This is a genomic window from Homoserinibacter gongjuensis (assembly GCF_030161875.1).
Taxonomy (GTDB): Bacteria; Actinomycetota; Actinomycetes; order Actinomycetales; family Microbacteriaceae; genus Homoserinibacter; species Homoserinibacter gongjuensis.
Map to the genome: position 1 here is coordinate 1,121,150 of NZ_BSVA01000001.1, position 55,389 is coordinate 1,176,538.

General features: G+C 71.9%; 57 protein-coding genes and 7 pseudogenes (2 of these 64 only partly in view). 33 read left to right on the plus strand and 31 right to left on the minus strand.

Annotated features, from left to right (window positions below; genetic code table 11):
- From QQK29_RS06120 to QQK29_RS06165, 10 genes and pseudogenes are all read left to right on the plus strand, one after another.
- Positions 1-480, plus strand: partial view of a protoporphyrinogen/coproporphyrinogen oxidase gene (locus QQK29_RS06120; protein WP_284298672.1) — the end only. Its footprint begins 750 nt before the window's first position; only the last 480 of its 1,230 coding nucleotides appear in the window; its start codon lies off the left edge, out of view; it ends in the stop codon at positions 478-480.
- A 98-nt stretch (positions 481-578) separates the two neighbouring features.
- The gene (locus QQK29_RS06125) at positions 579-929 is read left to right on the plus strand and encodes a YtxH domain-containing protein (RefSeq protein WP_284298674.1); all 351 of its coding nucleotides are present in this window, start codon (positions 579-581) and stop codon (positions 927-929) included.
- A gap of 10 nt (positions 930-939) precedes the next feature.
- Positions 940-1,365 (plus strand): phage holin family protein, encoded by a 426-nt coding sequence (locus QQK29_RS06130; protein WP_284298676.1) that lies wholly within the window; start codon positions 940-942, stop codon positions 1,363-1,365.
- Positions 1,358-1,594 (plus strand): DUF3618 domain-containing protein, encoded by a 237-nt coding sequence (locus tag QQK29_RS06135; RefSeq protein WP_284298678.1) that lies wholly within the window; start codon positions 1,358-1,360, stop codon positions 1,592-1,594. Before QQK29_RS06130 ends, QQK29_RS06135 begins: the two co-directional genes overlap by 8 nt.
- 43 nt (positions 1,595-1,637) lie before the next feature.
- The gene (gene hemQ, locus QQK29_RS06140; RefSeq protein WP_284298680.1) at positions 1,638-2,324 is read left to right on the plus strand and encodes a hydrogen peroxide-dependent heme synthase; all 687 of its coding nucleotides are present in this window, start codon (positions 1,638-1,640) and stop codon (positions 2,322-2,324) included.
- Complete coding sequence (locus tag QQK29_RS06145; RefSeq protein WP_284298682.1) at positions 2,321-3,496, plus strand: ferrochelatase; 1,176 nt, start codon at positions 2,321-2,323, stop codon at positions 3,494-3,496. Before hemQ ends, QQK29_RS06145 begins: the two co-directional genes overlap by 4 nt.
- Positions 3,439-4,410: a hydroxymethylbilane synthase gene (gene hemC / locus QQK29_RS06150; protein ID WP_284298684.1), complete on the plus strand. Its 972-nt coding sequence runs from the start codon at positions 3,439-3,441 to the stop codon at positions 4,408-4,410. Before QQK29_RS06145 ends, hemC begins: the two co-directional genes overlap by 58 nt.
- A complete protein-coding gene (locus tag QQK29_RS06155) occupies positions 4,407-5,180 on the plus strand; it encodes a uroporphyrinogen-III synthase (protein WP_284298686.1) in 774 nt (257 codons plus the stop codon). The genes hemC and QQK29_RS06155 overlap by 4 nt, the downstream gene beginning before the upstream one ends.
- Positions 5,177-6,159: pseudogene (gene hemB / locus QQK29_RS06160) on the plus strand (porphobilinogen synthase). Before QQK29_RS06155 ends, hemB begins: the two are co-directional and overlap by 4 nt.
- Positions 6,156-7,477 (plus strand): annotated as a pseudogene (locus QQK29_RS06165) (glutamate-1-semialdehyde 2,1-aminomutase). The pseudogenes hemB and QQK29_RS06165 overlap by 4 nt, the downstream one beginning before the upstream one ends.
- A 96-nt stretch (positions 7,478-7,573) precedes the next feature.
- Here QQK29_RS06165 and QQK29_RS06170 read toward each other — a convergent pair.
- The 10 genes from QQK29_RS06170 to QQK29_RS06210 form a co-directional block, all read right to left on the minus strand.
- Positions 7,574-7,855, minus strand: a complete 282-nt coding sequence (locus QQK29_RS06170) for a DUF1304 family protein (RefSeq protein WP_348533824.1) — start codon at positions 7,853-7,855, stop codon at positions 7,574-7,576.
- Positions 7,852-7,980, minus strand: coding sequence for a DUF1304 family protein (locus QQK29_RS17850; protein WP_348533825.1), 129 nt, complete (start codon positions 7,978-7,980; stop codon positions 7,852-7,854). The genes QQK29_RS06170 and QQK29_RS17850 overlap by 4 nt, the downstream gene beginning before the upstream one ends.
- 4 nt (positions 7,981-7,984) lie before the next feature.
- On the minus strand, positions 7,985-8,962 hold the full coding sequence (locus QQK29_RS06175; protein ID WP_284298688.1) for an MDR family oxidoreductase: 978 nt from the start codon (positions 8,960-8,962) through the stop codon (positions 7,985-7,987).
- A gap of 184 nt (positions 8,963-9,146) precedes the next feature.
- Positions 9,147-10,517: a serine hydrolase domain-containing protein gene (locus tag QQK29_RS06180; RefSeq protein WP_284298690.1), complete on the minus strand. Its 1,371-nt coding sequence runs from the start codon at positions 10,515-10,517 to the stop codon at positions 9,147-9,149.
- A gap of 47 nt (positions 10,518-10,564) precedes the next feature.
- Entirely contained in the window at positions 10,565-10,975 is a 411-nt protein-coding gene (locus tag QQK29_RS06185; protein ID WP_284298692.1) for a hypothetical protein, read from the minus strand.
- Positions 10,936-12,486: a hypothetical protein gene (locus tag QQK29_RS06190; protein ID WP_284298694.1), complete on the minus strand. Its 1,551-nt coding sequence runs from the start codon at positions 12,484-12,486 to the stop codon at positions 10,936-10,938. Before QQK29_RS06190 ends, QQK29_RS06185 begins: the two co-directional genes overlap by 40 nt.
- Positions 12,483-13,037 carry a hypothetical protein gene (locus QQK29_RS06195; protein ID WP_284298696.1) on the minus strand — a complete coding sequence of 185 codons (555 nt, stop codon included), beginning with the start codon at positions 13,035-13,037 and terminating at the stop codon, positions 12,483-12,485. The genes QQK29_RS06190 and QQK29_RS06195 overlap by 4 nt, the downstream gene beginning before the upstream one ends.
- Positions 13,038-13,042: 5 nt before the next feature.
- Positions 13,043-13,561, minus strand: coding sequence for a hypothetical protein (locus QQK29_RS06200; protein ID WP_284298698.1), 519 nt, complete (start codon positions 13,559-13,561; stop codon positions 13,043-13,045).
- A gap of 68 nt (positions 13,562-13,629) precedes the next feature.
- Entirely contained in the window at positions 13,630-14,457 is an 828-nt protein-coding gene (locus tag QQK29_RS06205; RefSeq protein ID WP_284298700.1) for an RNA polymerase sigma factor, read from the minus strand.
- 75 nt (positions 14,458-14,532) lie between these two features.
- Positions 14,533-15,558 carry a 6-phosphofructokinase gene (locus tag QQK29_RS06210; RefSeq protein WP_284298701.1) on the minus strand — a complete coding sequence of 342 codons (1,026 nt, stop codon included), beginning with the start codon at positions 15,556-15,558 and terminating at the stop codon, positions 14,533-14,535.
- Positions 15,559-15,672: 114 nt separating this feature from the next.
- Between QQK29_RS06210 and QQK29_RS06215 the strand changes: the two genes are divergently transcribed.
- The 3 genes from QQK29_RS06215 (at position 15,673) to QQK29_RS06225 (ending at position 17,724) form a co-directional block, all read left to right on the plus strand.
- Positions 15,673-16,023 (plus strand): DUF4190 domain-containing protein, encoded by a 351-nt coding sequence (locus QQK29_RS06215; RefSeq protein ID WP_284298703.1) that lies wholly within the window; start codon positions 15,673-15,675, stop codon positions 16,021-16,023.
- Between the two features lie 119 nt (positions 16,024-16,142).
- Positions 16,143-17,051 (plus strand): DNA-3-methyladenine glycosylase family protein, encoded by a 909-nt coding sequence (locus tag QQK29_RS06220; protein WP_284298705.1) that lies wholly within the window; start codon positions 16,143-16,145, stop codon positions 17,049-17,051.
- A 250-nt stretch (positions 17,052-17,301) separates the two neighbouring features.
- Positions 17,302-17,724 carry a thioesterase family protein gene (locus tag QQK29_RS06225; protein ID WP_284301914.1) on the plus strand — a complete coding sequence of 141 codons (423 nt, stop codon included), beginning with the start codon at positions 17,302-17,304 and terminating at the stop codon, positions 17,722-17,724.
- Positions 17,725-18,544: 820 nt separating this feature from the next.
- Here QQK29_RS06225 and QQK29_RS17855 read toward each other — a convergent pair.
- Both QQK29_RS17855 and QQK29_RS18545 read right to left on the minus strand, forming a co-directional pair.
- Positions 18,545-19,351 (minus strand): annotated as a pseudogene (locus tag QQK29_RS17855) (phytoene desaturase family protein); the annotation flags it as partial.
- Positions 19,348-19,971, minus strand: coding sequence for an SDR family oxidoreductase (locus QQK29_RS18545; RefSeq protein WP_431308779.1), 624 nt, complete (start codon positions 19,969-19,971; stop codon positions 19,348-19,350). The pseudogene QQK29_RS17855 and the gene QQK29_RS18545, both read right to left, overlap by 4 nt.
- On the opposite strand from QQK29_RS18545, the gene QQK29_RS06240 reads away from it, so the two are divergent.
- Positions 19,865-20,083: a hypothetical protein gene (locus QQK29_RS06240; RefSeq protein WP_284302049.1), complete on the plus strand. Its 219-nt coding sequence runs from the start codon at positions 19,865-19,867 to the stop codon at positions 20,081-20,083. The two genes, QQK29_RS18545 and QQK29_RS06240, sit on opposite strands and share 107 nt — an antisense overlap.
- Here QQK29_RS06240 and QQK29_RS06245 read toward each other — a convergent pair.
- From QQK29_RS06245 to QQK29_RS06255, 3 genes and pseudogenes are all read right to left on the minus strand, one after another.
- Positions 20,020-21,425: pseudogene (locus tag QQK29_RS06245) on the minus strand (DUF6421 family protein). The gene QQK29_RS06240 and the pseudogene QQK29_RS06245 overlap by 64 nt on opposite strands.
- A gap of 97 nt (positions 21,426-21,522) precedes the next feature.
- Entirely contained in the window at positions 21,523-22,362 is an 840-nt protein-coding gene (locus tag QQK29_RS06250; RefSeq protein ID WP_284298709.1) for an alpha/beta fold hydrolase, read from the minus strand.
- Positions 22,363-22,424: 62 nt separating this feature from the next.
- Entirely contained in the window at positions 22,425-23,261 is an 837-nt protein-coding gene (locus tag QQK29_RS06255; protein ID WP_284298711.1) for a helix-turn-helix transcriptional regulator, read from the minus strand.
- A 100-nt stretch (positions 23,262-23,361) separates the two neighbouring features.
- Between QQK29_RS06255 and QQK29_RS06260 the strand changes: the two are divergent.
- A pseudogene (locus QQK29_RS06260) lies at positions 23,362-24,125 on the plus strand (SDR family NAD(P)-dependent oxidoreductase).
- A gap of 10 nt (positions 24,126-24,135) precedes the next feature.
- Here the strand turns inward: QQK29_RS06260 and QQK29_RS06265 are convergent.
- A complete protein-coding gene (locus tag QQK29_RS06265) occupies positions 24,136-25,173 on the minus strand; it encodes a Ca2+-dependent phosphoinositide-specific phospholipase C (protein ID WP_284298713.1) in 1,038 nt (345 codons plus the stop codon).
- 337 nt (positions 25,174-25,510) lie between these two features.
- Between QQK29_RS06265 and QQK29_RS06270 the strand changes: the two genes are divergently transcribed.
- Complete coding sequence (locus QQK29_RS06270; protein WP_284298715.1) at positions 25,511-25,972, plus strand: hypothetical protein; 462 nt, start codon at positions 25,511-25,513, stop codon at positions 25,970-25,972.
- Here the strand turns inward: QQK29_RS06270 and QQK29_RS06275 are convergent.
- Positions 25,969-26,808, minus strand: a complete 840-nt coding sequence (locus tag QQK29_RS06275) for an exodeoxyribonuclease III (protein WP_284298718.1) — start codon at positions 26,806-26,808, stop codon at positions 25,969-25,971. The two genes, QQK29_RS06270 and QQK29_RS06275, sit on opposite strands and share 4 nt — an antisense overlap.
- 130 nt (positions 26,809-26,938) lie before the next feature.
- Between QQK29_RS06275 and pyrE the strand changes: the two genes are divergently transcribed.
- Positions 26,939-27,493, plus strand: a complete 555-nt coding sequence (gene pyrE / locus QQK29_RS06280; RefSeq protein WP_284298719.1) for an orotate phosphoribosyltransferase — start codon at positions 26,939-26,941, stop codon at positions 27,491-27,493.
- Positions 27,494-28,090: 597 nt separating this feature from the next.
- Here the strand turns inward: pyrE and QQK29_RS06285 are convergent.
- Complete coding sequence (locus QQK29_RS06285; protein ID WP_284298721.1) at positions 28,091-28,255, minus strand: hypothetical protein; 165 nt, start codon at positions 28,253-28,255, stop codon at positions 28,091-28,093.
- A gap of 55 nt (positions 28,256-28,310) precedes the next feature.
- Between QQK29_RS06285 and QQK29_RS06290 the strand changes: the two genes are divergently transcribed.
- Positions 28,311-29,354, plus strand: a complete 1,044-nt coding sequence (locus tag QQK29_RS06290) for a septum formation family protein (RefSeq protein WP_284298723.1) — start codon at positions 28,311-28,313, stop codon at positions 29,352-29,354.
- 87 nt (positions 29,355-29,441) lie between these two features.
- On the opposite strand, the gene QQK29_RS06295 is transcribed toward QQK29_RS06290, so the two are convergent.
- The 5 genes from QQK29_RS06295 to QQK29_RS06315 form a co-directional block, all read right to left on the minus strand.
- Complete coding sequence (locus tag QQK29_RS06295) at positions 29,442-30,227, minus strand: HAD-IIA family hydrolase (RefSeq protein WP_284298725.1); 786 nt, start codon at positions 30,225-30,227, stop codon at positions 29,442-29,444.
- 31 nt (positions 30,228-30,258) lie between these two features.
- On the minus strand, positions 30,259-31,473 hold the full coding sequence (locus QQK29_RS06300) for a cobalamin-independent methionine synthase II family protein (protein ID WP_284298727.1): 1,215 nt from the start codon (positions 31,471-31,473) through the stop codon (positions 30,259-30,261).
- A gap of 133 nt (positions 31,474-31,606) precedes the next feature.
- Complete coding sequence (locus QQK29_RS06305) at positions 31,607-32,479, minus strand: DNA-methyltransferase (RefSeq protein WP_284298729.1); 873 nt, start codon at positions 32,477-32,479, stop codon at positions 31,607-31,609.
- 108 nt (positions 32,480-32,587) lie between these two features.
- Complete coding sequence (locus QQK29_RS06310) at positions 32,588-33,061, minus strand: SRPBCC family protein (protein ID WP_284298732.1); 474 nt, start codon at positions 33,059-33,061, stop codon at positions 32,588-32,590.
- Complete coding sequence (locus tag QQK29_RS06315) at positions 33,058-33,414, minus strand: ArsR/SmtB family transcription factor (protein ID WP_284301915.1); 357 nt, start codon at positions 33,412-33,414, stop codon at positions 33,058-33,060. The genes QQK29_RS06310 and QQK29_RS06315 overlap by 4 nt, the downstream gene beginning before the upstream one ends.
- A 151-nt stretch (positions 33,415-33,565) precedes the next feature.
- On the opposite strand from QQK29_RS06315, the gene QQK29_RS06320 reads away from it, so the two are divergent.
- Positions 33,566-34,192: a TrmH family RNA methyltransferase gene (locus QQK29_RS06320; RefSeq protein WP_284298734.1), complete on the plus strand. Its 627-nt coding sequence runs from the start codon at positions 33,566-33,568 to the stop codon at positions 34,190-34,192.
- Between the two features lie 126 nt (positions 34,193-34,318).
- Positions 34,319-35,602: an adenylosuccinate synthase gene (locus QQK29_RS06325; RefSeq protein WP_284298736.1), complete on the plus strand. Its 1,284-nt coding sequence runs from the start codon at positions 34,319-34,321 to the stop codon at positions 35,600-35,602.
- A gap of 379 nt (positions 35,603-35,981) precedes the next feature.
- Here the strand turns inward: QQK29_RS06325 and QQK29_RS06330 are convergent.
- The 4 genes and pseudogenes from QQK29_RS06330 to QQK29_RS06345 all read right to left on the minus strand — a co-directional run bounded on the left by QQK29_RS06330 (position 35,982) and on the right by QQK29_RS06345 (position 39,762).
- A pseudogene (locus QQK29_RS06330) lies at positions 35,982-37,438 on the minus strand (sodium/solute symporter).
- Positions 37,435-37,830, minus strand: a complete 396-nt coding sequence (locus QQK29_RS06335; RefSeq protein ID WP_284298738.1) for a DUF485 domain-containing protein — start codon at positions 37,828-37,830, stop codon at positions 37,435-37,437. Before QQK29_RS06335 ends, QQK29_RS06330 begins: the two are co-directional and overlap by 4 nt.
- The gene (locus tag QQK29_RS06340; RefSeq protein ID WP_284298740.1) at positions 37,827-38,573 is read right to left on the minus strand and encodes a LytR/AlgR family response regulator transcription factor; all 747 of its coding nucleotides are present in this window, start codon (positions 38,571-38,573) and stop codon (positions 37,827-37,829) included. The genes QQK29_RS06335 and QQK29_RS06340 overlap by 4 nt, the downstream gene beginning before the upstream one ends.
- Positions 38,570-39,762: pseudogene (locus tag QQK29_RS06345) on the minus strand (sensor histidine kinase). Before QQK29_RS06345 ends, QQK29_RS06340 begins: the two are co-directional and overlap by 4 nt.
- Before the next feature lie 175 nt (positions 39,763-39,937).
- Here QQK29_RS06345 and QQK29_RS06350 point away from each other — a divergent pair.
- From QQK29_RS06350 to QQK29_RS06365, 4 genes are all read left to right on the plus strand, one after another.
- On the plus strand, positions 39,938-40,294 hold the full coding sequence (locus QQK29_RS06350) for a DUF485 domain-containing protein (protein WP_284301916.1): 357 nt from the start codon (positions 39,938-39,940) through the stop codon (positions 40,292-40,294).
- Complete coding sequence (locus QQK29_RS06355) at positions 40,294-41,886, plus strand: solute symporter family protein (RefSeq protein WP_284298742.1); 1,593 nt, start codon at positions 40,294-40,296, stop codon at positions 41,884-41,886. Before QQK29_RS06350 ends, QQK29_RS06355 begins: the two co-directional genes overlap by 1 nt.
- 75 nt (positions 41,887-41,961) lie before the next feature.
- The gene (locus QQK29_RS06360; protein WP_284298744.1) at positions 41,962-42,609 is read left to right on the plus strand and encodes a GNAT family N-acetyltransferase; all 648 of its coding nucleotides are present in this window, start codon (positions 41,962-41,964) and stop codon (positions 42,607-42,609) included.
- A 79-nt stretch (positions 42,610-42,688) separates the two neighbouring features.
- The gene (locus tag QQK29_RS06365; protein ID WP_284298746.1) at positions 42,689-43,708 is read left to right on the plus strand and encodes an alpha/beta hydrolase; all 1,020 of its coding nucleotides are present in this window, start codon (positions 42,689-42,691) and stop codon (positions 43,706-43,708) included.
- On the opposite strand, the gene QQK29_RS06370 is transcribed toward QQK29_RS06365, so the two are convergent.
- Positions 43,632-45,242, minus strand: coding sequence for a DHA2 family efflux MFS transporter permease subunit (locus tag QQK29_RS06370; RefSeq protein WP_284298748.1), 1,611 nt, complete (start codon positions 45,240-45,242; stop codon positions 43,632-43,634). The two genes, QQK29_RS06365 and QQK29_RS06370, sit on opposite strands and share 77 nt — an antisense overlap.
- A 55-nt stretch (positions 45,243-45,297) precedes the next feature.
- On the opposite strand from QQK29_RS06370, the gene QQK29_RS06375 reads away from it, so the two are divergent.
- The 3 genes from QQK29_RS06375 to QQK29_RS06385 are packed head-to-tail and all read left to right on the plus strand — an operon-like array spanning position 45,298 to position 47,156.
- Positions 45,298-45,738 carry a MarR family winged helix-turn-helix transcriptional regulator gene (locus tag QQK29_RS06375; protein WP_284298750.1) on the plus strand — a complete coding sequence of 147 codons (441 nt, stop codon included), beginning with the start codon at positions 45,298-45,300 and terminating at the stop codon, positions 45,736-45,738.
- A 9-nt stretch (positions 45,739-45,747) separates the two neighbouring features.
- Complete coding sequence (locus QQK29_RS06380) at positions 45,748-46,074, plus strand: chorismate mutase (RefSeq protein ID WP_284298753.1); 327 nt, start codon at positions 45,748-45,750, stop codon at positions 46,072-46,074.
- Positions 46,071-47,156, plus strand: a complete 1,086-nt coding sequence (locus QQK29_RS06385) for an SDR family NAD(P)-dependent oxidoreductase (protein WP_284298756.1) — start codon at positions 46,071-46,073, stop codon at positions 47,154-47,156. The genes QQK29_RS06380 and QQK29_RS06385 overlap by 4 nt, the downstream gene beginning before the upstream one ends.
- Before the next feature lie 31 nt (positions 47,157-47,187).
- On the opposite strand, the gene purL is transcribed toward QQK29_RS06385, so the two are convergent.
- Complete coding sequence (gene purL / locus QQK29_RS06390; protein ID WP_284298757.1) at positions 47,188-49,479, minus strand: phosphoribosylformylglycinamidine synthase subunit PurL; 2,292 nt, start codon at positions 49,477-49,479, stop codon at positions 47,188-47,190.
- A gap of 219 nt (positions 49,480-49,698) precedes the next feature.
- On the opposite strand from purL, the gene QQK29_RS06395 reads away from it, so the two are divergent.
- Positions 49,699-49,983 (plus strand): hypothetical protein, encoded by a 285-nt coding sequence (locus QQK29_RS06395; protein ID WP_284298759.1) that lies wholly within the window; start codon positions 49,699-49,701, stop codon positions 49,981-49,983.
- Positions 49,980-50,756, plus strand: a complete 777-nt coding sequence (locus tag QQK29_RS06400) for a mechanosensitive ion channel family protein (protein WP_284298761.1) — start codon at positions 49,980-49,982, stop codon at positions 50,754-50,756. Before QQK29_RS06395 ends, QQK29_RS06400 begins: the two co-directional genes overlap by 4 nt.
- Before the next feature lie 15 nt (positions 50,757-50,771).
- Here the strand turns inward: QQK29_RS06400 and QQK29_RS06405 are convergent, their stop codons facing one another.
- On the minus strand, positions 50,772-51,683 hold the full coding sequence (locus QQK29_RS06405) for an endonuclease domain-containing protein (protein ID WP_284298764.1): 912 nt from the start codon (positions 51,681-51,683) through the stop codon (positions 50,772-50,774).
- A 137-nt stretch (positions 51,684-51,820) separates the two neighbouring features.
- Positions 51,821-52,372, minus strand: coding sequence for a PadR family transcriptional regulator (locus QQK29_RS06410; RefSeq protein WP_284298766.1), 552 nt, complete (start codon positions 52,370-52,372; stop codon positions 51,821-51,823).
- A 48-nt stretch (positions 52,373-52,420) separates the two neighbouring features.
- Here QQK29_RS06410 and QQK29_RS06415 point away from each other — a divergent pair, with 48 nt between their 5' ends.
- The 4 genes from QQK29_RS06415 to QQK29_RS06430 all read left to right on the plus strand — a co-directional run.
- On the plus strand, positions 52,421-52,837 hold the full coding sequence (locus QQK29_RS06415) for a hypothetical protein (protein WP_284298768.1): 417 nt from the start codon (positions 52,421-52,423) through the stop codon (positions 52,835-52,837).
- A 109-nt stretch (positions 52,838-52,946) separates the two neighbouring features.
- Positions 52,947-53,882, plus strand: coding sequence for a GlxA family transcriptional regulator (locus QQK29_RS06420; protein ID WP_284298770.1), 936 nt, complete (start codon positions 52,947-52,949; stop codon positions 53,880-53,882).
- 129 nt (positions 53,883-54,011) lie between these two features.
- Entirely contained in the window at positions 54,012-55,013 is a 1,002-nt protein-coding gene (gene gap / locus QQK29_RS06425) for a type I glyceraldehyde-3-phosphate dehydrogenase (RefSeq protein ID WP_284298772.1), read from the plus strand.
- A gap of 251 nt (positions 55,014-55,264) precedes the next feature.
- Positions 55,265-55,389 carry the 5' portion of a hypothetical protein gene (locus tag QQK29_RS06430; RefSeq protein ID WP_284298774.1) on the plus strand. It continues 82 nt past the right edge of the window, so 125 of the gene's 207 nt are visible here — the first part of the coding sequence; it begins with the start codon at positions 55,265-55,267; the stop codon falls past the right edge of the window.

Sequence of the window (55,389 nt, forward strand, 5' to 3'; positions counted from 1 at the left end):
GACGGCGTGACCACGAGCACGGGCGAGCGGCTTCGGGGCGAGGTCGTCATGGCGGCACCGCTCGGGGTCGATGCGCCGCGCACCCGGGTGACGGTCGTGACTCTCGCTCTCGATGCGCCCGAACTCGCGGATGCGCCGCGCGGCTCGGGCGTGCTCGTCGCGCAGGGCGTTCCCGGGGTGGCGGCGCGCGCCCTCACCCATCTCTCCGCGAAGTGGCGATGGCTCGCCGAGGCGACCCCGCTGCAGCTCGTGCGGCTCTCGTACGACGACGGTGTCGAGGTCACGCCCGAACTCGCGCGCCGCGATGCGGAGGCGCTGCTCGCGACCCCGCTGCCGCATCCGGTCGACACCGCGACCGTGCGCTGGGAGCGCACCGGACGCCGCAGCGACCCCGCACATGCCATTGACGGAATGCGTCGGGTGGGGAGGCTGAATCCGGCACCGGTCTCGCCGCCGTCGTCCCATACGCCCGTTCGGTGATCGACGCAATCCCCTCCTCGGTCGAGGGGGCGAGGGTTAGTCTGGATCGGAGCCCAGGTCACCCCACCGCGCCAGCGGGTCGCGGAGAACGGAGCACCATGAAAGGCAAGATCCTCTTCCTCGCCGGACTCGGCGTGGGATACGTGCTCGGCACACGCGCGGGACGCGAGCGCTACGAGCAGATCAAGGCGACGGCATCCCAGTTCTGGAACGCGCCTGTCGTGCAGCGCCAGGTCGACACCGTGCAGGACTTCGTGAAGGACAAGGCGCCCGAGGTCGTGGAGTTCGTCGCCGACGGCGCCAAGAAGGTGGCCGCGCAGGTGTCGGGCCGCGACAGCACCAAGACGAGCACGCGCCGCAGTTCGTCGAGTTCGAGTTCCTCGGGCTCGCGGTCGACCGCCAAGAAGCCCGCGAGCGGCTCGAAGAAGTCGTCGGGTTCCAGCTCCTGAGCGGCGCGCGATGACCGACCCCGCAGCAGAACCGAAGCCGCGCAAGCGCTCGCTGTTCGAGTTGCTCGCGAGCCTGCCCGAGCAGGTTCAGACGCTCGTGCACCGCGAGATCGAACTCGTCAAGACCGAACTCGTCGAGAAGCTCAAGGCGATCGGCACCGGAGCAGGGCTCCTGCTCGGCGCCGTGATCGTCTTCCTCTTCTTCATCGGCGTGCTGTTGACGCTCGCGATCATCGGGCTCAGCGCCGTGTTGCCGGCGTGGGCTGCCGCGCTCATCGTGGCGGGCGTGCTGCTGCTCGTCGCGGTGATCCTCGGACTCGTCGGCTATCGCATCCTCATGCGAGGCATCCCGCCCGTGCCCACTGAATCCATCGCATCCATCCAGAAGGACATCTTCGCCATCAAGGGCGAGGGGAGACGAGGTACCGATGAGTGACGCCACCTCGGCCGCCAAGGCCGCTGCGACCCAGGCCCGCCACCAGCTGGCCGACACCCTCGACGAGCTCGAGGACAAGTTCAACGTGCCCAAGCGCACGGGCGAGCTCGTCGAGAAGGCGAAGGTCGCCTACAAGAAGAACCCCGTGCCGTGGATCGTGGGCGGTGCGGCCGTCGCGATCGTCGCGGTCGGCCTCGTGGCGTGGGCGATCTTCGGCGGCGACGACTGACCCTCGATTAGCTCCCTGCGGGTGATGGGGGTAGGATAGACGGGTGACGTCCTCGCCCTCCGTCTCACCCGATAACGAGCCCACCGGCTTCACCCTGTGGGCGGTGTGGCGTCGGGACCCCGCGTCGCGCGGACCGGTCGACACAGTCGGATTGGCGGATGCCGTCGCCGCGGTCGAGGCGAGCGGCGTGACCGTGCGCGGCCTCTACGACGCCTCGGGACTGCGCGCGGATGCCGACCTCGTGGTGTGGCTGACGGGCGACACGGCCGAGGCGCTGCAGGCGGCCCTGCGCGTGCTGCGCCGCGTTCCGGCGATCGCGGCCCTGCTGCCGACCTGGAACGTGCTCGGCACGCACCGGCCTGCGGAGTTCTCCCGCGGTCACGTGCCCGCGTTCCTGCGCGGCCTCCCGCCCAAGGGCTGGCTCACGATCTACCCCTTCGTGCGCAGCTACGACTGGTATCTGCTGCCCGACGAGCAGCGCAGCGCGATGCTCTCCGACCACGGACGCAAGGGTGCGCAGCATCCGAGCGTGCAGGCGAACACGGTCGCGAACTTCGCGCTCGGCGACTACGAGTGGGTGCTCGCGCTCGAGGCGGATGATGTGGTCGACACGGTCGATCTCATGCGGCACCTGCGCAAGACCGAGGCCCGCCTGCACATCCGTGAAGAGGTACCGTTCTTCACCGGTCGCCGCATCGGCGTCGACGAGGTGGCCGAGGTGCTCGGATGACGATCACCAACGGAGTCGGCGCGCCGGCGGTGCTCGCCGCCACCCCTGCGGCGCAGCAGGGGCCGGAGCATGTCGAGCAGCCCGTGGCCTACGACGCCATCGTGCTCGCGGGCTTCGGCGGCCCCGAGGGGCAAGACGACGTCATCCCGTTCCTGCGCAACGTGACGCGCGGTCGCGGCATCCCCGACGAGCGGCTCGAGGAGGTGGCGCACCACTACCGTCACTTCGGCGGCGTGAGCCCCATCAACCAGCAGAACCGCGACCTCAAGGCCGCCCTCGAGGCCGAGCTCGCCTCGCGCGGCATCGACCTGCCCGTCATCTGGGGCAACCGCAACTGGCAGCCCTACCTCGCCGAGGCACTCGAGGAGGCCCACGCGCGCGGCTTCCGCACCCTGCTCGGCCTCGCCACGAGCGCCTACTCGAGCTTCTCGAGCTGCCGGCAGTACCGCGAGGACTTCGCCATGGCGCTCGAGCAGACCGGGCTCACGGGCGAGCTGCGCATCGACAAGGTGCGGCAGTTCTTCGACCACCCCGGCTTCGTGACGCCGTTCGTCGAGGGGCTGCGCGAGGCGCTCGCGGGGCTGGCCGAGCGCGGCATCGCGGAGGGCGGCATCCGCGTGCTCTTCGCGACGCATTCCATTCCCACGGATGACGCGCTGCGTTCCGGCGACCGTCGGGTCGACTACGGCCCGGGCGGCGCCTACGCGGCGCAGCACCTCGCGGTCGGCGAGGCCGTCATGCGCGAGCTCGGCTCCGCCGTGCCGTGGCAGCTCGTGTACCAGAGCCGTTCAGGCCCGCCCACCCAGCCCTGGCTCGAGCCCGACGTCAACGACGTCATCGCGGGTCTCGCGGATGAGGGGGTCACCGCGGTCGTGATCGTTCCGCTCGGCTTCGTGTCGGATCACATGGAGGTGCTCTGGGACCTCGACACCGAGGCCGTGGAGACCGCCGAGCAGCATGGGCTCATCGCGGTGCGCACCCCGACGCCCGGCACGCATCCGGCCTATGTCGCGGGACTCGTCGACCTCGTGCTCGAGCGCGTGCACGGCACCGCGACGGCCGAGCGTCCGGCGCTCACCGAGTACGGGCCGTGGTTCGACGTCTGTCGCCCGGGATGCTGCGAGAACGTGCGTGCGGGCTTCAAGCCGGCGATCGCGGGGGTGGCACCGTGAGCGCACTGCGGCTGGGAACGCGGGGCAGCGCTCTCGCGATGGCACAGGCAGGTGCTGTGGCCAAGCGGCTCGGCGCCGAGCTCGTGGCGATCGAGAGCGAGGGCGACCGCTCGAGTGCGCCGCTCGCCGACCTGGGAGGCGCCGGCGTGTTCGCCGCGGCGCTGCGGGAGGCGCTGCTCGCGGGTGAGGTCGACGCCGTCGTGCACTCCTACAAGGACCTCCCGACGACGCCGCTGCCGGGGCTCACCGTGGCCGCCGTGCCGAAGCGGGCCGACGCGCGCGATGCCCTCTGCACCTCGGCCGGTCGCGACCTCGACAGCCTTCCCGAGGGCGCACGGGTCGGCACGGGGTCTCCGCGCCGCCGCGCCCAGCTGCTGAGCCGCCGCCCCGACCTCGAGGTGGTCGACATCCGCGGCAACATCGACACGCGGCTCGGTCGCCTCGACAGCGACGACCCGGAGCGCCGACTCGACGCGATCGTGCTCGCCGCCGCGGGCCTCGAGCGCCTCGGTCGCCTCGACGCCGCCACCGAGGTGCTGAGTCTCACCTCGTGGCCGACCGCGCCCGCCCAGGGCGCGCTCGCGGTCGAGACCCGCACGGGCGACGAGAAGCTCGTGGCGAAGCTCGAGCACAGGCCCAGCAGGCTCGCCGCGGAGGCCGAGCGCGGCGTGCTCGCGCGGCTCGAGGCCGGATGCGCGGCCCCGCTCGGCGCGACGGCGCTGTTCGACGACGGACTGCTGTTCCTCTCGGCGCGGGTCTACGCGCTCGACGGCTCGGCGCAGTTGACCGCATCCCACGCCCTGTACCCCGAGGACGCACGCGACCCCGCCGGCGAGCTCGCCGCACGGGTGGCCGACGAGCTGCTCGCGGCCGGCGCCGCCGACCTCGCCCCGCTCGGAGGAGGCCGCCCGTGAACGCGCCCGGCACGAAACCGACCAAGCCGCTCTCGGGCTGGCGCGTGCTCGTGCCGCGCGGCGGCAAGTGGGGCGACTCGGTCGCGGCGGCCCTGCGCGGCCACGGCGGCATCCCCGTGATCGCACCGCTCATCAACTTCGCCTCGAGCGACGACCCGACGACCCTCGCGAACGCCCTGCACGAGCTGCAGGACGGCCAGTTCTCGTGGCTCGTCGTGACGAGCGCCACGACCGTCGACGTGCTCAACGGACAGCGCGTGAAGGTGCCGGAGAACACCCGGATCGCGGCCGTGGGCGAGACGACGGCATCCGCGTTGCAGCTCGCGGGGTACCGCGTCGACTTCGTGCCGACCTCCGACAACTCGGCGCGCGGGCTCGTCAAGGAGTGGCCCGACCCGGCCGCCGCCGGTCGCGTGCTCGTGCCGCAGTCCGACCTCTCCGACCCGACGCTCGTGGCCGGGCTCACCAAGCTCGGCTTCGACGTGGAGTTCGTGACGGCCTACCGCACGGTCGGCGTGCCGGTGTCGCCGGATGTGGCGCGCGACGTGGCGTCCGGGCGCATCCGCGCCGTGCTGGTCACCTCCGGCTCGGTCGCCCGGCAGGTGGCCGAGCAGCTCGCGCCGCTGCCGAAGGAGACCGTCGTCGCGTGCATCGGCCCGCGCACCGCCTTCGACACGCGTGCCGCCGGCCTGCCGGTGCACGTCATCGCCGAGGAGCGCAGCACCGAGTCGCTCATCGAAGCCCTCATCGAGTATGCGGAGGCCGGATGAACGGCGCGCCCGTGATCCGCCCCCGTCGCCTCCGGCAGAGCGCAGCCTGGCGTCGCCTCACGCAGCAGACCCGCGTGGAGGCCGCGCAGCTCGTGCTGCCGATGTTCGTGGCCGAGGGGTCGACGAGCCTCGACCCATCGCTTCCATGCCGGGTGTCGTGCAGCACTCGCTCGACTCGTTCCGCGCCGAGCTGCAGCGGGCGGCGGAGGCGGGCATCGGCGGCGTCATGCTCTTCGGGGTTCCGGAGCGCAAGGATGCCGTGGGCTCCGGGGCGACCGAGCGCGACGGCATCCTCAACGTCGCGACCCGGGTCGCCGCACGCGAGGTGGGTGATGCCCTCGTCGTGCAGACCGACCTGTGCCTCGACGAGTTCACCGACCACGGCCATTGCGGCGTGCTCGACGACGCCGGCCGGGTCGACAACGATGCGACGCTCGTGCGCTATCGCGAGATGGCGATCGCGCAGGCCGAGGCCGGCTCGCAGCTCGTCGGGCTCTCGGGGATGATGGACGGTCAGGTCGCGGCGGTGCGTGCGGCGCTGGATGCCGCGGGGGCGCACGGGGTGCCGACCCTCGCCTATGCGGCCAAGTACGCATCCGCCTTCTACGGGCCGTTCCGCGAGGCCGTGCAGTCGTCGCTGCGGGGTGACCGCCGCACGTACCAGCTCGACCCCGCCAATCGTCGCGAGGGCGCCCGCGAGGTGGCGCTGGATGTGGCGGAGGGCGCCGACATCGTGATGGTGAAGCCCGCCATGAGCTACCTCGACGTGCTCGCGGATGCCGCAGCCGCCTCGCCGGTGCCGGTGTGGGCGTATCAGGTGTCGGGGGAGTACGCGATGATCGAGGCCGCCGCCGCGAACGGTTGGATCGACCGCGATCGCGCCGTCGACGAGTCGCTCACCTCGATCGTGCGGGCGGGGGCCGAGGTCGTGCTGAGCTACTTCGCGATCGAGGCCGCCAAGCGCTGGGAGCGCGCGTGAACTCGCCCGTCTCGAACGAGGCCGCCTTCGCGCGGGCGCAGGCCGCGCTGCCCGGCGGCGTGAACTCGCCCGTGCGCGCCTACGGTTCCGTCGGGGGCACGCCGCGCTTCCTCGTGTCGGCACGCGGGGCCACCGTCACGGATGTCGCGGGGCGCGAGTACGTCGACCTCGTGGCGTCGTGGGGTCCGGCGCTGCTGGGGCACGCGCATCCGGAGGTCGTGGCCGCCGTGCAGCACGCCGCCGCGCGTGGACTCTCGTTCGGCGCCTCGACGCCCGCCGAGACGGAGCTCGCCGAGCTCGTGCGCGATCGGCTCGGGCCCGCGAGCGGCGTCGAGAAGGTGCGGCTCGTGTCGACGGGCACCGAGGCGACGATGACCGCGATCCGTCTCGCGCGGGGCGCGACCGGGCGCGATCTCGTGATCAAGTTCGCCGGCCACTATCACGGCCACTCCGATGGGCTGCTCGCCGAGGCGGGATCCGGCGTCGCCACGCAGGGGCTGCCCGGCTCGGCCGGGGTTCCCGCACCCATCGCGGCTCAGACCCTCGTGCTGCCCTACAACGACCTCGAGGCGGTGCGCACGGCGTTCGCAGCGCATCCGGGTCGCATCGCGGCCGTCATCACCGAGGCGGCCGGCGCGAACGCGGGCGTGCTCGCGCCCGAGCCGGGCTTCAACCGTGCGCTGCTCGAGCTCGCGCACGCCGAGGGGGCGCTGCTCATCCTCGACGAGGTGCTCACGGGTTTCCGCGTCGGACCGGCCGGCTGGTGGGGGCTCGAGGGGGCCGGTGAGGGCTGGGCGCCCGACCTCTTCACCTTCGGCAAGGTCATCGGAGGCGGCATGCCGCTCGCCGCGCTCGGCGGTCGTGCCGCCCTGCTCGATCAGCTGGCGCCGCTTGGCGCGGTGTACCAGGCGGGCACCCTCTCGGGGAACCCGCTCGCCGTGGTCGCGGGCCTCACGACGCTGCGCCTCGCCGATGCCGCCGTCTATGCCCACGTGGACCGTGCCGCGGATGCCGTGGCCGGCTGGGTCTCCGAGGCGCTCGCTGCCGAGGGGTCGCCCACGTGATCCCGCGCGCCGGCAGCCTGTTCTCGATCGCGTTCCGTGAGGGGCCGGTGCGCGACTACGCCGACGCGAAGACGCAGGAGGCGTGGCGGTATCCGCCGTTCTTCCACGCGCTGCTCGAGGCGGGCGTCGCGGCGCCCCCGAGCGTGTTCGAGGCGTGGTTCCTCACCGCCGCGCACGACGACGCGGCGCTCGAGCGCGTGCGTGCGGCGCTGCCGGCCGCCGCGCGGGCTGCAGCACGGGCCGTGCAGGGGTGACGCCGGGTCGCGTACCCACCGCTGATTGAGGAGCGGCGCAGCCGCGCACCCACCGCTGATTGAGGAGCGGCGCAGCCGCGTCTCGAAATCAGCCCCTCACAACGTCGCCAGCGCCGCCGCGAGGAACACCACCGCGACGAGCGGCGCCGCACCCTGTACGAGTGCGGCGCGCAGCATCCGGCGGTTCGAGGTGAGCAGCACGAGCGCCGCGAGCACCATGCTGACGCACACGAAGAGGGCGAGCACGAGGCCCGCGAGCTGCAACCCCGACCAGAGCAGCACGAGTGCCACGACCACACCGAGGGCGAGGAACAGGTTGTAGAAGCCCTGGTTGTAGGCCATCGGGCGCAGCGTCTCGGCGTCGGCGGCGCTCTTCACCCCGAAGGTGCGGGGCGCGTCGACTCGGAGGTCCAGAGCACGCTCTCGAGCAGCCAGATGTAGACGTGGATGAGCGCGGCGATACCCGCGAAGAGCGACCCGATGACGAGAACGGCGGTGTTCATCGCCTCAGTCTTGCACTCGCACGACGGTGCGCCCCCGCGTGTCGCCGCTGAGGATGCGACTTGCGTAGGCGGGCACCTCGTCGAGCGCGATCTCGGTCGTGAGGCTGTCGAGCAGCCCGGTGTCGAGGTCGCGGGCCAGACGCTCCCACACCCGCGCGCGGGTGGCGAGCGGGGCCTCGACCGAGTTGATGCCGAGCAGCGAGACGCCGCGCAGGATGAACGGCATGACGGTCGTGACGAGTTCGGCGCTCTCGACCAGTCCGCAGCTCGCGACCGCGCCGCCGTAGCGCGTCTGGGCGAGCAGGGTCGCGAGGGTCGTGCCGCCGACCACGTCGACGGCTCCCGCCCAGCGGCTCGCCTGCAGGGGCTTGCCCGCCTGCTGCAGCTCGCCGCGGTCGAGGAGTTCGGATGCGCCGAGCCGTTCGAGGTAGCCGCGGTCGTCGGGGTGCCCGGTGGCGGCCGTGACCTGGCATCCGGACGCCGCGAGCAGCATGACCGCGATCGACCCGACGCCCCCGGTGGCGCCCGTGACGACGATGTCGCCGTCGGGCAGCCCGGCGCGCTCGAGGGCGAGCACCGCCTGCGCGGCAGTGAACCCAGCGGTGCCGATCGCGGCGGCGCGGCGCATGCCGAGCGTCGCGGGCACGCGCACGAGCGACGCGGAGGGCACCCGGGCGCGCGTCGAGTAACCACCATTGCGGGTTTCGCCGAGCCCGGCGCCGGTCAGCACGACCTCGTCGCCGCGTTGCCAGCGCTCGTCGCTCGACTCGACCACCGTGCCCACCACGTCGATGCCGGGAATGAGCGGCGAGATGCGGGCGACGCCGCGGTCACCACGTAGGGCGAGGCCGTCCTTGTAGTTGAGGCTCGAGTAGGCGACGTCGAGCAGCACCTCGCCCTCGCCCAGCTCGGTCTCGGCCACCTCCACGAAGCCGACCGTCACGCCGTCGTCGCCGCGGGTCATCTGCAGTGCGCGCACCATGCCCCGAGCCTATGCACACCGCGCGCCGCGCTGAACCGGCCCCTCGTGGGTCGTCGACAGACCGCTGGTTGAGGAGCGGCGGAGCCTCGTCTCGAAACCGGCACCTCGTGAATCGTCGGCTTCGAGACGCGGATCGCTGCGCGATGCGCTCCTCAGCCACCTCGGCAGACCGCGGGGGCGCAGCTCAGTCGGCGACCGCGACGTCGAGCTTCTGGATGCGGGGGCGCGCCGTCGGGGTCATCAGGATGCCGCAGCGCAGCGTTCCGTGCGCACCATGCAGTTCCCAGCGGGCGCGGGCCGGCGTCTCGTGCTCGAGGTCGCCGACGGTCACGACTCCACCGATGCCGGCGACGAGCGCGGCGAGCGCCGCGGCCCGCCGCTCGAGGGGCGCATCGAGCGCGACGCAGTCGTCGAGCAGCTCCGCATCCGGAAGCACTCCGCTCGCGAAGGCCGCACGCGCCGCCTCCGCGGCCGCGACCGTCTCGGGCCACGGAGCGAACGCAGGCGGCGTCGGTTCGGCGGGCATCGCCTCGGGGGCGCCGAACGCCGCCGAGAACACGGCCTGCGTGAGCCCGGTGAGGCCCGTGTACGTCGCGTTCTCGAACACGACCGCGCCGAGCTGCGAACCGTGCTCCCACTCCATGCGCGTCGTGAAACCCGGATAGCCGCCGCTGTGACCGACGAAGAGCCGACCGCCCCCGTCGGCGCGCACCATGAGGCCGAGGCCGTAGGCAGACCACGCCCCATCGCCCGCGGTGTCCCCCGCGATCGCGGTCGCCGGACGCCGCATCCGCTCCACGAGGTGCGCCGGCAGCACCGCGCCCGCGTCGATCGCGCCCGAGAGCACGCCGCACCAGCGCGTGAGGTCGGCCACGGTGCTGAACAACCCGCCGATCGGCGAGAACGCACCGGGACCGCTGAAGGGCAGCGGCTCCCATCCGGCGGGCCCGGGCCGGTACCCGGTCATGGTGTTGCCGACGGAGGCGTCGAAGCCGGTTCCCGTCAGGCCGAGCGGCTCGAGCAGCCGCGTCTCGACGAAGCGGCGATACGGCATCCCCGCACGCACGCCGAGGATGCGGCCCACGATCGCGTAGCCGAGGTTCGAGTACTCGAAACGCGCCCGGGCAGGCCACGCGGTGCGCACGCCGCGGGCAAGCAGCTCGGCGAACGCGGCATCCGACAGCGGCTCCTGCCGGTCGCCCCACGGATCGTCGGTCGGGAACCCGGCGCGCATCGTGAGCGCGTCGCGCAGGGTCGCCGCGGGGCCGTCGGGGCCCAGGATGCGCACGGGCACGTCGAGCGCGTCGGCGAGCGGCTCGTCGAGGTCGACCACGCCGTCCTCGGCGAGCAGCAGCGCGGCGGCCGCCGTGAAGCTCTTGGTGCACGACGCGATGCGGAACGCGGTGCGCGCGGCATCCGCCTCGGCCATCCCGCCGCCCCGCACGTGCACCAGCCGTCCGTCGTCGAAGACGCCCCAGGCGTGTGCGGGCGAGACCGCACCGAGGCGCGGCGCGAGGTGGACGGCGAGCAGCTCCGTGAGGATGTCGGGAGTCACCCCACCATCCTGGCCCGCCGAGCGGTCGCGACGAGACGCGACGCCGCTCAGCCGGCAGCGGGCCGTGCCGAGAGCCGCAGGGTGGCCCGGAACGGCTCCGGCGCGGTCACCTCCACACCGCCCGCGAGCAGCTCGTCGAGCGACACCCGCACGAGCACCGTCGAGGCCGGCTCGCCGTCGAGGTTGCCCGAGCACGACTCCGGCGACCAGTTGCCGGAGTTCTGCAGCCGCAGCGTCAGCACGACGTCGTTCTCGGCCGCGATCGTGCCCTCGAAGGTTCCGGATGCCTGGATCACGCCGTCGGCGTCGCACGGGTCGAGGGTGCGCGTGAGGTCGACGCCCGCGTGCCCGACGACGATGCGCGCCTCCGAGAGATACGAGTGGGTGTAGCCCTGCGCGTGCAGCGAGTAGCTGAGCGTCACGTCGACCCCGGGAACCTGCACGAGCCCCCGGCCCACCAGGCGTCACGGTCGGCGAAGCCCCAGACGACATGGGCGCCGTCGGCGGCGGTGAGCTCGAGCTCGGCGCGATACACCTCGCCCGCGCACAGCCCCGAGATGCTCACCGGCAGGGCGGCGCTCGCCGCGGTGCCGGCACGCGCCGAACCGCTCACCTCGAGCACGGCATCATCCGAGCCGCACCGCGGAGCGGCGACTCCGGCCGCCCCGGTCGTGAGCCGCATCGTGTAGTCGACGTCGCGGTCGACCTTGAGTGGGAACGTCGCCGAGGTCGAGCTGCGGCCGCCCGGGTCGGCCACCGTCCACAGGGCATCGAGGTCGACCTGCGGCAGCTCGGGGCGCACGTACTCGGGCGCGACATCGACCGTGGGCGTCACGTTCCAGCTCGCCCGGCCGTTGCTCGCGCCCTGCTCCCAACCCACCGAGAGCTCCGCCGTGCCGGCGCCGCCGTCGAGCGGCACGACGTACCGATCACGTGTGGGGACCTCGCACGTGCCGCGGCATCCACCGTCGCGCGCGGGCAGCAGCACCCGCGTCGGGGGCCCGTCGGCACCTGCCACGCGCGGCGTGAAGGTCGCCACGAGATCGCCCGAGAAGCCCACATCCCACAGCCGCTCGCCGGTGGACTGCACGCCGCCGCTGCGCAGCGAGCCCGGGCCGCACAACTCGGCGGGCAGTCTCAGCTCGCCGCCGGGGCGCCACGAGACGGGGATGCCGCACTGCGTGCCCTCCACGCTCGCGAACCCGATCCGGATCGACTCGAGCTCGTCGGGATGGCCGCGGATGGCGTCCACGCTCGCACTCGGAAGTACGCGGTCGGGGTTCTGCAGCATCGCGGAGGACTCGAAGATGGGCTGCTCGCGCTGCCAGCTCGGAGCCGAGCCTGCGGGGTACCAGCGCACGCAGACGAGGGCGGTCGAGCCCTCCGGAAGCACGAAGGTCTGCACGCGCTTGCGGGTGTAGTCGGCGCGGATGTTGCGCTCGACGAGCGTGTCGGCGTCGGTCTCGGCCTCGACATCGGTAAGCGGCCAGAGCGACCGCGATCCGCTGTCCGGGATCGCACAGCTGGGCTCGGCGGCGTCATCGACGAGGATCACGCGTGCCTCTGCCGATTGGTCGCGCGTGTGCGGCGCCGCGACGAACACGAGGTTCTCGCCCATCGTCGTGATCTGCGCACCCGGGCGCACGGGCGCGCCCGCCGAGTTGAAGCGCAGCGTGTGCGGCTCCGAGACGCGGTCCATCACGTCGACGCCCGAGACGACGGCGGTGTAGACCGTGTCGGGTTCGATGCCCGGCAGCGTGAGGCAGTGCCGCGGCATGCCGATCACCGAGAAGGGGTCGACGCCGTCGGCGATCGCCTGCTGGAACCCGGCGATGTCGGAGGCCGAGCTCTCGATGCCGTCGACCACGAGCTCCTCGTCGGGGCGCGCGCTCGGCCAGTAGCGCACCGTGAAGGTGCCGGGCACGGTCGAGACGATGCCGAACTGCACCTCGTCGGATGTGGGCGTCAACCCGTCGCAGTAGATGCTGCCGCCCGTCGGGTTGCCGTGCTCGAGGAACTGCTCGCGGGTGGGAGGAAGGCCTGGCCGCCGGCCCGGAAGTCGACGACGCTCGTCGTGGCGAGCACGGTCGACATGAGTCCGTCGGGGCAGTCCTCGCCCGGTTCGCCCTCCCGCGGGGCGCACGGATCGCCCCCGGCGGTGTCGCCATCCGCGTCGGCATCGCGCTCCATGAGCGTGAAGACCGGATCGGCCGCGTCGGCGAGCGTGTCGATGAGCGCGGTGAGCGCGGGGTCGATCGCTTCGGGGTCGGAGGCCGGCAGCGTGATCTCGCGCTCCGCGACGGTCTCGCTGACGGGCGCCTCTGCGGTTTCGCCTGCGGGCTCGTCGGACGGATGCGGTGGCTCCGGCACCGGGGCGAGCACCGGCACGACGACGGTTCCGCTGGGAACCGCCACGGCATCCGGTGTCGCGAGGGCGCGGCCGAGCAGGGTCGCGGCGACCCCGACGGCGAGTGCCGCCACGATCGCGAGCGCGGGAACGAGCCACTTGGGAACGGTCATGGTGATCACCCGAGGCAGTTGACTTGGAGGACGAGTTGGCGGGGCGGGCTCGCGAGCGAGCCATCGGACGCGATGGCGGTGAAGGTGACGTTCGCGGAGAGGCCTCCGTCGGTTGGGGGATCGAACGAGTAGGTCCACACGGAGCCGCTCCTGGCCATCGCAGCCGAGTTCGACACCAAGCCTGTCCACGAAAGGCTGACGCCCGTCACCGAGTGATCGTCGCTCGCCGCAACCGTGATGGTCGTCAGGTCGGTGCACCAGACCGGGTTTGAGGAAGCGGCCATGGTGACAATCGTCGGCGCCTGATTCACCGGTTGCGGTTGCGGTTGCGGTTGCGGTCGTGGCTGTGGCTGCGGACCCGGCTCGGGCTCGGGGTCCGGCTGCGGCTCGGGCTCCGGCTCGAGGGCGACGACCGTCGGGCAGGCGTCGCCGACCGGGAGCGACGCGACATCCAGGCCGCCATCGACCACGACATCCGCTCGGTCGAGCCACAGCACGCGGGAGAAGTCGTGCGGGTCGCGCACCCCGAGGAACGCACTGTCGTCGCTGCGCTCGAGAGCGAGCACGCGGGTGCCGGCCGGAAGCGAGCCGATCACGGCGCCCCCGGGCACACCGCGGCGGGCGCGTGCGCGTCGAGCACCGAGGTCGCACCGACCACGGCCACCTGCTCGGGCTCGGGGCCGAAGACACCGGCAGCGCCCAGGCCGCCACCCACGAGCCCGGCGACCACGACCACCCCCGCCCACGGGATCCACGCCGCACCGCCCAGCCCCGCCCACCCGGGAGCCACCGAGGCCGAGGCGGGAGCGCCGAGGTCGCCGGCCGCCACGCGCGCGCGCACGGCGTCGGCGACACCCGACGGGTCACCGGGTGCCGCTGCGCGCTCGAAAGCATCGCGCAGCAGAGCGTCGAGTTCGTCGTCAGCCACGGTGGTCCTCCTCCTCAGTCGGGCAGCGAGCGCCTTGCGCGCACGGTGCAGTTGCGTCTTGACGGTTCCGCTCGAGACCCCGAGGCCCTCGGCCACCTGCTCCACCGACTGGTCGAGCAGGTAGTGCAGCACGCACACCTGCCGCTGCTGTTCGGGCAGGGCCACGAGCGCGTCGCGCACGTCGACATCGAGGCCGTCGAGGTGCGGCGTCTCGGCCGCGACCTCGTCGAGTCCCGTCCGAGCGAGCGCGCGGGATTCGGCGGCACGCGAGCGGCGGATGTCACGGGCCCGGTTGCTCGCCACCACCGTGATCCAGGCGGCCAGGTTGGTGATCTCGCGCTCGGGCGGCCGTGCGAGGAAGCCGACGAGCGCGTCTTGCACGGCATCCGCGGCATCCTGGCGGTCTCCCGTGATGAGCCCCACGGCGGCGACGACGCGGCCGTACTCGTGCGTGACGAAGGCGTCGAGGTCCACCCCGGTCGTCTCCGCCATGCGCGTGCTCACATCCTTACGACGCCCGAGGGGGCGAGGAAGGTTGACACGGCGCCGCCGAGAGCGGCGTGCGGCTCAGCCGAAGAGGATCGCGGCCTCGTCGTAGCGGGACTGCGGCACCGTCTTGAGCCGCCCGAGGGCGTCCTCGAACGGCACGGTCACGATCTGCGTGCCCCGCAAGGCGACCATCTTGCCCCACTGCTCCTCCAGCACGATGTCGACGACGGCCATACCGTAGCGCGTCGCGAGCACGCGGTCGTAGGCACTCGGGGTGCCGCCGCGCTGGATGTGACCGAGTGTCGTGGCGCGCGTCTCGATGCCCGTGCGCTCCTCGATCTCGGGGGCGAGCTGGTCGCCGATGCCGCCGAGGCGCGGGCGCCCGAAGGCGTCGAGGCCGCGCTCGGAGTGCGCGTCGTTCATCGTGTCGAGTTGGAAGCCCTCGGCGACCACGATGAGCGGCGAGCGGCCACGGGCGCGAGCGGAGTCGACCCAGCCGCAGATCTCATCCATGCTCGTCTTGCGCTCGGGGATGAGGATCGCGTGCGCCCCGGCCGCCATTCCCGAGTGCAGGGCGATCCAGCCGACGTGACGGCCCATGACCTCGGCCACCATGCAGCGGCCGTGCGAGTCGCCCGTCGTGCGCAGGCGGTCCATCGCCTCGGTCGCGATCTGCACGGCGGTGTCGAAGCCGAAGGTGTAGTCGGTCGCGGAGAGGTCGTTGTCGACCGTCTTGGGCACGCCCACGATCTGGAGGCCCTCGTCGGTGAGCCGCTTGGCCGCAGCGAGGGTGCCTTCGCCGCCGATCGCGACGATGGCATCCATCTCGGTCTCGGCCATGACCTCACGCACGCGCTCGACCCCGCCGTACTCGAAGGGGTTGGTGCGCGAGGTGCCGAGGATCGTGCCGCCCTGCTTCGAGATGCCCATGACCTGCGGGCGTCCGAGGGGATACACGTCGGCCTCGACGAGGCCCTTCCAGCCGTTCTTGATGCCGACGAACTCGACGTCGTCGTGCTGGGTCAAGCCCTTGAGCACGGCCCCGCGGATGACCGCGTTGAGCCCGGGACAGTCGCCACCGCTGGTGAGGATTCCGATCTTCACCCGCTAATCATGCCCTGTTTTCCCGGCCCCGCCTGTCGCGGGAGCGCCCCCGCGCTCGGTAGAGTTCCCCGAGATCGGGTCTTCCCGGTCGCCACCACCATCACAAGGAGCGTCATGACCGACCCCAACGTCCCTGCTGCCCCCACGCCCCCGCCTGCTGCCGCCCCGGCCGCTGCACCCGGTGACTACCCGGGCAAGACCCTGGGAATCGTGGGCCTCATCCTCAGCATTCTCGCCGCGATCGTCGGCCTCATCGTGAGCGCCGTCGCCCTCTCCAAGTCGAAGAAGGCCGGCTACAAGAACGTGCCGGCCGTCGTCGGCATCATCATCGGCATTCTCGGCACCATCGGCTGGATCATCTTCTGGGCCGTCATCATCATCGGTGCCGTGACCCTCGCCAACGCGTGTGGCGAGCTCGGCCCGGGCGTGTACGACTACAACGGCACGACCCTCACCTGCGGCTGAACCAGCTGAATTCACCGAACGACGGGCCGGCGCGGAGAGATCCGCCCGGCCCGTCGTCGTTCGTGCGGATGCCGCGCCGTCGTCGGGCGCGGTCGGCGCCCGGGGTTAGCCTGAGCCGGATGGATCCGGTCACCACGCGCTACGCGCCCGCGCACCGCGTCGAGTTGCGGCTCGTGCTGGGGCCGCTCGCCCAGGGCCGCACCGACCCGACGATCCGGCGCGACGCCGACGGCTGGTGGCTCACCATGCGGCTCGCCTCCGGCACGGCGACCCTGCTGCTGCGGGAGGGCGCGGATGCCGTCGAGGCGCGCGCGTGGGGCGCGGGGGCCGAGGAGGCCGTCGCGGGGGTTCCGGCGCTGCTCGGCGCGGATGACGACTCATCCGGGTTCGAGCCCGCACGGCATCCGGTGGTCGCCCGGCTGCACCACGAGACCCCCGGGCTGCGGCTGGCTCGCACGGGCCGCATCCTGCCGGCACTGGTGCCGAGCGTGCTCGGGCAGAAGGTGACGGGCATCGAGGCCAAGAGCGCGTGGCGCGAGCTCGTGACGCGGCACGGCGATGCGGCACCGGGGCCCGCGCCGCTTGGCATGCGCGTCGTGCCGACCGCGGGCGTCTGGCGGCGGATCCCGTCGTGGCAATGGCATCGGGCAGGCGTCGGGCCGCAGCGTTCCGACACGCTCATGCGAGTGTTCTCGGTGGCCGACGCCCTCGAGCGGGCGGCGAGCGCCCCGGCCGCCGAGGCGGGGCGGCGGATGCGCACGATCGTCGGCATCGGCCCCTGGACGGTCGTCGAGACGCTGCAGCGTTCGCACGGCGACCCCGATTCGGTGAGCGTCGGCGACCTTCACCTATGCAAGCGCGTCGGCACGGCGCTCGCGGGCCGTCGCGTCGATGACGACGGCATGCTCGAGCTGCTCGAGCCCTGGCGCGGTCACCGCCAGCGCGTGGTGCGGCTTATCGAGGCGGCGGGTATCGGTTACGAGCGCCACGGTCCGCGCCTGGCGATCCCCGCACACCGCACGCGCTGACCCGCACCCTCCCGGTCGTCGCCGTCACCCATCGACGCGACGCATATCACCGCTCGGGTTGTGGGCACCCGACAGCCGTTTCACGCATCCGCGCACGGATCGTCTAGCGTGCCCGCGTGGGCATCCTCCGTCGACTTCCTCGTCTCCTCTGGCTCGCGTCCCGGGCTCCGAAGCTGCCTCCCTGGAGATCTACGACGTCTGCCGCTCGCCGCGTCGCGTGACGATCGGCGATCTCGACGAGCTGCGTCACATGAACAACGGCGCCTACCTCACCGCGCTCGACCATGCCCGGCAGGAGCTCGTGGTGCGCACGGGGCTCTGGAAGCGGATGCGGGATGCCGGCATGTACCCGGTGGTCGGCGCCCAGACGATCGCCTACCGCAAGTCGCTCACGCTGGGGCAGCGCTACGTGATCGAGTCGCGCTTCCTCGGTCTCGACGACCGCGCCGCCTATCTCGAACAGCGCTTCGTGGTCGACGGCGAGGTGTTCGCCCGGGCCTACGTGCAGGGCCGGTTCCTCTACGACGCCGGCGGCACCGTGCCGATGGACGAGCTCTCGCGCGTGAGCGGCATGGACCCCGTGGCGCATCCGCTTCCCGAGTGGTTGCACGAGTGGGCGACCCGCGTGCGCCTGCCGGGCACCCGCAGCCCCGCCCCCTCGACGTGGGAGTGAGCCAAACGCTGTAGCGGTGGGTGTGGAGCCGCAGAGATGACTGCCGCGGGCCGCCAACCGCTACAGCGTTTGGCAGGGGCTCAGAGCTCGAGCACGGCCATCGCGGCGTGGTAGCCGCCGAGGCCGGACACGGCACCCCGCGGCGCGAGCCCGAGCCGCACAGCAGGATCCGCTCGTGCTGCGTCGCGACGCCCCAGCGCTCGGCGGAGGTGGCGAGCGATTCGCCGTCCTCGGCCCACGGCCACTCGAGCGGACCGTGGAAGATGTTGCCGCCGGGCATCCGGAGGCTGTGCTCGAGATCGCGCGTGGTCGCGGTCTCGATGCACGGGCGGCCGTCGGCATCCGTCATCAGCAGACTCTCGAGGGGCTCGGCGAGCACCGAGTCGAGTGAGTGCAGCACGGCGGCCTGCAGCTCGGCGCGGGCGGCATCCGGATCGCGGCCCTCGAGCAGCCGGTCGGGCGTCTGCAGGCCGAACACCGTGAGGGTCTGCGCCCCCGACTCCCGCAGCTCCGGCGAGAGGATGCTCGGGTCGGTGAGCGAGTGGCAGTAGCTCTCGAGCGGCAGCGGCGAGGGGATGCGGCCCTGGCTCGCGGCGGCGTACGCGGTGTCGATCGCGGCGAAGCCCTCGTGCACGTGGAACGTTCCGGCGAACGCGGCCGCCGGGTCGGCGGAGGAATCGCGCAGCTTCGGCAGGCGCGTCAGCAGCAGGTTGACCTTCACCTGGGCGCCCTCGGGACGCTCCGCGGTCTCGCCGAGCAGCCGCGCGAGTTCGTAGGGGGCGACCCCCGAGAGCACGACGCGGCCCGCGATCCGACGCTCGGTGTCGCCGCTGCGGTAGGCGACCTCGCCGTCGGGCGTGACGGAGGTGACCTCGGCATCCGTCACGAGCTCGGCGCCCGCCTCGCGTGCCGCCCGGGCGAGAGCCCCCGAGACGGCGCCCATGCCGCCCACGGGCACGTCCCAGTGCCCGGTGCCCCCGCCGATCACGTGGTACAGGAAGCAACGGTTGGCGGCGAGGGTGGGGTCCACCGCGGGCGCGAAGGTGCCGATGAGCCCGTCGGTGAGCACGACGCCGCGCACGAGGTCGTCGGCGAAGCGCCGCTCGATGGTCGCGCCCATGGGCGCCTCGACGAGCTGCTGCCAGACGCCGTCGTCGCCGACCGCCCGTCGCGCCTCGTCGCGCGTGAGCAAGGGGCCGGTGAGGGTGGGCCAGATCGCGCTCGCGAGGCGCGCCGTGTCGTCGCCGAAGGCGTTCCAGGCGAGGTGGTCGGATGCCGCCCCGATCGAGGCGAAGCTCGCCGCGGTCGCCTCGTCGTCGCCCGTGTCGACCAGCAGCCCGCGGTCGCTACCGGGCAGCGGTGTGTACGACGAGTACCGGCGCCGCGCGAGCTCGACGTCGAGCCGCAGATCGCGGCGGATGCGCTCGGGCAGCAGACTCACGAGGTAGGAGTAGCGCGAGAGTCGCGCGTCGACACCGGGGAACACCTCCGCCGAGACCGCCGCGCCGCCGAGGTGCGCCTGCCGCTCGAGCAGGGTCACGCTGCGTCCCGCGCCCGCGAGGTAGGCGGCCGCCACGAGGGCGTTGTGGCCACCGCCGACGATCACGACGTCACGCAGCTCGCTCATGCGGCAACCCTAGGTGATGGCGGAGCGGCGCAGCCGCGTCTCGAGATCACCCGCATCGCGCCCGACCTCACAGCGCGATGCGCGCGCCGTTCACCTCGGCCGCCGGCGCATCGAGCCAGGCGGCGAGACGCTCGGCGAGGACGGCTGCAGGGGTCCCGTCCTCGCCGAGCGAGCCGATGGAGAAGATGGTCGCGGCGCCATCCGCCGCGCCGAGACGCACCGCGAGTTCCGCGACCAGCTGCTCGGCATCCGCCTTCGCCCGTGCGTACGAGCTCGTCGCACCCGGGCGCACCGCCGTCGAGCTGATGATGGCGAGCCGTCCCTCGGATGCCGCGAGCTCGCCTTCGAACGCCGCGATGACGTGCGCAAGGGTGTCGACCAGCCGCGGCCGCAACCACGCGTCGGCCTCGGGGAGTCGCCCCGCGCCAACCCCCGACGAGATGCATGACGGCGTCGACGTGGCGGTGCGCCGAGACGATGTCCGTCGCGAGAGCGCGGGCCGCATCCCGGTCGGTGAGATCGACCACCCGGCGATCGGATGCGGTCACCGACTCGAGGCGGCCGGCATCCGTTCCGACGGCGATCACCGTGTCGCCACGGTCCCGCAGCCGCGCGCACACCGCGTGCCCTGCGGTGCCGCTGGCGCCCGTGACGACGACGTTCATGCGCTACCCGGTGATGCCGCGGGTCGACTCGATGACGTCGGTCATCTTCTTGGCGAGGGCCTCGTAGAACATCGAGAGGGGAACTCGTCGTCGAGCACGGCGTCGGTGTAGCCCTTCGGGGCGCCCGCGAGCACCTCGTCGGGCAGGCCGCGCGCCCACACGGATGCGGGGTTCGGTTCGAGCGTGCCGCGCACGAGCTCGTAGGCGGCGAGCCAGTGCGCCGTCTTCGGCCGGTCGATCGATTGCCAGTAGAGCTCGTCGATCGCGTCGGAGAGGGCGATCACGACCTCCGGAACCGCATCCCAGTCGAAGGCGAGCTGGGTGTCGGTCCAGTGCAGCACGTGGTGCTGGTGCAGCCACGCGAACAGCAGCTGGCCGCCCAGCCCGTCGTAGTTGCGCACCCGCGACCCGGTGAGCGGGAAGCGGAAGATGCGATCGAACAGGATCGCGTGCTGCACGTGCACGGCACGGTCACGCGTCTGCTCGTCGGCGTTCTCGTCGCGCGCGAGGGCGACGCACTCGCGGAACGCGGTGAGATCGCAGCGCAGCTCCTCGAGCGAGTAGAGGAAGAACGGCATCCGCTGCTTGATCATGAACGGGTCGAACGGCAGGTCGCCGCGCATGTGCGAGCGGTCGTGGATGAGGTCCCACATCACGAAGACCTCCTCGGCGAGGTGCTGGTCTTCCATGAGGCGCTGTTGCGAGGGCAGCAGTTCGAGTTTGGTGACGTCGGCGGCCGCGTCGACCACGCGGCGGAACCGTGCGGCTTCGCGGTCTTGGAAGATCGCGCCCCAGGTGAAGGGCGGGATCTCGCGCATCGCGACGGTCTCGGGGAACAGCACCGCGGAGTTCGTGTCGTAGCCCGGCGTGAAGTCGATGAAACGCAGCGAGACGAACAGCTTGTTCGTGTAGCGCTCCTCGAGCTTCGCGATGAACGCGGGCCAGATCACCTCGACGATGAGGGCCTCGACGTGCCGGTCGGGCGAGCCGTTCTGGGTGTACATCGGGAACACCACGAGGTGGCGCAGCCCGTCGACACGGTGGCTCGCGGGGTCGAACGCCACGAGCGAGTCGAGGAAGTCGGGCACGCCGAAGCCCTCGGCCTCCCATTTTGCGAAGTCGGCGGGCAGCGCCTCGAGGTAGGCCGCGTCGTGCGGGAACGCGGGGGCGAGAGCACGGATGCCGCCCACGATCGCGGCGACGTGGCGGCTCGCCTCGGCGTGGTGCGCGGCATCGGGGATCGAGCCGTCCTTCTCCTGCAGCGCCTGGATGGCCGTGGCGGCCTGCTTGAGCTGGGCCCAGGCGGCGCTGTGCTCGGCGGTCGAGGCGTCCCCTTCGACAAGCTCAGGACGGCGTTCGACGACCTCGGGTTCTCCGATGATGGACGGGGTGTGGGCGATCGTGGTCATGGCGCCTCCTCTCAACCCTCGAGCCTAGGAAGGATTCCGGTGCAGAGGGTTGCCAACCGCGCACGAATGTTGCGTCGACGCAACGATCCGCGCACCTTCACAGCGCCAGCGCGCGCTCAGAGATCGTGGCGGGCGAGCCAGTCGCGCAGCAGGGAGGTGAAGCGCTCCGGATGCTCGACGCTCGGCAGGTGCGCTGCATCCGGGAAGCGCTCCTGCTGAGCCCCGGGATGCCGGCGGTCAGCAGCTCGGCGGCGACCTTCGCATCGCTGACGTCGTGATCGCCGATCACGACGAGGGTCGGCACCGCGATCTCGCCGAGTCGGTCGATCGCCGGATGCTCGGGTGGCGTCGCCTCGCCCGCGAAGTCCCAGTGCGCCGCGCCGACGTTGAGCTCGATCGCGCGCTCGAGGAAGTCGGGGTCGACCTCGTCGGAATCGCGCTCGGGCCCGAGATCCCACAGCTGCACCTCGATGCGCACGAGGGCGTCGACGTCCTCGGCGGCCTCCGCAGCATCCATCGCCCGCTCGAGTTCGCGCTCGTTCTCGGTGTAGTCGATGTCGTCGTCGGTCATGCCGCTCGGGTCGGCCCCGATGAGCACGAGTCCGCACACCCGGTCGGGGTGCGCGAGCGCCGCGTCGAGCGCGAACCGGCCGCCGCGAGAGGCACCCACGAACACCGCTCGCTCGACCTCGGCGGCGTCGAGCACGCGCAGCAGGTCGTCGACCTCGGAGTAGGCGACCGCCTCGCCGGGCGACTCACCGTATCCGCGGGTGTCGTAGCGCACCACGCGCCGATCGGCCGCGAGCGCGTCGAACTGCGGATCCCACATGGCCCGGGTCGCGACTCCGGCGTGCACGAACAGCACGGCAGGCGCATCCGGCGGCCCCGCGACGTCGTAGGCGAGCGTCGCGCCCGGCACGGCCATGGTGGGGGGCACGTCGCCAGACTAGGCGACACATGCGGCGCGCGATAGCCCCGTGTGCCGGGGCGGGCGAGGGTTCAGGATGCCGCGAAGCTCTGCGTGCCGATCACCGCGAGCATCGCGAGCTTGTCGGCGTCGGCGCTGCCGGGTGCCGCGGTGAACACGAGCAGGCGCTGGCCGGTATCGGTGTCGAGCAGCGTCTGGCAGTCGAGCGTCATGACGCCCACCTCCGGATGCTGCAGCCGCTTGGTGCGCGGATGCTTCGCCGCCACGTCGTGCTCGTTCCACAGCGCGGCGAACTCGGGGCTCAGCTGCAGCAGCTCACGCACGACCTCGCCCGCGCGGGAACCGGGCCGGACGCTCGCCTCGCGCAGCTCGGCCACGAAGACGCGTGCGTGCTGCGGATGGTCCTCGGCGACGTACACATCTCGCGACGCGGGGTCGGTGAACCAGCGGTACACCGTGATCCGCTCGAGACCCTGGCGCGCATCGTTGTCTCCGAGCAGCACCTTGGCGGAGGCCGTCTGGGCGAGGGTCTCACCGAGCTCGCTCATCACCTGTGCGGGAGTGTCGGGCAGGCGATCGAGGATGCGCAGCAGCGCGGGCGAGACGTGCGTGCTGCCTGCTCCGCGCTCGGGCGCCGGGTGCCCGGCGAGCCGGAACAGGTGGTCGCGTTCGTCGGCGCCGAGCCGCAGCGCGCGGGCCAGTGCACCGAGCACCTGCGGCGAGGGCTGCGGCCCGCGGGCCTGCTCGAGCCGGTTGAGGTAGTCGGTGGAGATGCCCGCGAGCTGGGCCACCTCCTCGCGGCGCAACCCCGGGGTGCGGCGGCGCGGGCCGCGCGAGAGCCCGACGTCCTCGGGGTGCAGAGCCTCGCGGCGGTGCCGCAGGAACTCGGCGAGCTGCGCGCGATCCATGCCCCCATCCTGCCGCTGCCCGCGCAGGCGAGCCAGGGATCGCCGATCCCTCGATCGACGCGTCCTGGATGCCCCCGCCGCACCCGCGCAGGCTGGCCGCATGAACGCATCCCGTATCACCCTCATCACCGGCGGCTCGCGCGGTCTCGGCCGCGCCGCCGCCCTCGCCCTCGCCGAGGCCGGCTCCGACATCGTGCTCACTTATCGCACCGAAGCGGATGCCGCTGCCGCGGTCGTCGCCGACGTCGCGTCGCGCGGGCGCCGCGCGGTGGCGCTGCAGCTCGACACCGCCGAGCCCGACGGCTTCGCCGACTTCGCGGCTCGCCTGCGCGACACGCTGCAGGCCACCTGGCAGCGCGACAGCTTCGACGCGCTCGTGAACAACGCCGGATTCTCGGGTGACACCCCTTCGGAGGCATCGAGCGCTCGGCGATCGACGCGCTCGTGGCCGTGCACTTCACGGGCGTCGTGCTGCTCACCCAGCAGCTCGCGCCGCTGCTCGCCGACGGCGGCAGCATCCTCAACGTCTCGACCGGCCTCACGCGTTTCGCCACCAACCCTGCGTACTCGGTGTACTCGTCGATGAAGGGCGCCATCGAGGTCTGGACCCACTACCTCGCCCGCGAACTCGGGCCCCGCCGGATCCGCGTCAACGCGATCGCACCGGGAGCGACGGCGACCGACTTCGCCGCCGGTGCCGTGCGCGACAACCCCCAGTACCGCGCCATGATCGAGCCGACCGTCGCGCTCGGGCGCATCGGCGAGCCCGACGACATCGGTGCGGCGGTCGCCGCGATCCTCGACCCGCGGATGGCGTGGGTCACCGGCCAGCGCATCGAGGCATCCGGGGGTCAGCGGCTCTGAGCCGCCGCCGTCAGGGCACGGCGCGCACGAGCGAACCGCCCGGGAACTCGACGAGGTAGCCCGTGCCCTGCTGCGGCTCCGACGGTGGGTAGTCGGTCGACACGATCTGGGCGCCGGATGCGAAGGCCGTTTCGCGACGCTCCGCACCTGTGGCGAGGTCGGCATCCGCGCGCGTGCGCACGATGACACCGTCGGCGAGGGCGGTCGCGACTCGCGGATCGTCGGGCTCGTCGATGATCGCGAACCGCGCATCGGGGGCGCCCGTCTTCGACGAGGTGAAGAGGCTGCGGCCCGCGAGATCGGGGTGGCCGTCGAGGTAGAGCTCGCGCACCTGCTCGTTGTCGCCGAAGTAGAGCAGCACGCGGTCGCGCAGCTCGCCGACGGTCGGCCACGCGGCCTCGAGGCCTTCGTCGAGATCGCTCGGCGCGAAGAGGCGCTCGCCGAGGGTGTCGGACACGAGCGCGTCGAGCGCGTCGGCCGCGGCGGCGTCGAAGTCCTGCAGGCGCGGGTCGAGGTAGGTGTAGTCGTGCTTGACCTCGACCATGATGCTGATCGGCAGGTGGTCGGTGTGGCGCTCCGACCACAGCGCGATCTCTTCGAGACCGAGGGCGAGATCCGGAGCCGTGGCGCGGTTGCCGACGAGCGGCACGTGCACCGACCAGAACCGCTCGCCGTCCCAGCGGGCGTCGAGCTCGAAACTGCGGATGCCGGCGTCGAGCTGCTCGGTGAGCGTCGCGTGGTCGTACTGCAGCGCGTCGGCCTCGCCCGGCTCGACCAGCCGGATCACCTCGGTCTGCAGCCAGGTGGGCGCGAGATTGTAGCTGTTGTGCGTGGCGACCACCTGCAGCTCGTCGTAGGGCAGCGCGTCGAACTCGTGGGTGTCGCCTGCTGGCACGCGCTCCGCGTCGAGCTCGCGGAGCTGCTGCATGCGTGAGGCTTGCTCCCGCACCGAGTCGCCGCCGATGATCGCGAAGTGCGACACGAGCGCCGCGAACGCGAGCACAAGCACTCCCACCACGACGCCCACGATGCGCAGAGCCTTCTTCACGCCGCCCCCTTTGTTGCGCCCTTGCTGCCCCCATGCCGGTCGCCCCACGCTAGCGGGTGCGCGAGCTCGCTCTGCGCCCTGCACGCGGCCGCCACCTTCTCCGCGCACATCGAGAGGGCGCAAACCGTGCTTCCCGCCGCATCCGAACCACCGTTCGCGCCCTCTCGGCGACGCACGAGCGCAGGCGGGAGGTCATCGAGACGGCAGTTCCGACCCATCCGTGGAACGTCTTCGGGTCGAAACTGCCGTCTCGGCGCGGTCGGCAGCGGACGCGATGCGGATCCGGATGCGGCAGAGGCACCGCGAATCGCTAGAGTTCTCGCGGCGAGGAGGCCTCATGGAATCGACGATCGTGTACCGCGTGGAGCCGAGACTGCGAATGCTTCAGTCCGCGGTCTATCTCGTCCCAGCGCTCGCGGTCATCCCCATGCTCTTCTTCGCGCGGGGCGACCGGCTCCTTCCACTTCTCCTATGGGGAGCCCTCGTTGTCATCGCCGTTGTGATGATCGTCGGCGTCCACCGCACGAGGTTGGTGCTTGAAGACACCCACCTCACGGCCGTAGGCGTCTTCCGCACGCGGGTGCTGATCAGGGAACGCGTGCTCGGCCTCAGCGTGGCGTCGGGCATCCCCATCCTCGGTTGGCAGAACGAGCGCGGAGCTGAGCGCGCGTGGCCGTTGCTGGCGCTGTATGTCGCGCCGATGTTCTCGCGGCTCGTGCCCGGCGCGCTGCACCGCCGTCAGCAGTTCATCGACCGGGTGAATGCATGGGCGGCATCCGCCCTCGACGCCCGCCGCTAGAAGATCATCGGGCGGTCGTCGTCATCCGAGATGCCGAGGTCGAGGTCGACCACGACCGGCACGTGGTCGCTCGGGCCGTCGCCCTTGCGCTCCTCGCGGTGGATGGATGCGTCGACGACGCGGTCGGCGAAGGCCTGCGAGCCGAGGATGAAGTCGATGCGCAGCCCCTCGTTGCGCGGGAAGCGCAGCTGCTTGTAGTCCCAGTAGGTGTAGCCCTCGGGACGGATCGGACGCACGACATCCGTGAGGCCGGCGGCCTCGAGCGCGGCGAACGCCTCGCGCTCGGGCGGCGAGATGTGGGTCGAGAGTCCCGGGACGAGGCTCGGGTCGCCGACGTCGGAGTCGAGCGGGGCGATGTTGAAGTCGCCCATGAGCGCGAGCGGGAGCTCCGGCTGGGCCGCGAGCCACTCGCGCACGTCGGCGGTGAGCGTCGCGAGCCAGTCGAGCTTGTAGAGGTAGTGGGGGTCGTCGAGCGAGCGGCCGTTGGGCACGTAGAGGCTCCACAGGCGCAGGCCCTCCACCGTGGCGCCGATCGCGCGCGCCTCGATCGGCACATCCGTGCCCTCGTGGCCCTTCAGGAAGCCGGGTTGGCCCGGAAAGCCGATCTCGACATCCTCGATCGGATGCCGCGCCGCGATCGCGACGCCGTTCCACTGGTTGAGGCCGTGCAGCACCACCTCGTAGCCGGCATCCTGGAACGCCTCGTAGGGGAACTGCTCGGGCTTGCACTTGATCTCTTGGAACGCGACGACGTCGACGTCTTCGCGCAGCATCCAGTCGATCGCCCGGGCGTGACGCGTGCGGATCGAGTTGATGTTCCAGGTCGCGATGCGCATGCGCTCAACGCTAGCGCCCACCGGTGTCGGTCAAGCGCTGCAGCGTTGTGCCGCGCGCGCCCGCGATCGCTGCCGCCCGGTGGCAAGCGCTACAGCGTCTGGCATCCGGTCGCACCCTAGGCTGTACGGCGTGACCGACGCCCGCACCCAGCTCATCGAGCACATCACGAACGAGGCCGTCTTCCATGGCGACTTCACGCTCACGAGCGGCAAGAAGGCCAGCTACTACATCGACCTGCGCAAGCTCAGCCTCGACCACCGTGTCGCGCCGCTCATCGGGCAGGTCATGGTCGACCTGATCGCGGAGCTTCCGGATGTCGACGCCGTCGGTGGTCTCACGATGGGCGCCGACCCGATCGCCGCCGCCGTGCTGCACCAGGGAGCGGCGCGCGGGCTCAGCTACAACGCGTTCGTCGTGCGCAAGGAGCCCAAGGACCACGGGCGCGGCAAGCAGGTGGAAGGCCCCGACCTCGCGGGCAAGCGCGTCGTCGTGCTGGAAGACACCTCCACGACCGGCGGCTCGCCCCTCACCGCGATCGAAGCGCTCACGAAGGTCGGCGCGGAGGTTGTGGCCGTCGCCGTCGTCGTCGACCGTGCCACCGCGGCGCAGCGGCGCATCGAGGCCGCCGGTTATCCGTATCTCGCCGCCATCCGCCTCTCCGACCTCGGACTCGAGCCCCAGTAACCCCCACCACGATGAACGACCGACCCCGCGACGACGACGAGCCCTCCGCGAGCGACTGGCTCGCGGCCCAGTTCGCTGCCGATGAGGCCGAGGCGACGCCGACTGCGACCCCGGTGCCGACTCCGGCTGCGAACCCGACGCCGGAACAGCCGCCGACGCCGGAACAGCCCGCAGCACCGTCGCAGCCGTCGGCACCGTCGCAGCCTCGGGTGTCGCAGCCGCCGGTTGCACCGCCGACCGCTGCGCCCCCGTGCCGCCGACGGTCGTGCCGCCCGCGGTAGCACCCGCGGCACCGCCCGCCGCGCCGCCCGCCGCGCCGACTCCGCCGACCACCGCGCCGCCCGCAGCGGGCGGGTTCTCCTGGGGCCTGAAGTCGGGAGCCTCGACCACACCGCCCACGTCGCCCGCCCCCGCGTCCCCGGTGCCGCCGCCGTCGACCGTGCAGCCGCCGTCGGTGCCGCCCGCTTCGGTGCCCCCGACGGCTGCGCCCGCGTCGCCCGCCGCGTCGCCCGCGGCCGTACCGCCGACCTCCTCGGCTTCAGGGCCGCCGTCGAACGTGCCGCCGTCGAACGTGCCGCCGTTCACCGTGCCGCCGTCTCACGTGCCGCCGCCCTCGGCGCCGCCGGCGCCGCCGACCGCCGCGCCCGCGCCACCGCCGGCCCCGACGCCTCCCTTGACCGTGCCGCCCGCGTCGGTACCGCCCTCGACGTCGGTGAGCTCCCCGGCTCCGGTGCCGCCGCCGGTCGCGCCCGCGCCGCTCACCTCGCCGCCGGTCAACGGCCTTCCGCCGTCCGATGTCCCGCCGCCACCCGCCGACGTGTCCCCGCCCGGAACCCTCGTGCCGCCGCCGGCCCCCGTACCCCCGCCGCTCATCGAGCCGAGCGAGCCACCGCCGACCGTCGCCTGGACACCCCCGCCGTCCGAGCCGCCGGCCGCGCCCGGCGCTCCCAGCTGGGATGTGCCGACGCAGATGATGGATGCCGTGCCGGCGCCCGCCGAGCCCGCTGCGACCCAGCCGCCCGCGTCGCAACCCGAACCGACGGAGCCGCTCGTGGCATCCGAGCTCGCCGCCACCGAGCTGCTCGGCGCGAGTGCGATCGCACAGGATTCGGGCACCACCTCGGCGCTCGAGTCGCTCTTCGGCGAGGAGAACTTCCGGGACTACGAAGCGGAGCCGGGCAGCTCGCAGGCACCGTTCGCCCGCGCCCGCACGCCCGAGGCGGTGCCCGAGGCCGCCCCGCATCGCGGCGAGATCTCGCGGGCGCAGAAGGTGCTGCTGGGCGTGGCGGGTGGCGTCGTCGCCTTGCTCGCCCTCGTGGCCCTGTTCCTGCTCGGAACGCGCCTGCCCGACCTCATCGGTCCCGCGGCCGCACCGCTGCCCAGTACATCGCCGAGCCCCAGCCCGAGTCCCTCCGCGACCGCGCTGCCGGTCGGGCCCGTCGAGCCGGGCGTCTGGGCGTGGGATGAGCTGCTCGGCGGCGAATGCCTCGCCGACTTCGACGACCCGTGGGCCGAGGAGTTCACCGTCGTCGACTGCGCGGAACCGCATCCGGCGCAGCTCGTCTACCGTGGCGTCTTCCCTCCCTCGGCCGAGGGGGTCACCGACGATCCGTTCCCGGGAACCGAGGCGCTGCAGGGGCAGCTCGCCCTGCTGTGCTCGGCGCCGGGCGTGCTCGACCTCGCGGCCGCCGGGCAGTACACCGACGTGCAGTTCCTGGGCAGCTATCCGGCCACGAGCGAGCAGTGGGACGCGGGCGATCGCAGTTACTACTGCTTCGTGAACCGCAGCTCGGGTGAGCCGCTCACCGGCTCGCTCGCGGTGCCGCCGCCGGCACCCGCCGAGGGCGAGGCGACAGGTTGACGCCGAGCGCTACCGAAAACCGCGAGCGCTACCGGTCTACGGGCAGCGCTCGCGGATTCGGGTAGCGCTCGCGGAGAGGGGCTCCGGCTACGGCAGCAGCTCGTGCACGCCCGCGAGCGTCTCCGAGGGACGGAACGGGTAGCGCGCGATCTCGGCCGCGTCGCTGATGCCGGTGAGTACGAGCACCGTGTGCAGGCCCGCCTCGATGCCGGCGACGATGTCGGTGTCCATGCGGTCGCCGATCATCGCGGTGGTTTCGGAATGGGCCCCGATCTTGTTCATCGCCGAGCGGAACATCATCGGGTTCGGCTTGCCGACCACGTACGGGTCCTTGCCGGTGGCCTTCGTGATGAGCGCGGCGATCGCACCGGTGGCGGGCAGCACGCCGTCCGCCGACGGCCCGGTGGCATCCGGGTTCGTGGCGATGAAGCGCGCCCCGTCGTTGATCAGGCGGATCGCCTTGGTGATCGCCTCGAAGGAGTAGTTGCGGGTCTCGCCGACCACCACGAAGTCGGGCGCGGTCTCGGTCATCACGAATCCCGCCTCGTGCAGCGCAGTCGTGAGCCCCGCCTCGCCGATCACGAACGCCGAACCGCCGGGGATCTGGCTCTTGCAGAACTCGGCCGTCGCGAGCGCCGAGGTCCAGATGCGCTCCTCGGGCACCTCGAGACCGGATGCCCGCAGCCGCGCCGCGAGGTCGCGCGGCGTGAAGATCGAGTTGTTGGTGAGCACGAGGAACGGGGTGCCCGACTCGACCCACTGGTGGATGAGTTCGGGCGCACCCGGAAGCGCGTGGTTCTCGTGCACGAGCACGCCATCCATGTCGGTGAGCCAGCTCTCGATGTGCGGCCGGGCCTCGTGCTGCGGGGTCATGCCCCCAGCGTATCGACGCGCCGCGCGCCGCTCAGCCGAACAGTCGCGCGGAGGCGATGCGCGCGCCCTCGGTGAGCGCCTCGATCTTCGCCCAGGCGATCTGCGGGTGCACCCGCCCGCCGAGCCCGCAGTCGGTCGAGGCGATGACGTTGTCGGGGCCGACGACCGACGCGAAGGCCTCGATGCGGTCGGCGACGAGCTCCGGATGCTCCACGACGTTGGTCGAGTGCCCCACGACGCCCGGGATCACCTTCTTGCCCGCGGGCAGCTGCACCTCGCGCCACAGCTTCCACTCGTGCTCGTGCCGTGCGTTGGCCGCCTCGAACGAGTAGGCGCCGGCGTTCACCTCGAGCATGAGGTCGATGATGTGCCGGAACTCGATGTCGGTCGTGTGCGGGCCGTGCCAGCTGCCCCAACAGAGGTGGTAGCGGATGCGGTCCTGCGGCAGGTCGCGCAGCGCCCAGTTGAGGGCCTCGATGTGCTCGCGGGAGAACGCGCGGTAGTCGTCGACGCTCGGCTCGGGGTTGATCTGATCCCAGTTCTCGGCGAGTGAGGGGTCGTCGATCTGCAGCACGAGGCCCGCCTCGATGATGGCGGTGTACTCCTCGCGGAGCGCCGCCGCCCACGCCCACACGTAGTCCCGGTCGGTGGCGTAGTGCTGGTTGAGCACGCGGGCGGCCGAGCCGGGCGCGATGCTCGTGATGAAGCCGGTCTCGAGCCCGTTCGCGGCGAGAGCGGCCTTCAGGTTGGCGATGTCGGCGGCGACCGCGTCGTGCCCGATGTAACTCAGTTCGCCGGTGGCGCTCGGGAAGGGGGTGGCGACACGTCCCGTGGGAATCGTGGCGGCATCCGCGTACGCCTCGGCGAAGGCGCCCCGGTCGCGTCGGTCACTGAACGAGGTGAGGCGGATGTTGCCGGGCTCCGCGCGCACGGGCGCCTGGTTGAGCGCGTTCTCCTCGGTGAGCGAGAGCCCCGACACCCGCTGGAACGAGTACGACCACCAGGCGCCGTAGTCGACTGCGCTCGACATGGCCTTGCCGAACTCGCCGTCGCCCACGAGCGTCAGCCCGGCATCCTTCTGGCGGGCCACGAGCCCGCCCACCGCCTCGGCGACGAGCGCGTCGAACTCGGGGGTGCGTTGCAGGGTGAAGCCGTCGTCGGCGAAGGTGCGGGCGCGATTCGCGGCGATGAGCTCGGCGGTGCGGGGCAGGCTGCCTGCCGTGGTGGTCTCGATACGACCGGACATGAGCGACTCCTGTGCGTGTGCGGCGAACGCCGTGGCGGGTGGGGAATCGCAGGCGGCGCGAGGCTTCGCTTGTGCGCTGCGTTGTTCCATCATGCGCCCGCCGTCCGCCGCGAGGCGAGCGGATGACGTCGTGCTACGCCACGAGGAAGCGCGCCCCCGGCAGCCGCCCGCGCATGACGGCCACGGCATCCGGGTTGGCGTCGACGAGCAGGAACCGGCGCCCGAGGGCGTGGGCCACGGCGCCGGTCGTGCCCGACCCGGCGAACATGTCGAGCACCGCGTCGCCCGGCGCGGTCGAGGCCTGCACGATGCGCCGAAGGATGCCCTCCGGCTTCTGAGTCGGGTACCCGGTGCGCTCGGCGCCGCTCGTCGCGACGATCGTGTGCCACCACACGTCGGTGGGCAGCTTGCCGCGCGCGACCTTCTCGGGGGTCACCAGACCGGGCGCCATGTAGGGCTCGCGATCGACGGATGCGTTGTCGAAGTAGTAGGCACCCGGATCCTTCACGTAGACGAGGATCGTGTCGTGCTTGGCCGGCCAGCGGCGGTTCGACTTGCCGCCGTAGTCGTAGGCCCAGATGAGCTCGTTGAGGAAGCACTCGCGCCCGAAGAGCGCGTCGAGGGCGACCTTGGCGTAGTGCGCCTCGCGGTAGTCGAGGTGGAGGTAGAGGGTGCCGCGAGCGTCGAGCAGGCGCCAGGCCTCAGCAAGGCGCGGCTCGAGGAACGCCCAGTAGTCCTCGAAGCGGTCGTCGTAGCCGTAGAGGGTGCGCACGACGGTGCGGTAGCGCTCGCCGCCGTAGCCCGTGCGGTCGCCGTCGGCGTCGCGCACCGTCTGCACGGCGCGATGTCGCTGGGTGCGGCCGGTGTTGAACGGCGGATCGAGGTAGATGAGGCGGAAGCTGTCGTCGGGCAGCGCGCGCGCCACCTCGAGGTTGTCGCCGAGCACGATCGTGTCGGGGCTCGCGGCGTGCCATTCCCCCGCATCCCAGCTCGAGCCCTCGGCCATGCGCCGACCTTAACAGCCCGGGGCGCCGCAGCGCGGCTGGAGCCGTGACCATGGGGCGGGGGTTGTTTCTCCCGCCACGCGGTGGTGGCTCCAGCCGCGTCGAGTTCGTCAGGCGGTGACGAGCGCCTCGAGGCGGTCGTAGCCCTCGCGCATCCCGGTCTCCATGCCGGATGCGACCATGCCATCGCGGGCCTCGAGCGTCGGGTAGACGGCGTGGCCCGAGAGGCGCGTGCGACCACCGCCGAGATCCTCGAACCGCATCGACTCGATGCTCACGGCATCCGGGTAGCCGAGGAACTCGAACGTCTGGATCGCGAACTCGTTCTCGCGCACGGTGTGGAACACGCCACGGAACCCGTACTCGTTGCCCTCGGGGTCGCGGTGCACGTAGCTCCAGTTGCCGCCGGAGCGGAAGTCCCACTCGGTCATGTCGGCCTCGTAGCCGTCGGGACCCATCCACTTCGCCACGAGGGCCGGGTCGCGGTGCGCCGCGAAGACGGCGCTCACGGGCGCGTCGAACTCGCGCTCGAAGTCGACGAACGGCAGGCCCTCGGGGGCCGTGACCTTCAGGGCGTTGCTCATGATTCCTTCTCCTTGCTGTCGTGTGGGGCGTCGGGGGCGGATGCGAGTAGGGCGTCGAGGGACCGGTACCGCCGCTCCATCTCGAGGCGGTAGCGATCGATCCACGCGGTGAGCCGTTCGAGCTGTGCGGGCTCGAGATGCACCGGACGACGCTGCGCGTCGCGGGTGCGCGTCACGAGGCCGGCCTGCTCGAGCACCTGGATGTGCTTCGACACCGCCTGGAGGGTGATGTCGAAGGGCTCGGCGAGTTCGTTCACGGTCGCGGGCCCCCGGCTCAGACGCGCGATGATCGCGCGTCTCACCGGGTCGCCCAGGGCGACGAACGCGCGGTTCAGTCGCTCCTCGGTGTCCATCTCGTCATCCACTATTCAACTATATCATTGATCAACTGATCTGTTGAATAAGATAACCGCACCCTCGCCGCCCGTCAACCCGGTCCGCGAAAGTACGCACTTTGGCTCGCATTCAGGCGCCTAGAGCGCAAAAGTACGTACTCTCGGGGACGTGGACGAGACGGATCGCACGCCGATCGGAGTCGGGCCGTGGCCCGGCGGCAGGGCGGCCTGGCCCGACGACCCGCGCTACGATCCCGAGCTGCTCGAGGGCGGCGATGCCCGCAACGTCGTCGACCGCTACCGCTACTGGCGCCTCGAGGCGATCGTGGACGATCTCGACGCGCGACGGCATCCGTTCCACGTCGCGATCGAGAACTGGCAGCACGACCTCAACATCGGATCCATCGTGCGCAGCGCCAACGCGTTCGGTGCCGAGGCGGTGCACATCGTCGGCCACCGGCGCTGGAACCGGCGCGGGGCGATGGTGACCGACCGCTACCAGCACGTGCTGCAGCATCCGAACATCGACGACCTCGTCGCGTGGGCGCGCGAGCACGAGTTGCCGATCATCGCGGTGGACAACACCGCGGGCGCCGTGCCCGTCGACGCGTTCGCGTTGGCCGAGCGCTGCATCCTGCTGTTCGGTCAGGAGGGTCCGGGGCTCACGGATGCGGCGGTCGCCGCGGCGTCGGCCCACGTCGAGATCCGCCAGTTCGGCTCCACCCGCTCGATCAACGCCGCGGCCGCGGCCGCCATCGTGATGCACGAGTGGGTGCGGCAGCACGTGCCCGCCTGATCCGCGAGAGTACGCACTTCTGACGCTCGCGGCGGCGTGTCGCGCCCCGAAGTGCGTACTCTCGCGGATCGGGCGGTGCCCGATAGGGTTGGGTGTAATCCCGTCCGCATTCAAGGGAGAAGAGCTATGCCCGCGATCGTGCTGATCGGCGCCCAATGGGGCGATGAAGGCAAGGGCAAGGCGACCGACCTGCTCGGCGACCGCGTCGACTACGTCGTCAAGTTCAACGGCGGCAACAACGCCGGCCACACCGTCGTGGTGGGCGACCAGAAGTACGCGCTGCACCTGCTGCCCTCGGGCATCCTCAGCCCGGGCGTGGTGCCGGTGATCGCCAACGGCGTCGTCGTCGACATCGAGGTGCTCTTCGCCGAGCTCGAGGCGCTCAGCGCGCGTGGCGTCGACGTGTCGCGCCTGCTCGTGTCGGCCAACGCCCACGTCATCACGCAGTACCACCGCACGATCGACAAGGTCACCGAGCGCTTCCTCGGCAAGCGTCAGATCGGCACCACCGGCCGCGGCATCGGACCGACGTACGCCGACAAGATCAACCGGGTCGGCATCCGCATCCAGGACCTCTTCGACGAGAACATCCTGCGGCAGAAGGTCGAGGGCGCTCTCGATCAGAAGAACCACCTGCTGCTCAAGGTCTACAACCGCCGGGCGATCACCGTCGACGAGGTCGTCGAGGAGCTGCTGGCCTACGTCGACCGGCTGCGCCCGATGGTCGCCGACACCTCGCTCGTGCTGAACCAGGCGCTCGACGCCGGCAAGACCGTGCTGTTCGAGGGCGGCCAGGCCACGATGCTGGATGTCGACCACGGCACGTACCCGTTCGTCACCTCGTCGAACGCCACGAGCGGTGGCGCAGCCACCGGGTCCGGTGTGGCGCCCAACCGGTTCGACCGCGTGATCGCCGTCGTCAAGGCCTACACGACGCGCGTCGGGGCGGGGCCGTTCCCGACCGAGCTCTTCGACGAGTCCGGCGAGTTCCTGCGCAGCGCGGGCTTCGAGTTCGGCACCACGACGGGCCGTCCGCGCCGCACCGGCTGGTACGACGCGCCGATCGCCCGCTACACGGCCCGCATCAACGGCGTGACCGACTTCGTGCTCACCAAGCTCGACGTGCTGACGGGTCTCGAGCGGATCCCGGTGTGCGTCGCCTACGACGTCGACGGAGTGCGCTTCGACGAGGTGCCGGTGAGCCAGTCGGACTTCCACCACGCGACTCCCGTTTATGAGGAGTTCCCGGGCTGGTCGGAGGACATCACCGGCGTGCGCTCGTTCGACGAGCTGCCCGCCAACGCCCAGGCCTACGTGCTCGCGCTCGAAGCCATGTCGGGCGCGCGCATCTCGGCCATCGGCGTGGGCCCGGGCCGCGACGCGATCGTGGTGCGGCACGACCTGCTCTGACGCGGGCGCGCGTTGCCGCCGCGTCACCGCCACCTCCCGCGGGTTGAGTAGCGCGCCGCCGGAGGCGCGGGCGTATCGAAACCTGGGTTGACGCCGCCGCGCGACGTTGTGCGGGGATGTCTCGGCGAGCCTGCCCTCGCGCAATATCGCGTGCTGGGGGTTTCGATACGCGCCGCGCCCAGCGCGCGACGCTACTCAACCAGCGGTGGGGGCGCGTGCGATCCGGAGGGCGTGCCGCGAGGGATTGTCGAGCGAAACGGGGGTGCGGATTCGGTTTCCGGACGCTGGCATCGGGACTGGCGGGAGCGCATCGCCGCCAGGCGATACGCGGGGGCATGCGTCCGGAAACCGGATCCGCTCCCCGCGAAGCGCCGAGGGCTCACCGCTCGGGCACGTGCAGCCGCGCGAGGAAGCGGTCGGTGCCCCGCGGGATGCCGCGCCGGTCAAGCCGTGACACGAGCACCATGGTGAGGGTCGCGAGCGGCACCGTCCACGCGGCGGGCTGATCGATGAGCGCGCCGGCGAGCCCGGCATCCGGCACGAGCCAGCCGAGCAGGATGGCGCTTCCGCACGCGACAGCGCCCGTCGCCATGCCCGCGACTGCGCCGCGCGCCGTGAGCCCCCGCCACCAGATGCCGAGCAGCAGGGCGGGGCACAGCGTGGAGGCCGTGAAGGCGAACACGAGCCCGACCGAGCCGGCGAGACCGGCCGAGTCGGTCACGGCGGCGACCAGCAGCGGCACGATCACCGAGAGCGCCGCCGCGATGCGGAAGCCGCGCACCGAGCCCGCGAACAGCTCCTGCGACACGACGCCGGCGAGCGACACCACGAGTCCCGACGATGTGGACAGGAAGGCCCCGAACGCGCCCGCGATCACGAGGGCCGTGAGCGCCTCGGCCCACGGCGACGGCAGCACCGCGTGAGGCAGGAGCAGCAGCAGCGCGTCGGGGTCGCCCGCGGCGAGCTCCGGCTGGAAGACGCGCCCGAGCATCCCGATCGCCACGGGGAAGAGGTAGAACACCGACAGCAGCCCGAGCACGATGAGCGTCGTGCGGCGGGCCGCGACCCCGTCGGGGTTGGTGTAGAAGCGCACGAGCACGTGCGGCAGCCCGAGGGTGCCGAGCAGCAGGGCCACGAGCAGCGACACCGCGCGATACACCGTGTCGGGATCGGCCACCGAGAACGGCGGGAACGCCTGCTCGAACGCGACCGTCGCATCCGGAGCCGCGCCCGGCTGCAGCAGCAGCACGAATACGACCGGAGCGGCGACGGCGGTGAGCTTGAGCCAGTACTGGAAGGCCTGCACGAAGGTGATCGAGCGCATGCCGCCTGCTGCGACCACGACGCCCACGATGACCGCCACGCCCACCGCCCCCATCCAGCGCGGCAGTCCCGTCGTGATGCCGACGGTGAGGGCGGCGCCCTGCAGCTGCGGCACGATGTAGAGCCAGCCGATGAGGATCACGAGCACCGAGGTCATGCGCCGCACCCCGCGCGACTCGAGCCGCGCCTCGGTGAAGTCGGGCACCGTGTAGGCGCCCGAGCGCCGCAGCGGCGCCGCGACGAACAGCAGCAGCATGAGGTAGCCCGCGGTGTAGCCGATCGGGAACCACAGCGCGCGCTCCCCTGCAACAGGATGAGCCCCGCCACGCCGAGCACGCTCGCGGCCGAGAGGTACTCGCCGCCGATCGCGGATGCGTTGAGCCACGGCCGCACGGTGCGGCTCGCCACGTAGAAGTCGCTCGTGGTGCGCGAGATCCGCACCCCGAAGAAGCCGATGAGCACCGTCGCGATGGTGACCGCGGCGATCGAGGCGTAGCCGAGCACGGGGGTCACGTGTCGTCTGCCAGGGAGCGGTAGCGCGACTCGTTGCGGGATGCCGTGCGCACGTAGAGCGCCGCGATCGCGATGAGCACGGGGAACAACCCGGCGCCCAGCACGATCCACGACACCGGCACGCCTGCCACCCGCACGGCGTCGAGCCCCGGCACGATCGTGAAGACGAGCGGCACCCCCACGAGCACCACGATGAACGCGGCAGCGCACACGACGGCGACGCGCAGTTGCGAGCGGATGAGCGAGCGGATGTAGAACGCCCCCGGATCCGCGCCCGTCGCGCCGGTGGTAACCCGGCTGGTGTCGTCGTCGTGACGCGGTGCCGTGACGCGCACTCGCGGCGGCGGTGCCGCGCGCGGGTCGTCGAGCCCCGCGCCGTCGTCCGCCGTCATCCGCCGGCCCGCAGGCGCCGGGCGTCGAGCGCCTCACGCAGTGCGGGCTGTAGGCGGCGCGACACCGGCAGCTCCACCTGACCGATCGTGACGGTCGCGTGGCCGGGGCCGCCGCGCATCCGGCTCACGTGGTCGAGCTGCACGAGGTAGGAGCGGTGCACCCGCAGGAAGCCCGCCTCCGCCCACTGCCGCTCGAGGTCGCTGAGCGGGATCCGCACGAGGTAGCTCGACTCGTCGGTGTGCAGGCGGGCGTAGTCGCCCTGGGCCTGCACGTAGCGCACGTCGTCACGGCGGATCATGCGCGTCGTGCCCCCGAGCGTCACGGCGACGAGTTCGGGGCGCGGCACCGGTCCCGTGGCGGGGGCGGCCCGCATCCCGTCGATCACCCGGTCGAGGGTGCGGGCGAGTCGTTCGAGGCGCACGGGCTTGAGCAGATAGTCGACGGCGGCGAACTCGAAGGCTTCGAGCGCCTGGTCTTCGTCCGCCGTTACGAACACCAGAGCGGGCCGGTGCTCGAAGCGCCCCAGGGCACGCGCGAGGTCGAAGCCCGACAGCCCCGGCATGTGGATGTCGAGGAAGGCGGCGTCGACGGTGCGTTCGGAGAGCAGCCGCACGGCCTCCGCTCCCGATGAGGCGCGGTGCACCGCCGCGATGCGGGGCTCCTGCCCCAGCAGGTAGGCCAGTTCGTCGAGCGCGGGCGGCTCGTCGTCGGCGATGAGCACCGAGATGCTGCGGTCGATCATCCAGCGAGCCTCCCCTCGCTCGCGTGCAGCGGCTGCGACTTCGGCACGCGCATCGTCACGAGCGTGCCGGCGCCGACGTTGGTCTCCACGACGAGCCCGAAGTCCTCGCCGTACACCTGTCGGAGGCGCGTGTCGACGTTGCGCAGCCCCACGTGTTCGCCTGTCGCGCGGCCCGCGAGCACATCGCGCGCGAGTTGGGGATCGATGCCGACGCCGTCGTCCTCCACCGTGATGAGCGCGCACGCCCCGGCATCCGAGGCGGTGATCGTGACCCGCCCGCCGCGCTCGGTCGACTCGAGCCCGTGGCGCACGGCGTTCTCGACGAGCGGCTGCACCGAGAGGAACGGGATGACGGTGGCCAGCAGCTCCGGCGCGATCTGCAGCGTCACCTCGAGGCGGTCGCCGAATCGGGCGCGCTCGAGGCGCAGGTACCCGTCGACGCTGCGCAGCTCTTCGGCGACGGTCGTGAAGTCGCCGCCCGTGCGGAACGAGTAGCGCGTGAAGTCGGCGAACTCCACGACGAGCTCCCGCGCCTTCGCGGGGTCGGTGTGGATGAAGGAGGCGATCGCCGTGAGGGCGTTGTAGATGAAGTGCGGGCTGATCTGGGCGCGCAGCGCCTTCACCTGCGCCTCGGCGAGCGCCGCCCGGGAGGCGTCGAGCTCGGCGAGCTCGAGCTGCGTCGACACCCAGCGGGCCGCCTCGCCCGTCGCGCGCACGAGGCCGGGTCGTGCCCCGCGCGCGAAGGCGACGAGCGTGCCGGCCCGCACGCCGCTTCGCAGGATGGGCGCCGAGACGGCATCGACGGCATCCCGTCCCTGACCCGCGATGGCGCGGTGCAGCTGCGGCTTGGGACCGGACCGCGTGGCGATCGCGCGCGCGGCGGCCTCGCGGAACGCATCCGCCCCGTCGACCGCGAGCACGCCGCCGACGCCCGCGATCGCGAGCCCCTCGCAGTCGAGCATGGCCCGCAGGTCGCGGGCTGCGCGCACCGTGTCGCCCCCTCGAGACCCGCCCGCAGGTGCTCGGCGGCGCGGGTGGCGAGGTGCAGCGTCGTGAACCGGGCCCGTTCCGCCTCGGTTCCGAGTTCGCGCGGACCCGGTGCCAGCCGACGCACGACGAGATACCCCGCGACAGCCAGCAGCGCGACGGCTGCGACGATCGCGAGGCCGCTCCACAGCGACTCGGCCATGCAGGCCAGGTTAACGTTCGTTCATCGTCACCGCATCGCCGCTCGTCGCACGCTGACCGCCGCCCACCGACGACGAGCGGCTGCCCACCGCACATCGTCGGGCGGGGTTCCAGAGTGTTGCCCGTTCACGTCGAGACGGATGCGCGACGGCGCGCACCCGGGATGAGGAGAGATGATGGGCGACGAAGCCCCCACTTCGGTCGCGGAGAAGGATGTCGACTTCGTCGGTATCCAGCACTCCGACCGTTTCCAGAACCTCAAGAAGCGGCACCGATCGTTCGTTTTCCCCGTGCTCGCCCTCGCGCTGCTGTGGTACTTCGCGTACGTGCTGCTCGCGGGCTATGCACCAGAGTTCATGTCGACGCCCGTGTTCGGGTCGATCAACGTGGGCCTGCTGATCGGACTCGCGCAGGTGCTCACGACGTTCGTCGTGACGATGCTCTACGTCTGGTACGCGGGCAAGAAGCTCGACCCGGTGGCCGAGGAGATCCGTGAGGATGCCGCACGCGCGACCGCGGGGGAGGTGCGGTGATGGACGCGACCGCGGGCAGCAACCCCTGGCTCAACATCGGCATCTTCGCGGCCTTCGTCGTCGTGACGCTCGTGATCGTCTTCCGGGCGAGCCGCAACAACCGCACGGCGGCCGACTACTACGCGGCGGGTCGCTCGTTCACGGGCCCGCAGAACGGCACGGCGATCGCCGGCGACTATCTGTCGGCGGCATCCTTCCTCGGCATCTGCGGCGCGATCGCGGTGAACGGATACGACGGGTTCCTTTACTCGATCGGCTTCCTGGTCGCGTGGCTCGTGGCCCTGCTGCTGGTCGCCGAGCTGCTGCGCAACACCGGCCGCTTCACGATGGCCGACGTGCTCTCGTTCCGGCTCAAGCAGCGCCCGGTGCGCATCGCCGCGGCCACGACGACGCTCGTGGTGTGCTTCTTCTATCTGCTCGCGCAGATGGCAGGGGCCGGCGCGCTCGTGTCGCTGCTGCTCGGCATCCCCGACAAGGTCGGCCAGGGCGTCGTGATCGCCGTGGTCGGCGCGCTCATGATCATCTACGTGCTCGTGGGCGGCATGAAGGGCACCACCTGGGTGCAGATCATCAAGGCCGTGCTGCTCGTGGCGGGCGCCGCGGTCATGACGGTTTGGGTGCTCGCGCTGCACGGGTTCAGCCTCTCGGCCCTGCTGGATCACGCGGTCGCGACGGCGGGCAACCCCGCCATCCTGAACCCCGGTCTGCAGTACGGCGCCTCCGATGCGAGCCGCCTCGACTTCCTCTCGCTCGGCCTCGCGCTCGTGCTGGGAACGGCGGCGCTGCCGCACGTGCTCATGCGCTTCTACACGGTGCCGACCGCGAAGGAGGCGCGGCGCAGCGTCGTGTGGGCGATCTGGCTCATCGGCATCTTCTACGTGTTCACGCTCGTGCTCGGCTACGGTGCTGCGGCCCTCATCGGACCGGAGGCCATCAAGGCCGCGCCCGGCGGAGTGAACGCAGCGGCGCCCCTGCTGGCGTTCGAGCTCGGCGGTCCGCTCTTGCTCGGCCTCATCTCGGCGATCGCGTTCGCGACGATCCTCGCGGTCGTCGCCGGGCTCACGATCACGGCCGCGGCGTCGTACGCACACGACATCTACGCGAACGTGCTCAAGAAGGGCAAGGCCGAGCCCGGCACCGAGGTGCGGGTCGCGCGGCGCACGGTCGTCGTGATCGGCATCGTCGCGATCGTGGGTGGTGTGCTCGCGAACGGTCAGAACGTGGCCTTCCTCGTGGCGCTCGCGTTCGCGGTGGCCGCATCCGCCAACCTGCCGACGATCGTGTACTCGCTGTTCTGGAAGCGGTTCACGACGCGGGGCGCACTGTGGAGCATGTACGTGGGGCTCGCATCCGCGATCCTGCTCATCGTGTTCTCGCCGGTGGTGTCGGGGTCGCCGACCTCGATGTTCCCGGATGCGCACTTCGCGTGGTGGCCGCTGTCGAACCCCGGCATCGTGTCGATCCCGCTCGCCTTCCTCGTGGGCGCCGTCGTGACCCTCACGGCGAAGCCGACCGAGGATCCCGCGAAGCAGTCGGAGATGGAGGTGCGCTCCCTCACCGGCATCGGTGCGGAGGGCGCGGTGCGGCACTGAGTCTCGGCGGGGTCGGGTGGGTGCCTGAGCCCGACCCCGCCGTAACACCTTCGTGATCGCTCCTAGCATGGAGCGGTGACTGCGACCAGGCCCGAGCGTGTTCCCCTCGTCGGGCGCTACGTCCGTCTCGACCCGCTCACGCGCGATGACCTTCCGCTGCTGTGGGAGGCGATCGGGCGACCCGAGGTCTTCGCGAGCGGATACGGGGGCGGCTCCGCCGCGCGGCCCGCGGATGCCGAGGCCTACGCGGCGTGGGCGTGGAACCACTGGCCTCACGAACGCGGCAACACCTACGTGGTGCGGGTGGCATCCGGACCGCACACGGGCGAGGTGGTGGGCGCCACGAGCCTCGCCGACTTCGACGAGCACCGTGAGTCGGCCCACATCGGCTGGACCGCCTACTCACCGCGTGTCTGGGGAACCCAGGTGAACCCCGAGGCGAAGCTGCTGCTGCTCGAGACCGCCTTCTCGCACGGGTACGGGCGGGTGAAGATCCAGACCGGATCGACGAACGCCCGCTCGCGCGCCGCGATCGAGAAGCTCGGTGCGGTGTTCGAGGGCGTCGTGCGCCGCGAGCAGCCGCTCGCCGACGGCTCGTGGCGCGACACCGCCGTCTTCTCGGTGATCATCGACGAGTGGCCGACGGTGCGCGCCGGGCTCGAGGCGCGACTCGCGAGCTGGGGCGATCGGCCGGTGCTGTACCGCTCGATGCCGGAGGGCTGACCCCGCCTCCGAACCCGCCCGCCCGGAACGGGACACCGGCCCCTGCCGCCCGGGACGCCCGGCCTGCGAGCGTAGCGGCATGGACTGGAGACCCGACGTGCTCGGCGGCTTCGAACAGCTGCCGCTCGCGCTCCCCGCCGACGAGGAGGGTGCGGTCGTCGCGACGCTCGTGCGCCCGACCGCCGCCAAGGCCGCGAGCTGGGGGCGCGAGCCGCACGGCTTCGCCCACGGCATCGACGTGCTCTACGTGCACGGCTGGTCGGACTACTTCTTCCAGACCGAGCACGCGCTGTTCTGGACGCGCGCCGGCGCACGCTTCCACGCCCTCGACCTGCGCAAGTACGGCCGCAGCCTGCTGCCGCACCAGACGCCCGGCTACACCGACGACTTGGCCGTCTACGACGCGGAGCTCGCGGCCGCTCTCACCGCCATGGGGCGCGACAGCGACACGCTGCGTCCCCTCGTGCTCGTGGGCCACTCCACGGGAGGGCTCACCCTCGCGCTCTGGGCGGCGCGGCATCCCGAAGCCGTCGACGCGCTCATCCTCAACAGCCCCTGGCTGGAGTTCCAGGCGGATGCGCTGGGTCGCCGCGCGATCGCCCCGATCGTCGCGCTCGGGGCACGCCTCGGCACGCGTGCCGCACTGCCCGCGATCGACCCCGGCTTCAACACGCAGGCGAGTTCGCGGCTCTTCGACGGCGAGTGGGACTACGACCTGCAGTGGCGTCCCGAGCGCGGCTTCCCCGTGCACAGCGCGTGGCTCGACGCGGTGCTCGACGGGCATGCGCGGGTCGCCGACGGGCTCGACATCGGCGTGCCGGTGCTCGTGATGCTCTCCTCACGCAGCTGGCTGCAGACCTCGTGGTCGCCGCGCATCTACGACTCGGATGTCGCCCTCGACGTCGACGGGGTCGCCGAACGGGCCACCCGGCTCGGGCGGCACGTGTCGGTCGTGCGCATCGACGGCGCACTGCACGACGTGCTGCTGTCGCGCCGCTCGGTGCGTGCCTCGGCCTACGACGTCATGGCGCGCTGGACGCGGGCGTATCTTCCCGAGACCGCGAGCGTCGATCGCCTGCTGCACTCCCTCCGAGGCTGAGGGTCGCGAGCAGCCCGACCGCGAGGAAGCCCGCGGCCGTGAAGGTGGCCGCGCGGGTCGCCTCGCTGAAGGCGTCGCGCGCAGCGGCCGCCGCATCCGGTGACGTCGCCTCGAGTCCCGGGATCGCCGCCCCCGCCGAATCGACCACCAGGTCGACCACCTGCTGACGCACATCGCTCGGCAGCTGTTCGGGCAGCCGGTCGGTCAGCTGCGCCCCGAGCGAGGTGAACAGCACGGTGCCGAGGATCGCGATGCCGAGTGCCGAGCCGACCTGCCGCGAGGTCGACTGCGTGCCGGATGCCTGACCGCTCTCGCCGACCGGGACCTCTGCGAGCACGACGCCGGTGAGCTGCGCGGTCGCGAGCCCCACGCCGAAGCCGTAGACGGCGAGGCCGATCGCGAGCGGCCACCAGGCGGTGTCGGAGGTGATCACGAGGGCGAGCACGACGAGGCCGATGATCTCGGCGACGAGGCCGCCGCGCACGATCCAGACCGGCGCGATCTTGCCGGATGCCGACCCTGCGAATCCCGAGGCCAGGAACGACCCGCCCGCGAGGGCGAGCAGCAGGAAGCCCGTCTGCAGGGCGTCGTAGCCGAGCACGTTCTGCAGCCACAGCGGCAGCGCGAGGATCACGCCGAACTCGCCGAGCGACACGATGAGCGCGGCGATGTTGCCGTTGCGGAACGAGGTGATGCCGAAGAGCGAGAACGCGATGAGGGTCGGGCGGCCGCGACGCTCGCGGTGCACGCCCCAGGCGATGAACGCGACGAGCGTCACCAGCGTGAGCGCGAACACGAACGGGATGGGCGAGATCTCGAGGGTCCAGAAGTCCGGGGCGCCCTTCGCGGTGGCCCACCATCCGTAGGTGCGTCCCTCGATGAGGCCGAAGACGAGGCTCGTGAACAGCAGCACCGAGAGCACGGCGCCCACGACATCCACCCGCCGCCGGTGCTCGGCACGGGACTCCTGCACGACGAGCAGCGCGCCCACGATGATCAGGATGCCGAGCGGCAGGTTGATGCCGAAGGCCCACCGCCACGAGAAGTCGGCCGTGAGCCAGCCGCCGAGCAGCGGCCCGACGGCCGCCATGCCGCCGATCGTCGAACCCCACACCGCGAAGGCGATGCCGCGCTCGCGCCCGGTGAAGGTGGCGTTCAGCAGCGAGAGTGTCGCGGGCAGGATCATCGCGCCGCCGAGACCCTGCACGACCCGCGAGAGGATGAGCAGCTCGCCCGTCGGGGCCAGCGCCGCGACGACGCTCGAGAGCGCGAAGAGGGCGACGCCGATGAGCAGGATGCGGCGCCGGCCGAAGCGGTCGGCGAGCGTTCCGAACACGAGCAGCAGTGCGGCGAAGACGAGCGTGTACGACTCCTGCACCCACTGCACCTGGGTGGAGGTGATGCCGAGGTCGTCGACGACGGAGGGGATCGCGACGTTGACGATCGTCGAGTCGACGATGATGAGCGAGACGGCGATCGAGATGACGACGAGGCCGAGCCAGCGGCGGCGGTCGGGGGTTGCGGGTGCGTTCACGGGGTCTCCATTACTAAGCGCGCTGAGTATCATACGCTGGGCGGGGAGGCACCGCATGACGGATTCGATCGAGGACTGGCCCACGGGGCGGTTGCTCTCCGTCGCCGCTCGCCTCGTCGAGCAGCGCTGGCGCGAACGCCTCGATCAGGCGCAGCTCACCCACGCCGGCCTCATCGTGCTGCACCTGCTCGCGGACCATCCGCTCACGCTCGGCGAGCTGGCCCGCCGGGCGCGCGTCACGGCGCAGACCATGGGCCGCACGGTCGACAACCTCGCCCGCGACGCGCGCGTGCGGATCGTCGTCGACCCCGTCGACCGCCGCCGTCGCCTGGTCGAGCGCACCGAGGCCGGCATCCGCACCATGGAGAGCCTCACCGGGCTCGAGGTGAGCATGTTCCCGCCGCTCGCGGATCCGGCCGAGTTCCGCGAGCAGCTGCTGCAGATCATCCGACACGTCGGCGGCGACCCGCAGATCACCTATGGCGACGCCCGGTAATCTCGCCCTATGACCGCCGACGCCCCCGAGCCGTCCGACGACCCGCGTGCCGAGCTGCGCCGCTACCGGCAGAGCATCGACAACATCGACGCCGCGCTCATCCACCTGCTCGCCGAGCGGTTCAAGGCCACCCAGGCGGTCGGTCGCCTCAAGGCGGCGAGCGGGATGCCGCCGTCGGATCCCTCGCGCGAGCGCGAGCAGATCGCCCGGCTTCGGGCGCTCGCGGAGGAGTCGCACCTCGATCCCGAGTTCGCCGAGAAGTGGTTCACCTTCGTGGTGGCCGAGGTGATCCACCACCACGAGCGCCTCGCCTCGGGCGGAGACGACGCGGAGTGACGGCGGCATCCGCCTGGGATCCCCGCGCGCTGCCGTCGCTGGCCGGCCGCACGGTCGTCGTGACCGGCGGGAACGCGGGCATCGGCTACTTCGTCTCGGAGCAGCTCGCCGAGGCGGGCGCGCACGTGGTGATCGCGGCGCGCTCGGCCGAGAAGGCGCAGCTCGCGATGGCGTCGATCCGGGAGCGCGTCGCCGACGCCTCGCTAGCCCATGTGCCACTCGATCTCGCATCGCTCGCGTCGGTGCGCGCGGCGGCCGAGCAGATCGCGGCATTCCGTCCCCTGCATGCGCTCGTGAACAACGCGGGCCGCGTGGTCGCGTCGCGACGACGGATGCTCACCGATGACGGGTTCGAGCTCACGGTCGGCGGCAACTTCCTCGGCCACTTCGCGCTCAGCACCCTGCTGTTCCCGGCGCTCGCCGAGGGTGGTCGCATCGTGGGGATGGGCAGCGATTCGACGCGCATGGTGCGCCTCGAGCCCGACGACCTCTGGTCGGAGCGCCGCTACAGTCCCTTCCGCGCCTACGCGTTCTCGAAACACGCCGTGCAGGGCTTCCAGCTCGAACTGGCACGGCGTCTCGTCGCCGCGGGCGATTCCCGGATGTCGCTGCTCGCGCATCCGGGCTGGGCCACGAGCGCCTATGCCGCGCGGCGGGCCGGCATCACCGACCGCGATCCCGCGGCCGGGCGCTTCTTCGAGGCGCTCACGGGCTGGGTCGGGCAGGGCAAGGACCGCGGCGCCTGGCCCGCGGTGCGGGCCGTCGCGGATCCGGATGCCGCCAACGGCATGTACTTCGGCCCGCAGCGGATGCTCGCCGGACGCCCCGTGCCCACGCGACCCGTCGCGTCATCCGCCGCCCCGCCTTCGGCGCCGCCCTCTGGGCCGACGCCGAGCAGAAGACCGGCATCCGCTTCCCCGTGTGACGAGCGGCGCCGACGTGCGCTGCCGCGCTTTCGGCGGGAGCAACCGCACCTGCGGGGGCGCACGTTGTGCCGCCCGCACGTGCAATTGCTCCCGCCGATGCAGGTGGTCGTCGGTCACCGAGGGGCGCAGGCCGCCACCGGGGCGCGAGCGCCGTGAGAGGCGGCGCGCCTCTCACCCAGCGCCCGAACTAGGCGAAGCGGGCGCGCAGCGGCTCGCGGTAGGTCGTCGCGAGCTCGTCGAGGGATGCCGTGAAGGCACCCTGCACCTCGAGCGCGGGCTCGGTGTCGGTCACGCCGATGCGCAGCACCGGGTAGCCGCGGCCCTCGCACAGGCGCGTGAACTTGACGTCCTCTTCGCGCGGCACCGCGACCAGCACCCGGCCGGTCGACTCCGAGAAGAGCGCGGTGGCGAGGTCGACCCCGTCGCGCTCGAGCAGCTCGTCGAGGAAGACCCGCGCCCCCACGCCGAAGCGCAGCACGCCCTCGGCGAGCGCGATCGCGAGTCCACCATCCGCGAGGTCGTGGGCCGCGGCGAGCAGACCCTCGTGCGCTGCGGCGGCGAGGAGGCCGCCGAGCTCCTTCTCGGCCGCGAGGTCCACCGCGGGCGGCCGTCCGCCGAGATGCCCGTGCACGACACCGGCCCACGCCGAGCCGTCGAGCTCGAGGGCGGTCGTGCCGAGCAGGTAGAGGTTGTCGCCCGCGTCCTGCCAGCCCGACGGCACGCGGCGCCCCACATCGTCGATCGTGCCGAGCACGGCCACGACGGGCGTCGGGTGGATCGGCACGTCGCCGGTCTGGTTGTAGAACGAGACGTTGCCGCCGGTCACCGGAATGCCCAAGGCGAGGCAGCCATCCGCGAGTCCCTCCACGGCGCGCGCGAACTGCCACATGACCTCGGGGTTCTCCGGTGAGCCGAAGTTGAGGCAGTCCGAGACCGCGGCCGGCACGGCCCCGGTCACCGCGACGTTGCGGTACGCCTCGGCGAGTGCGAGCTGCGCGCCCGCATACGGGTCGAGGTACGCGTAGCGCCCGTTGGCATCCGTCGCGAGGGCGAAGCCGAGGCCCGACTCCTCGTCGACACGCACCATGCCGCCGTCGTCGGGGTAGCTGAGGGCCGTGTTGCCGAGCACGTACTTGTCGTACTGCGAGGTGATCCAGCTCTTATCGGCGAGGTTGGCCGAGCCGAGCAGCCGCAGCACCTGCTGCTTGAGCTCGCCGCCGTCGCTGGGCCGCGGGAGAGCGGATGCCGTGTCGGCGTTCACGTGGTCGATCCACGTCGGGTAGGTGATCGGCCGCTCGTACACGGGCCCGTCGACCGCGACGGTGCGCGGGTCGACGTCGACGATCGTCTCGCCCTTCCAGTCGATGACGAGCCGCCCGGTGTCGGTGACCTCGCCGAGCACACTCGCTTCGACATCCCACTTGCGGATCACCGCGAGGAACGCGTCGAGCTTCGCGGGGCTCACGACCGCCATCATGCGCTCCTGGCTCTCCGACATGAGGATCTCCTCCGCCGTGAGCGAGGGGTCGCGCAGCAGCACCTCGTCGAGCACGATGTGCATGCCACCGTCGCCGTTCGACGCGAGCTCGGAGGTCGCACACGAGATGCCGGCCGCGCCGAGATCCTGGATGCCCTCGACGAGCTCGTTGGCGTACAGCTCGAGGCAGCACTCGATGAGCACCTTCTCCATGAACGGGTCGCCCACCTGCACGGCCGGACGCTTGCGGCCCGAGCCCTCGTCGAACGACTCGGAGGCGAGGATCGACGCGCCGCCGATGCCGTCGCCACCGGTGCGCGCCCCGAACAGCACGACCTTGTTGCCGATGCCGCGGGCGTTGGCCAGGTGCAGGTCCTCGTGGCGCAGCACGCCCACCGCGAGCGCGTTGACGAGCGGGTTCGCCTGGTACACGGGGTCGAACCAGGTCTCGCCGCCGATGTTGGGCAGGCCGAGGCAGTTGCCGTAGAAGCTGATGCCGCTCACCACGCCGGGAACGACCCGCGCGGTGTCGGGGTGATCGAGCGCGCCGAAGCGCAGCGCATCCATCACGGCCACCGGCCGCGCTCCCATCGAGATGATGTCGCGCACGATGCCGCCGACGCCCGTCGCGGCGCCCTGGAACGGCTCGACGTAGGACGGATGGTTGTGGCTCTCGATCTTGAAGGTGACGGCCCAGCCCTCGCCGATGTCGACGACGCCCGCGTTCTCGCCCATGCCGACCATGAGGTTCTCGGTCATCTCGGGCGTGACCTTCTGACCGAACTGCCGCAGGTGCACCTTCGAGCTCTTGTAGGAGCAGTGCTCGCTCCACATCACCGAGTACATCGCGAGCTCACCGCTCGTGGGGCGCCGACCCAGGATCTCGCGGATCTGCTGGTACTCCTGCGTCGTGAGTCCGAGCGCCGCGTACGGCTGCTCCCGCTCGGGGGTCGCGGCGGCGTTCTCGACGGTGTCGACGACGTGCGTCGAGGGGGTGCTCACGGGGGATTGCTCCTTGCGCGGGAGGGGCGGGTGGCGACCCTCACATCCTACCGGCGGCCCCATCCGCCTCCCGGCGTGCGTCGCGCGAGCACCGCCGCATCGAGACGGCAGTTCCGACCCATCCGGTTGCCGTTTTCGGGTCGAATCCGCCGTCTCGGTGGCGCGCCCGAGCCGCGCGGTGCTTTGCGGAGGCGGAACCGGATGCGGGAGCCTGGATCGATGGATACCGGCACCATCATCGAACTGGTCACCGTCCGCACCTGGCCCGCCTTCGCGCTCGCGGTGGCGATCGTCGCCGCGGCATCCGCGCTCGCGGCGCTCATCCTGCACCGCGGGGTGCGTCTGCTCGCGCGGCATCGTGGGTGGGACTACGGCCGCATCGGCCGCATCGTCGGACCGTTCCTCACCCTCGTCGCGGTGGTGGGCATGTGGATCGCCGTGCGTGTTACGCTCCCCTCACCGACTGGCTCGACGCCATCGGACGCGTCGCCCTCATCCTCGTGATCGCCTCTGCCGCCTGGCTGCTCTCGGGCATCATCGCGTTCGCGTTCGGCGCGGTGCGGGCGCGCTACCCGATCGACGTGGCCGACAACGGCGTCGCGCGGCGGGTACGCACCCAGCTCGGGTTGCTGCAGCGGATTGCGTCGGTCGTGGTCGTGATCCTCGCCCTCGGCGCCATCCTGTTGACCTTCCCGGGCGTGCAGGCGCTGGGAGCGAGCGTGCTCGCATCCGCCGGCCTCGTCTCGGTGATCGCGGGGCTTGCGGCACAGTCGACGCTGTCGAATCTGTTCGCGGGTGTGCAGCTCGCCTTCTCGGACGCCCTGCGGGTCGACGACGTCGTGGTCGTCGAGAACGAGTGGGGTCGCATCGAGGAGATGACCCTCAGTTACGTCGTGGTGCGCATCTGGGATGAGCGCCGCCTCGTGCTGCCGTCGACCTACTTCACGACCACGCCGTTCACGAACTGGACGCGCGCTTCGAGCGACATCACCGGCACCGTCTACGTCGACCTGGACTGGACGGTGCCGCTCGATGGGCTGCGCGAACGCTTCGAGGCGTTCCTCGCCACCCGCGACGACTGGGACGGGCGCGGGTCGAGCGTCGCGGTGACGGATGCGACGGGCGGCGGTGTGCAGGTGCGTTTCGTCGTGACGGCTGCCGACTCGGGCTCGCTGTGGAACCTGCGCTGTGCGGTACGCGAGGACATCGTGCGCTGGGCGCAGTCGGTCGCGCCCGTCGCGCTGCCGCGCACGCGCGTCGACATGGTGAGCGACTGAGGCGCGATAACGGCGTCAGTTCGCGAAGGCGCGGCGCAGGCGCGCGATGGTCTCGTCGAGATCGGCGCCCAGGCCGCGTGCTCGCACCCGAATGACGCGGTAGCCGGCCTCGCTCGCCCGGTCGAAGCGGCGGATGTCACGGTCGTACTGGTAGGCGGAGGTGCGGTGCTGGTCGCCGTCGTATTCGACGATGATGCGCAGCTCGGGCCAGACGAGATCGAAGTAGCCGATCTCGCGACCCTCCCGATCGCGCACGAGGTACCCGCAGACGGGCTCGGGCAGGCCCAGCTCGTGCACGAGCAGGCGTAGCGCGGTCTCGCGCGGAGACTCGACACCCTCGCGCACGAGTGCCGCGGCGGCGCGGGCCGTGCGGATGTTGCGGCCGGTCGAGGAGCTGAGCCAGGCGCGCAGCTCGCCGAGCGCGACGTGCGGCCGTTCGGGGTCGGCGGGATCGAGCACCCTCGGATCCAGCACGAGGTGGTCGCCCACGGCGACGAGGTCCGCCGATTCCAACACGCTCGCGCATTCGAGGAATGCGAGTGCGGGAGGGGACACGGGCAGGCCGAACCGAATGAGCGGCACGCCATCCGGCCCCCTGTGCCCGACGACCCCGGGCCGCCGCGTGCGGGTCAGTCCCGGTGCGGCGGTGACGTGCAGAGGATGCGGTGCGGTGGGCAGCGGGGCTCCCCAGAGGGCCGCAGCGGTGGGGCCTGAGAACCGATCCCCCGGACGCAGCAGGGGTGCGAACGCGCGGGCGGCACCGAGTGCCGTGCCGTCGGTCAGGTCGGTTGCGACGCGGATGCCGTGGTGCGGTCGCGCGAGGTCGGCACTCCTCAGCCGGTTCTCGCCGATACCGGCCGCGATGGCATCCGCGACCCGGAACGCGCGCGAGGTGAGCAGTGGATCGAGCGGAACGCGGCGGGGCACGCTTGATCCTGCCCCGCCCGCTCGGCGTGCCGCGCATTGCATCCACAGCCGCCCTCGAGAGGGCACAATCGGTGGTTCCGGGCGGCCCCATGCCACGGTTTGCGCCCTCTCGACGCGACTCGAGCCGTGAGCCCGGCTCAGCGGCCCGCCGCGACGAGGGCGTCGAGGGAGGCGAGGGTCTCGTCGGCCCAGGCAAGCGCGGCGCGGGCCGAGTGCTCGCCCGCCGAGATCGTCATGAGCTGGTAGGGGCGCTGGGAGGTGCCCGCATCGTCCGCCTCCGTCGCTCGACGCGCCTCGGCGAGCTCGGCGAGTTGCCGCGTCGCGAGGTCGCGGTACTCGGCGACGAGCTCGCGACAGGCGCGCGCCCCGAGCACGTCGCCGAAGAACAGCCGCAGCAGCATCCCGTTGCGCGGGGGTGTGCGCACCGGCGCCTCGCGCATGAGGTCGACGAGCTGCGTGCGCCCGGATGCCGTGAGCCGGTAGGTCGAGGAGCCCGTGCGTTCCCCGTCGAACGCCTCGACGTATCCGGCTTCGCGGAGGCGGGAGAGCGCGGGGTAGATCTGGCCGAAGCTCTCGCTCCAGAACGCGCCGAGGTGGTCGAGGATCGCCTCGCGCAGCGCGTAGCCGGTCATCGGCGTCACGCTCAGCGCGGCGAGCACGGCGAGGTCGGTCTGGGTGGTCCGCGGCATGGTCGCAGTATATCTGGTAGACATGTATCTGACAGAAAGGATTGACGGATGCGCCTCGAACCCACCGTGCTCACCCTGGTCGCCGGAGGGCTGGCTGCGGTTCTCTACCTGGGGCTCAGCGCCTTCCAGCTCGCCCTCGCTGCCGGAGCGCCGTGGGGCCGTGCCGCCTTCGGCGGGCAGCATCCGGGAACCCTGCCCGCGCGCCTGCGCGTGTCGAGTGCCGTCGCGACCGTCGTCTGGGCGGCGGTCGCCCTCATCGTGGCGCGCCACGCCGGGCTGCCCGTGTGGGCGCCGCTCCCGGATGCCTGGCTCGCGGTGGCCGTCTGGGTCGCCACCGCGCTCGGCGTCGTGGCGATCGCGCTCAACGCCCTCACCCCGAGTCGCATCGAGCGGGCGATCTGGCTTCCGATCTCGGTGCTGCTGTTCAGCGCGACGGCCATCGTCGCCCTCAGCGCGAGCGGATGAGGTGGCGCTAATCTTGCGGTGACCGGCGTTCCCGCCACTTCCGTGGTGCGCACCCGGTCGGCAGGCTGAACCAGGCCGCGCGACCATCCGCGGCGGAACGGAGACGGTCATGCGGCGGCACCGGGTCGTCGTGCTCGTGCTCGACGGGGCTCAACCCCTCGATGTGGGCATTCCTGCTCAGACCTTCCAGGCGCGCGACGAGCTGCCCTACGACGTGCTCATGTGCGGAGTCGATCCGGGTGTGGTGCGTTCGGGCGAGGGCATGGCCTACCTCGTCGAGCACGGCGTCGAAGCGCTCGCGCACGCCGACACCGTGATCGTGCCGGGGTACCGCGACCCCGTGCGCGACGTCGATCCGCGCGCGCTCGACGCGCTGCGTGCCGCACACGCCCGTGGGGCGCGCATCGCCGCGATCTGCACCGGTGTCTTCGCCGTGGCAGCGGCAGGCCTGCTCGACGGGCGTCGCGCCACGACCCACTGGCGCCACGCCTCCGACCTGGCACGGCTGCATCCCGAGGTCGAGGTCGACGGCGCCGTGCTCTTCATCGACGAGGGCGACGTGCTCACCTCGGCGGGAGTGGCATCCGGAATCGACCTGTGCCTGCACCTGATCCGCGCCGACTACGGCGTGCGGATGTCGAACGTCGCGGCCCGCCGGCTGGTCGCCGCGCCCTACCGCAGCGGCGGGCAGTCGCAGTACGTGCCGCGGTCGCTGCCCGAGGCGCTCGGCGACCGCTTCGCCGCGACCCGCGAGTGGGCGCTCGAGCGGCTGAGTGAGCCGCTCACGATCGCCGACCTCGCCCGGCACGCGAGCGTCTCGCCGCGCACGCTCTCGCGGCGCTTCGTCGACGACACCGGCTACACGCCCCTGCAGTGGCTGTTGCGGGCGCGCGTCGACCTCGCACGCGAGTTGCTCGAGCGCACCGATTTCGGCATCGATCAGGTGGCCGCGGATGTCGGGCTCGGCACGGGTGCGAACCTGCGGCTGCACTTCCACCGGATTCTCGGCACGAGCCCGGCGGAGTATCGGCGCATCTTCGCCTGAGGCGGGACGTGCGGCGCGCGGCGCTCGACGCGGCTGGCGCGATCCTTGCGCACCTCGGCTGTCTCGCCACTGGTATCCGCTCGCAGGTGGCGAGACGCTGGGGGCGACAGCCCACGGAAGGAAGAACCCATGCCCACCCGCGTCGCCATCAACGGCTTCGGCCGCATCGGCCGCAATGTGCTCCGCGCCGCACTCGCGCGCGACACCGACCTCGAGATCGTCGCGGTCAACGACCTCACCTCGCCCGCGACCCTCGCCCAGCTGCTGCGCTACGACTCGACCCTCGGTCGGCTCGGCCGGCCCGTCGAGGCGGGCGACGACCACCTCATCGTCGACGGCTCCCGCATCGCGGTGCTCGCCGAGCGCGACCCCGCCGCGCTGCCGTGGGGCGAGCTCGGTGTCGACATCGTGCTCGAGTCGACCGGCCGCTTCACCTCGGCAGATGCCGCCTCCGCGCACCTCGACGCGGGCGCGGGACGCGTGCTCGTGAGCGCGGCATCCACGGGTGCCGACGTGACGATCGCCTACGGCGTCAACGACGAGCTCTTCGACCCCGCCCAGCACCGCATCGTCTCCAACGCCTCGTGCACCACGAACGCGCTGGCCCCGCTCGCGCAGGTGCTGCACCGCACGGCGGGCATCGAGGCGGGCTTCATGACCACGGTGCACGCCTACACGCAGGAGCAGAACCTGCAGGACGGACCGCACCGCGACCTCCGTCGGGCTCGCGCCGCCGCCGTGAACATCGCACCGACCACGACCAACGCCGCCGCGGCCATCGGGCGCGTGCTGCCCGAGATCGACGGGCGTCTCGACGGTTACGCGATCCGGGTGCCCGTCGCGGTCGGCTCGCTCGTCGAGCTCAACGTGACCGTCGAGCGCGAGGTCACGATCGACCAGCTGCACGCGGCGTACCGCGAGGCCGCCGAGGGCCGGCTCGCGGGGGTGCTCACCTACACCGAAGACCCGATCGTCTCGACCGACATCGTCGGCGACCCGGCCTCGTCGATCTTCGACGCCGGCCTCACCAAGACGATCGGCCGCCACGTCAAGGTGGCCTCCTGGTACGACAACGAGTGGGGCTTCTCGAACCGCGTCGTCGACACGCTGGGGCTCATGGGCCGCGCCTGAGCCCGCCGCGCGGCGCCGGATGACATGCCGGTGCCGCGCGGGTAGCCTCCCGGCATGGCCATCAAGACCCAGCCCACCGACGCCGACGTCACCGCGTTCCTCGACGCGGTTCCGGATGCGCGCCGTCGCGCCGAGGGTCACGACATGCGGGCGCTCATGGAGCGCGTCACCGGCGAGCAGGGTGTGATGTGGGGGCCGTCGATGGTCGGGTTCGGCAGCTACGCGTACCAGGGCAAGGCGAGCTCCGGCGAGTGGTTCGTGGTCGGGTTCTCCCCCGCAAGGCCGCCCTCACGATCTACGGGGTCTTCAGTGACTACGGCCCCGCCGACCCGCTCATGGAGCAGCTCGGGCCGCACACCACCGGCAAGGGCTGCCT

Bases quoted from the DNA above. Each gene is read 5' to 3' on its own strand.
- QQK29_RS06125 (WP_284298674.1), top strand. From the start codon at position 579: ATGAAAGGCAAGATCCTCTTCCTCGCCGGACTCGGCGTGGGATACGTG.
- QQK29_RS06130 (WP_284298676.1), top strand. From the start codon at position 940: ATGACCGACCCCGCAGCAGAACCGAAGCCGCGCAAGCGCTCGCTGTTC.
- QQK29_RS06135 (WP_284298678.1), top strand. From the start codon at position 1,358: ATGAGTGACGCCACCTCGGCCGCCAAGGCCGCTGCGACCCAGGCCCGC.
- QQK29_RS06145 (WP_284298682.1), top strand. From the start codon at position 2,321: ATGACGATCACCAACGGAGTCGGCGCGCCGGCGGTGCTCGCCGCCACC.
- hemC (WP_284298684.1), top strand. From the start codon at position 3,439: ATGCTGCGAGAACGTGCGTGCGGGCTTCAAGCCGGCGATCGCGGGGGT.
- QQK29_RS17850 (WP_348533825.1), bottom strand. From the start codon at position 7,980: ATGAACACCGCCGTTCTCGTCATCGGGTCGCTCTTCGCGGGTATCGCC.
- QQK29_RS06175 (WP_284298688.1), bottom strand. From the start codon at position 8,962: ATGGTGCGCGCACTGCAGATGACCCGCGGCGACGACGGCGTGACGGTC.
- QQK29_RS06195 (WP_284298696.1), bottom strand. From the start codon at position 13,037: ATGACCGTTCCCAAGTGGCTCGTTCCCGCGCTCGCGATCGTGGCGGCA.
- QQK29_RS06205 (WP_284298700.1), bottom strand. From the start codon at position 14,457: ATGGCGGAGACGACCGGGGTGGACCTCGACGCCTTCGTCACGCACGAG.
- QQK29_RS06215 (WP_284298703.1), top strand. From the start codon at position 15,673: ATGACCGACCCCAACGTCCCTGCTGCCCCCACGCCCCCGCCTGCTGCC.
- QQK29_RS06220 (WP_284298705.1), top strand. From the start codon at position 16,143: ATGGATCCGGTCACCACGCGCTACGCGCCCGCGCACCGCGTCGAGTTG.
- QQK29_RS06225 (WP_284301914.1), top strand. From the start codon at position 17,302: ATGAACAACGGCGCCTACCTCACCGCGCTCGACCATGCCCGGCAGGAG.
- QQK29_RS06255 (WP_284298711.1), bottom strand. From the start codon at position 23,261: ATGGATCGCGCGCAGCTCGCCGAGTTCCTGCGGCACCGCCGCGAGGCT.
- QQK29_RS06270 (WP_284298715.1), top strand. From the start codon at position 25,511: ATGGAATCGACGATCGTGTACCGCGTGGAGCCGAGACTGCGAATGCTT.
- QQK29_RS06275 (WP_284298718.1), bottom strand. From the start codon at position 26,808: ATGCGCATCGCGACCTGGAACATCAACTCGATCCGCACGCGTCACGCC.
- QQK29_RS06295 (WP_284298725.1), bottom strand. From the start codon at position 30,227: ATGACCCCGCAGCACGAGGCCCGGCCGCACATCGAGAGCTGGCTCACC.
- QQK29_RS06300 (WP_284298727.1), bottom strand. From the start codon at position 31,473: ATGTCCGGTCGTATCGAGACCACCACGGCAGGCAGCCTGCCCCGCACC.
- QQK29_RS06305 (WP_284298729.1), bottom strand. From the start codon at position 32,479: ATGGCCGAGGGCTCGAGCTGGGATGCGGGGGAATGGCACGCCGCGAGC.
- QQK29_RS06310 (WP_284298732.1), bottom strand. From the start codon at position 33,061: ATGAGCAACGCCCTGAAGGTCACGGCCCCCGAGGGCCTGCCGTTCGTC.
- QQK29_RS06315 (WP_284301915.1), bottom strand. From the start codon at position 33,414: ATGGACACCGAGGAGCGACTGAACCGCGCGTTCGTCGCCCTGGGCGAC.
- QQK29_RS06325 (WP_284298736.1), top strand. From the start codon at position 34,319: ATGCCCGCGATCGTGCTGATCGGCGCCCAATGGGGCGATGAAGGCAAG.
- QQK29_RS06335 (WP_284298738.1), bottom strand. From the start codon at position 37,830: ATGACGGCGGACGACGGCGCGGGGCTCGACGACCCGCGCGCGGCACCG.
- QQK29_RS06340 (WP_284298740.1), bottom strand. From the start codon at position 38,573: ATGATCGACCGCAGCATCTCGGTGCTCATCGCCGACGACGAGCCGCCC.
- QQK29_RS06350 (WP_284301916.1), top strand. From the start codon at position 39,938: ATGGGCGACGAAGCCCCCACTTCGGTCGCGGAGAAGGATGTCGACTTC.
- QQK29_RS06355 (WP_284298742.1), top strand. From the start codon at position 40,294: ATGGACGCGACCGCGGGCAGCAACCCCTGGCTCAACATCGGCATCTTC.
- QQK29_RS06365 (WP_284298746.1), top strand. From the start codon at position 42,689: ATGGACTGGAGACCCGACGTGCTCGGCGGCTTCGAACAGCTGCCGCTC.
- QQK29_RS06375 (WP_284298750.1), top strand. From the start codon at position 45,298: ATGACGGATTCGATCGAGGACTGGCCCACGGGGCGGTTGCTCTCCGTC.
- QQK29_RS06380 (WP_284298753.1), top strand. From the start codon at position 45,748: ATGACCGCCGACGCCCCCGAGCCGTCCGACGACCCGCGTGCCGAGCTG.
- QQK29_RS06395 (WP_284298759.1), top strand. From the start codon at position 49,699: ATGGATACCGGCACCATCATCGAACTGGTCACCGTCCGCACCTGGCCC.
- QQK29_RS06410 (WP_284298766.1), bottom strand. From the start codon at position 52,372: ATGCCGCGGACCACCCAGACCGACCTCGCCGTGCTCGCCGCGCTGAGC.
- QQK29_RS06415 (WP_284298768.1), top strand. From the start codon at position 52,421: ATGCGCCTCGAACCCACCGTGCTCACCCTGGTCGCCGGAGGGCTGGCT.
- QQK29_RS06420 (WP_284298770.1), top strand. From the start codon at position 52,947: ATGCGGCGGCACCGGGTCGTCGTGCTCGTGCTCGACGGGGCTCAACCC.
- gap (WP_284298772.1), top strand. From the start codon at position 54,012: ATGCCCACCCGCGTCGCCATCAACGGCTTCGGCCGCATCGGCCGCAAT.